Genomic DNA, 56,789 nt, shown 5'->3' with positions numbered 1-56,789 from the left:
CGGCTCGCCGATGATGGCGGTCGATAACAGCGCCACCGCGCAGTTCTTGATGAACTTGGGCAGCTCACTGCCACGCCCCAAAGCGATTGTGGTGTTCTCAGCCCACCTCGACCGCAGCGAACAAGTGGTGATTACCGCCTCGCCGCGCCCTGAGCTTATCTACGATTTCTACGGCTTTCCCGACGCGCTCTATGATATCCGCTACCCCGCACCGGGCGAGCCAGTGTTGGCGCAGCAGGTAAGCGAGCAGCTGCAGCAGGCCGGTTTTATCACCCTGCTCGATCAGCGTTTGGGCTGGGATCACGGCGTGTGGATCCCCTTAAAGCTGATGTATCCACATGCGGATATCCCGATTGTGCAGGTGTCGGTGAACAGCCAGCTCGATGCCGAGCACCACTACCGGTTAGGTCAGGCCTTGGCTGCCTTGCGCGAACAACAGATATTGCTGGTGGGCTCCGGTGGGATCACCCATAACCTACGCGCCTTCTTTAGCCCAGAACCGGCACAAGAGAAGGGCGCAAAGGCCTTAGCCTTCAATGAGTGGGTGTATCAGCAGCTAACTGACAACCAGCGCAGCGCACTGCTCGACTATCGAGAGCAAGCGCCCGAGCTGGCCTATAACCACCCCAGCGAAGAGCACTTTCTGCCGCTGCTAAGCGTGCTTGGTGCCAGCGAGGGAGCGGCTGAGCGCATCCATCATGCGATGGAGGGCGAGGTGCTCTCGCTCGATGCATACTCGTTTGCTGCTTAACAGGAGCTTGAGGACAAGATTCACCATTAATCAACACAGATTCACCTATTGATATTTCGCCGTCACGCTATCGTTAAGGCATCTAGTTGTTTAACCCGTTTCAGCAGAGCTAGGGAGATAGACCATGAAAGTTGCCGTAACCACTGCCAGTGGCCAACTAGGCTCCGCCATCATTAAAGCCACCGCCGAACTCATTTCAGCGGACAACGTGATTGGTTTGGCACGCACCCCTTCGAAGGCCAAGCACCTTGGCGTGGAAGTGCGCCCCGGCGATTACAATAAGCCGGATGAGCTGGAGCAATCGCTGCAGTCGGTGGATGTGCTGCTGATGGTGTCGGGGATGGACGCGCCGGATAAACGTATCGAGCAGCACCGCAACGTGATTAACGCCGCCAAGCGAGCGGGTGTTCGCAAGATTGTTTACACCAGTGTGCAGGGCGCCGAGCACGGTACTGCTTTTTCGCCGGTGATTCAAAGTAACCGCCAAACCGAGCAAGATATCCGCGAAAGTGGTCTGGAGTGGGCGATTGGCCGCAACGGCATCTATATCGAGCCAGATATCGAATACCTCGAAGACTACAAGAAAGAGGGCGGTATTATTAACTGCGCCGGCGATGGCAAGTGTGGTTACACCACCCGCAGCGAGCTGGGCTTTGCCTACGCCAAGATGCTCACCGAAGATACCCGCAACGGTCAAACCTACAACCTACATGGCGAAGCGCTTACTCAGGACCAACTGGCCGAGTATATGAGCCGCGCCTTTGGTGTAGAGCTAAGCTACCAAGCGGTGGACTTTGACACCTTCCGCGAAAACTGCACCAGCCGCCTGGGCGAGTTTATCGGCACCGTGATTGCCGGCATTTACCAAGGCATTCGCGATGGCAAATCGAACAACCCAAGCCACTACCAGCAGGCCGCGGGTCGCGCCCATCAGAGCTGGGATGATTATTTCTCTCGCCTTTCGGCTTAAAAACTAAACGCCGCAAGGGCGGCGTTTAGAGGGCTGAATATCCACTGAGCGTGACAGCTAAAACTTACCGCCATTGGTCCACTCATCCTTAGGCGGGATCGGCTCTTGGTTGGCCCACAACTCAACGATTTTACCCTCGCTTAAGCGGAAGATATCGAAGCGCGCTAAGGGCTGGCCTTGGTAAGTAAGCTGGCTATAGGCCACTACCATATTGCCCTGGCCGATAAGCTTAAACACCATGTCGTAGCTGCCAATGTAGTGCTCGAAGCCGTCTACATCGGCGGCTTTGTGTTCGATTAAGTTAGCACCGTCGACATACTGCAGATACTGCTCGCCATCGCCCAGCACCATCACATCGCACATAAAAGTGCGTACGGTCTCCTTGTTGTCTTCGGTGGCGGCGAGGTCGTCGGCCTCGATGGGGCCGCTTATCTGGTTCGGCTCGCTTTGTTCACTCCCATCAAAGGCGGCAATCACATCCCAGTGTTCGATAATCTTGTCGTCGCTGTCGGTATCAAATAGGTCGGTGGTGACCCATTTGGCCTCGCCATTGTTGATATCCTGAAAGGCCTGCACAAACACATATTGTTGGTCGACAAAGCCGCGCACAATGCGAATATCGCGCACCGGGCAGCGCTCTAAAAACGGGCCGAAGAACTCAACAAAGCCCTCAATGCCATTGCGCACCCCGGTGCTGTGCTGGGTGTAGCGGCGGCCGGTGTACTTGGTGACCGCCTCACGGGCATGGCCGTCGCGGATCCCTTCCATATATAGCGCGGTAGCATTTTCCAGTTTCTTGCTCATGCAGTGCTCCTGTTGATTCAGGTGAACGATGGAAAGTGCTTTTAATCATAGATGAGCTAGCGAATTCCGAACTTCAGCCTGCTCCAGCAAAAAGTCGATCAGCACCCGCACCCGCTTGGCCTTTTGGGTGTTCTTGTGGAAGTAGACATACAGCCCCGCATAAGGATACCAGTAGTCTTGGAGTACCGGCAGCAGCTTTCCACTGGCCAACTGTGAGCTCACCATCGGCTCAACCATGCGGCCAATCCCCAGCCCTTTCTCGGCGGCGTCGACCATCAAGGTGGTGTCGTTCACCACTAAGGCATGGGGCATGTTTACCGTTAAGGTCTCACCTTGATTATCCAGCAGTAGCGGCGCCAGTTGATTGGATGAGATAAAGCGGTATTGGATCAGCTTGTGTTGCTGCAAGTCCTCGGGGCTTTGCGGTGTACCGAAGGCCTCGATATAGGCGGGGGAGGCGAAAAAGGCCTCCTTCATCGCCGGGGTAAGCTGGCGTGCCACCATCCCTTCTTCGATGCGATCGCCAAAGCGGATCCCTAAATCAAAGCCCTCGTTCAAGATATCGATGGCCGCATCCGAGACCGATATCTCCAGCTCCACCTCCGGGTAGCGCTGGCAGAACTCGGCGTAGCAGGGCGCTAGCAGGTATTGATACACAAAGCGCGGCGCAGTTAACCGTACCTTGCCTGAGGGCTCTCTGCTTAAATCGCTCACGCTCTCAAAGGCTGAACCTAGCTCCAGTAATGAGCTGGCAGTACGTTGGTGCAGCAGTCGCCCCGCTTCGGTCAGCTCAATGCGCCGGGTGGTGCGGGTAAATAGCGGAAGCCCGAGCTGGGCCTCCAGCGCCTTGAGCGCGTTGCTTACCGAGGGCGAGGCTATCTCCAGCTTCTGCGCCGCCTTGGTAATGCTGCCCTCGCGCACAATGCTGTGAAAGATACTCAGTTGGTTAAAGGTGCTGCCATTCATGGCGCTGGTTCGCTTATCTGAAGTTATATTGTTAGCTAAATCTTAATAATTATTTAGAGAAATGCCATCTAATCAATAGTAATAACCTCGCATACACTTCTCTTCGTCAGCCAGGCATTGGCACTAACGTGAGGAGTCGTCATTTTGAAAACGGTCAACAAAGTCATTGGGCTAAGCGCCACGCTTGCAATTGCGCTTGCCGTGCCCCTCAGCGCAGAGGTGTTAAGGCCTGAGCTGGCAACCTCGAAAACCACGAACCACAGCCATGAGGAGGCGCAGATGTCGCACAACCAGCAACTTGCATCGGCGATCAGCGATGCCCACGCGATTAATCAAGCAGAGAATTGGCCAAAGCCGGTCAACCCGGTTGCCCCCGGCTCCGACGAGAGCCCCGCGCTCAAGGTGGTTCAAGGTTTCTTCGCCGCTTATGGGGCGGGGGACATGGAGGCCATCAAACAATATGTGGCCGAAGATGTTGAGTGGCACATTCCCGGTCGGCATCGTTTGGCTGGTACCAAACGCGGTATCACCGAGTTTACCGAGTTCTTCGCCAAGCTAGGTGAAGCGGGCTTCAAAGCCGAGGTGATGATGCTGGCCGCCAATGAGCACTATGTGATTGACGCCCACCGCGGCTACAGCACCGCGGGCGACAGCGCCCAGCAGAACATCGACCTGAACTGGATCCTGCTCTACCAAATCGAAGACGGCAAGATAAAGCGGGTGCAGAACTTCTCCGGCAACCAATACGCCTCAGATGCGTTCTTCGACAGCTTTTTCGCACAACCCTGAGCGCCGGGCCACGCCGGGCGCACAACGAACACAGTCAGTAACCAAGATTTAGACACGAGAGAATTATGAGCCAAGTATTAGTGATTTCCGGACACCCCGATCTGGATGGGTCTTACACCAACAGCGTCATCATCGACGAGCTAGCCCAGCGCATTAGCAATATTGAAGTGCGCCGCCTTGATCGCCTCTACCCCGACTACCAAATCGATGTAGCCGCCGAGCAGCAAGCGATGCTAGACGCCGACGTTATCGTGCTGCAATTCCCGTTCTACTGGTACTCGGTACCGGCGCTAATGAAGAAGTGGGTCGACGACGTATTCAGCTTTAACTTCGCCTACGGCCCCGAGGGCGACAAGCTGAAAGGTAAAGACTTTATCCTGTCGTTCACCGTGGGCGGCCCGGCCGAGTCTTACCAGCCACTGGGCTACAACCACTTCACCATCGAACAGATGCTGCGCCCGCTGGAGCAAACCGCCTACTTGGCGGGCATGAACTACCGCAGTCCGGTCTACACCCACCGCATGGTGTACATCCCGAACGTGTACAACGAGCTGGACGAAGTACAGGGCCGGGCCAAGGACCATGCCGCGCGTCTAAGCGCCCAAATCGAGCAATACCTGACAGCGCCCGAAAGCCGCATTCAACGCTTTGTGAGTCAGTGGTTCGCCCGCTTCGACATACTGCCAGAAGACAGCAGCGCCTTTACCGAGCGCTTGGCTAGCGACTCTGTGATGAGTATGCCTGAAGGCGAATTTGTCGGCCTTGAGGGCTTCCGTGACTGGTACACCCAAGCCCGCGCCACCTTCAAGCCAGACTGCCAACACATTATCGAGCAGGTCGAAGTGAAGCCCGAGGGCGACAAGTTCAAGGTAGAGCTACGCATCCGCCTAATCGCCGACACCTACAGCGACTCAGCACTAAAAGGCGAAAGCCTAAACCTGCTGGTTAACGAAGAGTGGCAGTTAAGTCTTGATGAGCAAGGCGAAGTGACGATTCACACTTACAAGGTGGATCCCGTGGTGAGCTAGTGCGCCGCGCTTGATTTGAGAGTTCTTTGTGTGCCTTTGTTGCCCCGGCTTTGCTGGGGCTTTTTTGTAGTAGATAGCTTGCTGTTATTTGGGGATGTAATCGATGGCATCATTGTACAAATGCTTCATCCAGTTGTTTGTACAAATCCAATGATTTATCTGATTCTGTCTTGATGTTCTCGTAGAGGCTACTTGCTATAACTCGAATGGCATGCTGCTCATTTATATTGAGCTCTGGATATTTGTGTTTTCTAAAGTTACCCAGAATCTTTTGCCTTCTAACCTCAAACATGTCCAGCTCGCCAAGACTTTCACAAACTTTTGCTAAGTGCTGCTCCCAGCTGCAGTAGGACTTATCTTCTAAACGCTCACGTTTATTACACTCTTTGCAACATGGAACAATATTTCCTGGGTGATGCAGCCCAAACTCGGTTCTATTGAACATTAAAACGTGTTCAATTTGCAGTTTTGCACTTTTCTTTCCGCAATACGCGCAGCAGCCTTCAAAGTCATTGTCTCTAATGGACAACCAAAGAGCCTTGCCTTTGCCACTTCCAGTATTAAAGGAATGCCCAAGGTAGTACTCACCTACTTTCGTAAGAAAAGCTCTTACAGCAGTGTTGGCAGAATCTGACGCGGTATTGTAAACAGCCATGTTTCGTCGTGCCTTGTAACATCTTGTTCAATAGAGTTATCCCTGACCTAAGCATGGGAAGCTCTACAAAATCCCTAATGACACTAAAGTTAACACTATGGTTTTATTCTATCAATCAGATGGTTAGCTAGCTCTGCCAATTCGATACCGCGTACTACGCCCGCCAGCCACTGCTTTCTGTAGTGTCGAGAGTAGAGCAGTGAAAATGAGTGTTAGCTCTATTGTTGCTAGGCTTGCTACCCTAGGCATTTTTAATTCGACTTTTCACTCTTACATGCAACGAAATCTCCAAATCGAGACTACTGCTGGCAAAATGGCTTGTTATCAGCGTGAGCTGGAGCTGGTTAGTGAGTTATGTTCGACCGGCGCATTGACAGGCTTAGAGTATCGCGCCGCAGAAAGGCTCTTAATGCTAGCAACTGGTACCTGTATTAACGTCGCCAAACATTGGGCAAAGTCCCTAGCAGGGCATAGCCCACAAGATGCCTATCAAGCATTTGAGATGTTGGCCCAGCAGCAAAAGCTATCGCTCGACTCACTGGTAGGCTGGCGTAAGATCATTGGTCTGCGCAATGCCTTGGTGCATGATTATCTCAATATTGACCCGCAAATTATTCGCTCAGTGATCGAACAAGGCCACACTCAACAACTGTTCGAATTTGTGGAGCTTGGCCTGCTAGCGCTGTCTGAGCAGTCAGACTGAGGCAACTAGCCTGCTTAATTGCCTCATTGCATGAGGCGATTAGCGAGCCTATTCGCCTCATCACCGATCTTTCCCACCATTACTGCACTAACATTCCCATCAACGAGCCCGCTGAGATCCGGTACACTTAGCCCATCAGTCACTCAACCACGAGCTACCACCTTGACGCCAAACCCTCTCGATCTGCTTAAATCCGTCTTCGGTTACGATAATTTTCGCCATCAACAACAGGCGATTATCGACACCTTAGTAGCGGGGCAGGATGTGCTTACCTTGATGCCTACCGGTGGGGGCAAGTCGCTGTGTTATCAGATCCCGGCGATGGTGCGCCCGGGCGTGGGGATTGTGGTGTCGCCGCTGATTGCTTTGATGAAGGATCAGGTAGATGCATTGCATCAGGTTGGGGTATCGGCGGCCTATTTAAACTCCACGCTAAGCAGCATGGAGCAGCGCGAGGTGGAAGATTGGCTGCTGCAAGGCCAGTTGCAGTTGCTGTATGTCGCCCCCGAGCGGCTAATGATGGAGTCGACCCTGCAGCTATTGTCGCAATGCCAGATATCGCTGTTTGCCATCGACGAGGCGCACTGTGTTAGCCAGTGGGGGCACGATTTTCGGCCGGAGTATCAGCAGCTGTCGGTGCTGCATCAGCGTTTCCCCAATGTGCCGCGGATTGCCCTTACCGCCACCGCAGACCAGCGCACCAAGCAAGAGATTATTACCCAGCTAGGCCTTGGCGAGGCGCAGGTGTTTGTGCACAGCTTCGATAGGAGCAATATCCGCTATCATGTGAGCGAGCCGTCGAATGCCAAGAACGGGCTGTGGAACTTCCTTAGCGAGCACCACCCTGAAGATGCTGGAGTCATCTACTGCCTGTCGCGTAAAAAGGTGGAAGACACCGCCGAGTGGCTAACTCGCCAAGGTCGGGTGGCGCTGCCTTATCATGCGGGCATGCCCAGCGAGAAGCGCAACGAGCATCAGCAGCGCTTCTTGCGCGAAGAAGGGGTGATCATTGTTGCCACCATCGCCTTCGGTATGGGCATCGATAAGCCCGATGTGCGTTTTGTGGCCCACCTAAGCCTGCCGAAAAGCATCGAGTCTTACTATCAGGAAACCGGCCGTGCCGGGCGTGATGGCGAACCGGCAAACGCGTGGATGGCCTATGGCATGCAGGATATGGTGCTGCAGCAGCAAATGGTGCAAAACTCCGAGGGCAGCGAGGCCTACAAGCAGGTACAGAGTCAGAAACTCAACGCCTTGCTGGGCTATTGTGAGCTGGTTACCTGCCGCCGGCAAACCCTGCTGGCCTACTTTAATGAGACTCTGCCCGAGCCCTGTGGCAACTGCGATAACTGCCTAAACCCGCCGACCACCTGGGATGGCACCGAAGCCGCGCGCAAGGCGCTATCGACCATCTACCGCTGTGACCAGCGCTTTGGCGTGACCTACCTAACTAACGTATTGCTGGGTAAAGCCGATGACCGTATCACCCGCTTCGGCCATGACAAGGTCTCCACCTTTGGCATCGGAACCGAGCTAAACGCTGCGCAGTGGAAGGGGGTATTCCGCCAGCTTATTGCCATGAACTTGGTGGAAGTGGAGGGCGAGTATCACAGCCTGAAGCTCACCCCGCTATGTCGGCCTATTTTGCGTGGCGAGCAAGAGGTGCAGCTACGTGAGCTACGCAAGGCCAAGGGCAAAGCCAAGAAGGCATCCACCTCGAAAGCTGCGGCCGACCTATCGCCCGCCGATCTCACCCAGTTCGAAGCCCTAAAAGTGGTGCGCAGCGCCCTTGCCAAGGAGCAGAACGTACCGGCCTATATGATCTGCCACGATGCCAGCTTGAAGGCGATTGCGCAGATCCGCCCGCAAGACTTAGCAGGCCTAGGCGAGATCTCCGGCTTTGGTGAGTCCAAGGTCGCCAAATATGGCGAGCAACTGCTGGCGGTGGTGGAGCCCAAAGCCAAAGAGCTGCGCACCTTAAGTAACACCGAGCTGACTACTTTAGAACTCTATCAAGCCAGCGGCTCGGTGGCCGATGTTGCCCAGCAACGCGGCCTGAGCGAGACAACCATTACCGCCCACCTAAGCGCTGCCATTGAGAGCGGCGCCTGCACGCTTGAACAGGTGGTATCGCTCAACGAGTATGAGCTGCTGACCATCTCCGATGCAATTAACCGTTTGGGTTTGAGCGGCGACAGCAAGTTAAAACCGCTGTTTGAGGAGCTAAACCAGCAGTTCGACTACGGCGTGCTGCGCTGCGTGTTGGCATCTAAGCTCTTTCACGAAAGCGGCGGGGCCGCAGCGGTGTCTAGTCTCGATAGCTAATTTAAGGAGCGTGCTAGCGGGTGTTTAACACCGTTTAGCACGCTCTCGAAAAGCTATCGCTGCGCAAAATGCTATGACTCGGCAAAATGCTATAGCTCGGCAAGGGGCACTCGATTGCCGAAGACCTGCATTTGGCGGCAAACCACCTCGCTAATCGACAGCTCCATGGCCTCAAAGGACTGGGCCAGCTTGTCGTATTTCAGGGACTCTTGCGACAAGCACGTGCCCAAGGTGGTTAGTGCCGCGTCAGACATACCGGTGAAAAAGTTAATTTTGCGAATGCCAAGGTCGATAGCACGGCGAAAATCGGCATCGCTGATCCCGCTGCCACCGTGCAATACCAAGGGAACCGTCGATGCGGCGTTAATCGCCTTTAATCGTTCAAAATCTAGCTCGGGAGCACCGCGGTATTTTCCGTGTACATTGCCAATGGCCACAGCTAGCGCATCCACTTGAGTCTGCTCAATAAACTGGGCCGCTTGATTAACATCGGTGAGTTTATGTTGGTCGTAGCTACCGTATAGCTCGCCGCCTTCACTGCCTCCTACTGCGCCCAGTTCGGCCTCAACCGATACCCCTGCAGCGTGACAAAGTTTGACGACCTCGCGGGTTTGGCGAATGTTTTCGTCATAGCTAAGGCTAGAGCCATCAAACATGATTGAGGTAAAGCCCGCTCTGATCGCCTTAACGATGGCATCAAAAGAGCTTCCATGGTCGAGGTTCAGAACAACCGCTTGGCTATGTCGAGCGGCGCGAGATTGGATAGCGGCAACAATGCTCTCAAGGTCCAAGTAAGGAAAATGCACCTCCGCAATATTGATAATAAAGGGAGAATGGCACCGGGCAGATGCAGAGAATAGGGCATTAATAAAGTGAGTATCGATAACGTTAAAGGCACCCAATGCTGCGTTGTTATCGCGAGCGATGGCAAGCCCTTGAGCTAGATTGATCAGTGGCATTCGTTCTGTCCTTATTGAACGGTTTAAATCATGGCCATCTCGTTATACTTGGTTACCAAGAGTCTCCCCACTCTCTCAGGTAGCAGCCTGCAAACTCGCAAGAGAGCCATTACCTTTGCCTTTTCAGGCATTCTGCACAGCAGCATTATCTCTTTGGGTCAAAGACTTAGCAATCAATGCGACATTGGATTAGGCACAACGTGAGGGAGTAGTCATGTTGATTGCTCTTCTGTTTGAGTGAGGCTTATGACGTGCTGCACTGCGCGTTGACTCACCAGACAACAACAAGTAAATAGTGCGCTTTTGCGCCAGTGGTAAAGCACAGCGCAGGACTTAGCGCTAGGGCGGGCTGGCGCATTTCCCCGCCCTGACAAACTTGCTACTATGCGGCGCGATACCTTCAATGGATGTTTTGGTCAGCAAAGTAATATGAACAGCACTACCCGCACCGATCTGCCAGCTGATGGCGGCCTGTCTATTAAGCTCCATGAGCTTAGCCTGAGCATTGAAGGCAAGACCATACTCGACAATCTCACCCTCGATGCTCAGGTGAAACGCTTGGGAGTGGTGGGGCGCAATGGCTCCGGCAAATCGAGCCTGTCTCGGGTGCTGTCTGGCTTGGTGGAAGCGAAATCTGGCGAGCTGCTGGTCGATGGCTTCAACCCCTTTAAAGACCGCAAAGCTGCCCTGCGCGGCATTGGCCTGCTGTTCCAAAACCCCGACCATCAGATCATCTTCCCCACCGTGTTGGAAGAGGTGGTATTTGGCCTGCGCCAACTGGGGCAAAGCAAGCAGCTGGCCAAGCAGAACGCCTTGGCCACGCTGGCCGCCTTTGGCAAAGAGCACTGGCAAGATGCCCATGTGGCTAGCCTGTCCGGTGGGCAAAAACACTTGGTGTGTTTGATGGCGGTGATGGCCATGCAGCCGAGCCTGATTATCCTCGATGAGCCTTTTGCGGGGCTGGATATTCCCACCAAAAAGCAGCTCACTCGTTATTTAAGTCAGTTCCCCGGTAGCCTGATCCATATCAGCCACGACCCAGACGACTTAGCCGGTTACGAGCAAATGCTGTGGCTGGAGGGCGGTAAGATCGCCGCTTTTGGCGCAAGCAGTGAGGTGCTGCCAGCTTACTTGGCTCGAATGCACAAGATTGGAGACGGTGATGATATCTCTCAGCTCGCCGGTTGAAACCCGGGCCCATCGCTGGCCGGCGGGCGTAAAGCTGGCGCTGCTTAGTGTTACTACGCTGGGGCTGTTTCTCACCAATAACCCGCTATTTCATGCGGTGATTTTGCTGGCGGTCATCACGCTGTATGCCTTGCCCGGCAAGGTGTTTTTTCTAAGTGGTTGTCGGCACCTGCGGATCCTCGCGCCGTTTATCGTAATCCTGATGCTATGGCATGGCTTAAGTGACGATTTGGCCTACGGCGCCACGATTACCATGCGCTTGGTGTCGGCGGTATCGATGGCCAACCTGTTGACCATGACCACTCGCCTGACCGACATGATGGAAGTGGTGCGCTTTTTAGCGCGGCCACTGCGCCGGCTTGGGCTTAACCCGCGGGTATTGGAGCTGTCGATGGCGTTGGTGATCCGCATGACCCCAACGCTGGTGAGCCGCGGCAAGACTCTCTCTCAGGCCTGGCGCGCGCGCTCTAATCGCCGCTCTGGTTGGCGGATCATTTTACCCTTTACCGTACTCGCGCTAGACGATGCGGACCACGTTGCTCAGGCACTGCGCGCGCGCGGCGGCCTCATTGATATGGAAGATGAATAGATGGAAAAGAATGTTGTATATATCGCCTTGTTTGCTGCCTTGGTGGCTGCGCTAGGCTTAACCCCGCGCATTTACTTGGGCTTTGGCGTGCCGATTACCGTTCAAACCGTGGGCGTGATGCTGTGTGGCTCGATGTTGGGGGCCAAGCGCGGCGCTTTGGCGATGCTGCTGTTCTTGTTGGTGATGTCGGCGGGCTTGCCGGTGGTCGCTGGTGGCTTGGGTGGCCTTGGCATGTTTGTCTCGGTAACCGGTGGCTTCTTGGTGGGCTGGCCGTTTGCAGCCTTTGTGACTGGCCTGATTGTTGAGAAGTGGCGTGGCCCATCGCTGGCGGTGGTCGCAACCATTGCCTCCATGGTGGGCGGCATCTTGGTGATGTATGTCTTCGGTGTGATTGGCATGTCGATTGTGTTGGAAAAAACGCTATTGGAATCGACCCTACTGGTGTTGGCGTTTGTTCCCGGTGATATCGTGAAGGCGGTGGTTGCGGGTACACTGACGGCAGCCATCTACAAGGCGCGTCCAGCCAGCGTATTATCGCGCGCCAACTAAGCCTCGTTTAGCCCGGGAGTAAAACAGCATGAAGATACTGATCTACTCAGACAACGTATCGGCCAACCATGTGCTGTATTACTCGCTGGGCAAGCTGCGCGGCAAGCAGGGCATCTACTTTGTGAATGCCAACGAGATCCTCGCTGGCGCACTCGATGCCGACATCAACCTGTTTGTGATGCCCGGCGGCGCTAGCCGCTATAAAGCCGCCAAGCTCAATGGCGAGGCCAACCGACGTATCAAGGATTACGTTGCCCAAGGGGGGCGCTACCTCGGTATCTGCGCCGGTGCCTATATGGCCTGCGAAACCACCCACTGGGCCAAAGATCAGCCCTATGAGATTGTTACCCAGAACGAACTAAGCTTCTTCCCCGGTTTGGCCAAAGGCCCGGTTGAAGCCTTCGGTCGCGGCGACAGCTACAACGGCACTGCGCCCCGCTTAGTTGAAATAGAGCTGGCAGAATCAGGCTTTGCTAGCCCTAACCCTTTGTGTTTTAAGTCGCTGTATATCGGCGGTTGCGTCTTTGAAAAAAGAGCTGAAACGAGAGCTGAGCCAAGCGCTGAATCAAGCATTGAACCAAACGATGAGACCGGCTTCCAAGTGCTGGCGCGCTTCTCCGAGCTGCCCGATAAACCGGCGGCGATTGTCAGCGGCGAGCATGGCCAAGGCCGCTGGCTGCTGTGCTCACCCCATCCAGAGTATGACCATGAAGCCTTGCAGCTATTGGCATTCGATGTGGTCGGCAACGACTACTCGGGTTTCAATGCGATTGGCGCATCAGCCAAGCTCGATCTAAGCCTGCTCGACTACCTACTCAATACCTTGGAGCGATAAGTATGGAACACGTCTATTTTGCTGGTGGCTGCCTGTGGGGCGTGCAGGAATTTATGCGCCATTTACCGGGTGTGGTAAGCACCGAGGCGGGGCGCGCCAACGGCAGCGCTAACACCACTGCGGGCGAGTACGATGGCTATGCCGAATGCGTGCGCACCGAGTTCGACCCAAGCCTTGTCTCCCTTGAGCGCTTGATGGATTACTTCTTCGAGATTATCGACCCCTACAGCGTGAACAAGCAGGGCGAGGATGTCGGCGAGAAGTACCGTACCGGAGTCTACAGCCAAGACCCACAGCACCTGGCGATAGCCAGCGGCTATATCGCGAAACGCGCCGATGCCGACAAGATTGCCGTGGAAGTACTGCCGCTGACTAACTACGTGAAAAGCGATGCAGAGCACCAAGACCGGCTAACCCTGCGCCCCGGCGATTACTGCCATATCCCGCTGGATTTGCTGCATAAGTACAAGCGCTAGCCCAAGCAGATAGCTCGCGACACGCTCTAACCAATCAAAAAACTACTGGTCGCATCTGATTCTAACTGCGCCTCTTCCTCCAGCCCCACTGAGCGGTCTTTTAGACCGATGCCGGTAAGCTGTAACTTCATCGATTCACTCAGCAGATAGTGCGCTTTGTGGGCCGCTTCCTCATAGGGCAGGCCTTCCGGGCGGATATTGGAGATGCAGTTACGGCTGGAATCTTTGGCGCCGCGCTTAGGCGCCCATGTTAGGTAGATCCCCATGCTATCGGGGGAGGTGAGCCCGGGTCGCTCGCCAATCATGATAAGGGTTATCTTGGCATTGAGGCATTCGCCCACATCATCGCCCACCGCGACCCGGCCTTGGGTGACAATGGTAATCGGTGCCAGTGACCAAGTGTGGGCGTCATCGCCGCTAAGCTTTTCAACCAGCCGTTCAATCACCGGCAATGCATGCTTTTGGATGGCGGTGGAGGAGAGGCCATCGGCCACCACTATCGCCAAATCGTACTCTTGTTGCCCTTGGTGCTGCCCTTTGTGCTGCTCTTGGCGCTGTTCTTGATGATGATATTCGGCGCGCGCATCACACAGTTGCTGCCAGCAAGCCTCGCTGAGCTGTCGGCCGAGATCGGGGCGTTGTAGGTAGACCATGCGGTCGCTGGCCTTGCTTTGCACCAGCAAAGGCGGGGTAGTTATCACGTGGCTAAGTGAGTGAGAGGCTACAAGCTGTTGGTTGAGCGTGGCCACATCCAGCGCACGGTGCACCGCATCGATGGCGCGGGCATGGTCGAGCTGAAAGTCCAGCAACTCGCCGGTGGGAATGCTGGTGCCGGTGCGGCCCAGTGCAATTCGCGCCGAGGTAAACTGCTTGAGGCTCTGCCAGCGGCTTTCGGTGACCACTGACTCATCCTGTGGCTTGCTCACTAACTTGCTCATGCGTCTCCTTTAATTATCTAGTTACCGTTTTAGTTACTTGTCACTGAGCAGGGCGATGGAGGCACCAAAGGGCTTAGCCAGTTGTTGGTTCAGCCTTACCTTGTCGACATCGCTGAAGATCTCCATCTGCGCCAGCCAGCTTTCAAACTCCGGTGCGGGCTTCAGGCCGAGCGCTTTGCGCGCGTACAGCGCATCATGAAACGAGGTGGTTTGGTAGTTGAGCATAATGTCGTCGGAGCCGGGGATGCCCATGATAAAGGTGCAACCGGCTACCCCGAGCAGGGTGAGCAGGTTGTCCATATCGTTCTGATCGGCATAGGCGTGGTTGGTGTAGCAGATATCGCAGCCCATCGGCAGGCCGAGTAGCTTGCCGCAGAAGTGATCTTCCAGCCCGGCGCGGATGATCTGCTTGCCATCGAACAGGTATTCGGGGCCGATAAAACCGACCACGGTGTTGACCAGCAGCGGGTCGAACTGGCGGGCTACCGCATAGGCGCGCGCCTCGCAGGTTTGCTGGTCTACGCCGAAGTAGGCGTCGGCCGACAGCGCGGTACCTTGGCCGGTTTCAAAATACATCACGTTGTTGCCCACCGTACCGCGTTTCAGCGATAGCGCTGCCTCGTGGGCTTCTTTAAGCACCGCCAAGTTCACCCCGAAGGTGTCGTTGGTGCCTTGGGTGCCGCCAATGGACTGAAACACCAAATCCACTGCCGCGCCTTGCTCAATCGCCTCGATGGTATTGGTGACATGGGTTAGCACGCAGGACTGGGTGGGGATCTGGTAGTGCTGGATTACCTCTTCGAGCATGGCCAGCAGCTTGATGGTTTGCGGCACGTTATCGGTGGCCGGGTTAATGCCAATCACTGCATCGCCATTGCCATACATCAGCCCATCGAAGATGGTGGCGGCGATACCGTCGAGCGAGTCGGTGGGGTGATTGGGCTGCAGGCGAGTTGAGAGCCGCCCGGGCAGGCCAATGGTGTTGCGAAAGGCGCTGACGACATGGCATTTCTTGGCGACCAGGATCAGGTCCTGATTGCGCATAATCTTACTGACCGCGGCGACCATCTCTGGGGTAAGGCCATCGCGTAGCGCTGATAGTGCTTGGCTATCGGCCGCGTCGCTAAGCAGCCAGTTACGAAAATCACCCACAGTCATATGTGAGATGGGGGCGAAGGCTGCGAGCTGGTGGCTGTCGATAATCAGCCGGGTGATCTCGTCACTTTCGTAGGGGATGACCGCTTCGGTTAAGAAGGTTTTTAGCGGTACATCGGCCAGGGCCATCTGGGCGATCACCCGCTGTTCGGCGCTTTCGGCAATAACGCCTGCCAGCGCATCACCGGAGCGTTCCGGCGTTGCCTTGGCCATTAGCTCGGCCAGTGAGCCGAAGTGGTAGACCTTGTCTCCTTGCTGCCAGCGGTAGCTTGCGGTCATTTACATCTCTCTAGGGTTTCGAATGGGAGTCAACAAGCAGCGGCTTAACGCTTGCTTCTCGCTTAAGCCGCTGTTGTTTTAAGGCTAGCTGTAACGGTAAGGACGGCCAGCTTTTTCCATATCGGCGTTGTATTTCTTGAAGATTTCCACCACTTTCGCCTTAACCGGCGACTCTTTGGCGATCTCATCCCAGAATTTATGCGCATCGGCCTCAACGGTGGCCCATTCGGCATCGGGGATTGAGGTTAGCTTCATATCGGCGCCTTCCACCCGCAGCTTGGCTTCGCCGCCCCAGTACCACCACTGGCGGTAATAGTGCGAGCTGTCCATCACCAAAGTAAGCAGCTCTTTGAGGTGGTCGGGCAGGGCGTTGTAGCGGTCCATATTGGCGTAGAACGAGCCGATCCATGCACCGGAGATGTTGTTGGTGAGGAAGTAGTCGGTCACCTTCGACCAGCCCACAGTGTAATCCTCGGTAATGCCCGACCAGGCGATACCGTCTAGCTCACCGGTTTGCAGGGCAACTTCGACGTCTTCCCATGGCAGCGATACCGGCACCACACCGTATTTCGCCATAAAGCGGCCCGCGGTGGGGAAGGTGAAGATGCGCAGGCCTTTTAGATCGGCCAGGCTGTTAACTGGTTTCTTGGTGGCGAAGTGACAAGGGTCCCATGCGCCGGCGGAGATGTGTTTCACCCCAACCTTGGCGTATTCCTCTTCCCAGATCTCTTTCAGGCCGTACTGGTTAAACAGCACCGGTACATCTAGCGAGTAGCGGCTGCCGAAGGGGAAGTAGCCGCCAAAGGTGGTCACTTCGGTGGGCGAGGCCATCGAGTCATCGTCGGATTGCACCGCATCGATAATGCCTTTTTGCATGGCGCGGAACAGCTCGTCGGTGGGGACTAGCTGGTCGGCAAAGTACAGCTCGATCTGCATCTCTTCACCGGCGATGCGGTTAAAGGTTTCGATGGCCGGCTTAATCACATGCTCGGCCAGCGCTGGGCCGGCGTAGGTTTGCATGCGCCATTTGATCTTGGGGCTAGCGGCAAAGGTTTTGGCCGGAGCAAGCACCGCCCCTGCGGTTAGCGCGGCGGCACTGGTTAAAAATTTACGTCTTGAGTTCATTGTATCCCTCCAATGGCTCTTGCGAGCTCAATAATGTTGTTGGTGGACTCCGGCCCACCTTGAGTTGCGAGTTTTCAGTTACTTTCCGTACACCGTTTCCGGCAGCCACAGCGCAAGACTTGGAAATATCATGAGCAAAATCAGTGAGAACACCATGATGGCGACGAAGGGGCCAATCGAGCCGTAGATGTCACGCAGGGTGATCTCTGGCGGCGCCATGGCCCGCATCAAAAACAGGTTGTAGCCGAACGGCGGCGTCATGTAGGCAATCTGCGAGGTCACGGTGTAGAGCACGCCGTACCAGATCAAATCGAAGCCCAGCGCATTCACCAGCGGCACATACAGTGGCGCGACAATCACCAGCATGGCGGTGTCGTCCAAAAAGGTGCCCATAATCAGAAACGACAGCTGCATTAGAATCAGAATCGTCCATGGGCTTAGGCCCCACTGCTCGGTAAACAGATCTGCAATCGCATGCACCGCGCCAAGGCCGTCGAATACCGCGCCAAAGCCCAATGCGGCGAGGATGATCCACATAAACATGCAGGAGATGGCCAAGGTGTTGCGCACCGAGTTTTCGAACACCGTACGGGTCATTCGGCGCTTGAGGATGGCCGCCAGCAGCGCGGCCATCGCACCAATCGCCGAGCTTTCTACCAGGCTGGTCCAGCCGTTCACAAAGGGCACCATCATTGCCGCAAAAATGCCGATAGGCAGCGCGCCGGCACCCAACAGGCGCAGCTTCTCGGCGCGCGGTACGTTGCGTTCTTCCTCGCTCAGGGTTGGCCCCAAGCTGGGGTTTAAGCGGCAGCGAATCGCGATATACAAGATAAACAGCACCGCCATCACCAGCCCCGGCACAATCCCGGCCAGCCATAGCTGCCCCACCGGTTGGCGGGCGATCATTGCGTACAGCACCAGCACCACCGAGGGTGGCACCAAGATCCCCAGCGACGAGCCAGCTTGAATAACCCCGGTGACCATCTTCTTGTCGTAGCGCCGCTTGAGTAGCTCCGGCAGCGCAATGGTGGCACCAATCGCCATCCCGGCCACCGACAGCCCGTTCATTGCCGATACCAACACCATCAGGCCGATGGTACCGATGGCCAGCCCACCGGGCATCGGGCCCATCCAGACATGGAACATCTTGTAGAGGTCGTCGGCAATCTTCGATTCAGACAGTACATAGCCCATAAAGATGAACATCGGCAGGGTGAGCATCGGGTACCAGTTCATCAGCTTCATGGCGGCGGTGAAGGGGATCTCCACCCCGCCGGTTCCCCACAGCAAGATGGCGGCGACGGCGGCCACCGCGCCAATGGCGGCAAACACCCGCTGACCGGTTGCCATAAGCAGCATCATCAACGAGAACATGGTGGTTGCGATTAGGCCGTAACTCATTTGATCTCTACTCCTCGGATAGTCGCGATGTCCTTAATCAGCTGCGAGATAGACTGCAGAATCATCAGCACAAAGCCGGTGCACATCACCGCCTTAATCGGCCATATCAGTGGACGCCATGCGGTGCGGCTACGCTGGCCATATTCGAGCGAGTAGAGCATGCTCTCCCACCCGCCATAGAGCAGCACGCCCAAGTAGAAAATCAGGAAGAACACGGTGAAGGCGTCCATCCAGGCTTTGCGCTTGGTCGACCATTCGCCGTAGAACAGGTCCATGCGCACATTGGCGTTGAGCTGGATGGCATAGGCGCCACCGAGGATGTAATAGGACACCATCAGAAACTGGGCCGATTCGAGCGTCCACAGCGATGGCATAAAGAAGGTTTTGGAGATCGACGACCACATAAGCACGCCAATCATCAGGAAGATGCCATACATCATCAAGCGACCGACCCGCCGGTTAAAGCGGTCGACATGCTTGACGTAGGCAAGCAGAAAACCCGGCATTGCCCGCTCTTTGGGCAAGGTGCTTGGCTGTACAGCGCAAGTGACTTGGTTCATTTTTTGCTCAACTTGTTTATCTAGGGCGATAAAACTGAGCCTGCGAGTTTTGTACCGAAGGCTTATCGAAAAACGGCAATGCTAAAAATTAATAAATAACAATGACTTAAGGTTGGCTTGCCCCAAACTGGCCCAAGGGCCATGCAAGTGAAGTGATATATGGAAATACCAGCGCTTATCGATGACGCATCATCGCTGTGCACAATTCACTCAGATGATGCAAACCACCAAGCTGACAACCTGATCAACTGGCAACAGGAATACGACCAACTCAGCCCCGGGCGTTTTTTTGGGGTGATCAACGAGATTAACTTCCCCCATATCCACCTGTTTCGCGAAGACAGCAACCGCGAGCTGCACCAACACTGTCGGGTAGAAGAGGGCGGCCTGTGGCTCGGCTTTAGCGCCGACAATAAAAGCTGCCGCATCAACAACCAGCAAACCCGCAGCGACCAGTTCCTATGTCGCCCCGGTAGCCGCGATTTCGAACTGCTTACTCCTGACGACTTCTCTATCTTCGGCTTAGTGCTACATAAAAGCTTTTTTACCCAACTCGAGGCGCTGGGTGAAGAACCACCGATTTACCCGGCCACCGATGGCCTGTGGCTCGAGAACATCCCCCCGGGCAAACTGCACAGCTTTCGGCAATACCTAACGCTGCTGCTACAACCCGAAGGCCACCGCTGGAGCGCTGCCACCCAAGCGCTGATCTTGCACGACGCAGTGGTAGACCTGCTCAGCCAAGCCCACTACACAACCGCCACGCAAGTGTGCTCGCAGCAGCGCCAACGCATTATGCAGCGCGTGAACGACTACCTGACCCACACAAGGCTAAAGTCCCCCATCACCATCACCGAACTCTGCCGCGCGGTAAACGTAAGCCGCCGCACTCTGCAATACACCTTCGCCCAATGCTGCGGCATGTCGCCCAAGCGCTATATCCAAATCTCACGGCTAAACCAAGTACGCCGCGCACTACTATCGGCCGACAGCAGCCTAACCATTGGTGAAGTAGCTCTTGAATACGGCTTCTTCCATATGGGGCAGTTTGGCCATGACTACAAGAGCTTGTTTGCGGAGACGCCGCAGGAGACGCGGTTGCGCGGAAGCGTGCGGTAGCTTTTGCTGCACCTGTTGTTTGCATTCAGGTTGGCGTTGGATAAATAGCTCACTTGGCTAAGTGTGATGGCAGTTACCCAGCGACCTTATTTATCATTCCCGAAATCGGTAACTAATTATGGAAGACAAATCCCATACTACGGGATTCGAATTTGTGACGAGGTTTTATCGGTTTAAATCACATTAACGCGCGCCAAAGCCCTTTACTTTATAGCCTGCAGCATGGATGGCTATTGCGAGGGATAAGCAAGTTAATGAGTATTGCTAGTATAAAAATTAGAACAAGGATTTTGATTCTAACCTTTCTTCCTACCTTCTTGGTGTTTGCTTTTATCGCGGTGAGTTGCATATCGTTGATGGAGAAACAACAGCAAACCAGAAACCTGCATTCCGTAATGGAACTCGCTCAAAAAACCGGCGACTTACTTAAGCTACTGCAAGATGAGCGCGACTATACCATCGCCTTTATCGCTTACGCCGACCAAAAGCTTGAGGATGGCTCCTCCTATCAACAGCGGCTGCACCGGCTTAGAGCCGATGTTGATAGCGCAGTGGTTGAATTCAATACCTATTTAGCCAACCAAGAGAGCCAGTCAGACGCGTTGCAAGGGTATTATGTTGATGCGGGGCGCTTTTCATCGGCACTCTCTTTCTTGAAGGCATCGCGCAAGCTTATTGACGAGGGCAAGCTAAAAGATGAAAACGGCAACTGGATTGCCAATAACTACGCCGACGCAAGTCTGCTAGCCATCGAAGCGATTAATAGCTTGGTGAAGGCTTCATCATTTAGCCCTGAGCTGTCTATGTTGGCAACTAGCTATGCCACGCTGATGCAGATTGATAATGTTTACTCGTTCGAGCGTTCGATGAAGCTGCGAATGCTGCGCTTTGGCAAAGTCGACTATACCTCCCACGGCAACAACAAGGCTGATTGGCGCGCACTGCAAGACTTGTTACTGCGTTTTAACACCCATGCTCCGAGTGATGTGGTGCAGTATTTTGAGCAGCAGCATCTGAACAGCGAGTTAAATCAATCGATTCACAATTTGCGCTTTAAGTTATTGAATATGGGCGGAGAGAGCATCGATATGTCGCCCCATACTTGGTTTTCAGAGGCAAGCAGTAACATTGAAAGCTTGCGGGCCGTCTCCAGCTTTGTATCGCAGCGGCTAATCGACCTATCTGAACAAGAGAAACAGCGAGCCAATCAGGCGCTGTTTGCCAGCGTTACTCTCGGTGCGGCGGTACTGTTTTTAGTGATAGCTGTTTCACTGTTAATTACTCGTTCAATCACCAAGCAGCTGTCCTACATTATTGGCGAGTTCTCCGATGTGGCGACAAACAAGCGGGTAGATAAAGAGATTTCCATCAAAGGGCCACAAGAGCTGATGGAAGTGACCTCTGCCTTCAATAAGATTCAATGCAGTTTCAACGACACCCTCGTCAGTTTTGATGGGGCGATACAGTCCAGCAGTCAATGGATAGACTCCGTTGCGGAATCCATGAAGGCAAACCTAGACAGCGTAAATAGACAACATTCATCAACCAACTACCTAACAACCTCCATCGATGAGATGGCGAGTGTTAGCACCGAAGTGGCCTCTATTACCAATGAAGCCGCCAACTCGATTCAACTCGTTTACGGCAAGTCTCTCGACAGCGAGCAAGCTATGGCATCGAGCCGCGATATGATGAATCAGCTGGTTGAAACCATAGGCAAAACCGAGCTACAAGTCGGCCAGCTCGACAACGATACCGAGCAAATCGCCGACATTCTCAAGGTAATCAGTGGCATTGCCGAGCAAACCAATTTGCTAGCACTCAACGCGGCTATTGAATCCGCCCGAGCCGGAGTTCATGGCCGCAGCTTCTCCGTGGTTGCCGATGAAGTCCGTAACTTGGCAGGCTTGACCCGCGATGCCACTGAACAGATAGAACAACAGATCTCCAGCCTACAAACGACCGCCAAGAACGCCGTTAAACACCTCTCCGATTTGCAGCAGCACGGCGCAAGCGTTGCCGACGTGATGATGGGCAGCGTCGAAACCTTCGCGTTTTTCAGAGCCGAGATGGACAGCGTAGCGGTTATGTCACAGCAAATCGCTGCCGCGGTAGAAGAGCAATCAAACACCACCATCGAGATTAGAAAGCAAGTACACCGCATCAAAGACGAAGCCGAGCAAATGAGCGAAACAACGCAAAACACAGTACTCGCCAGCCAAAGCTTGAAGGCGTCGAGCGAACGACTAAATGGGTTTATTGGGGAGTTTAAATTGGCTGATCGAAGGGTTGGGTAAGGTGTGTGAGTTGAGGGTTTCAATAACCCATATTAGCAATATCGTTTGGCAGAGCCTGTTAGTGGAAACCGTGCGAAGTACGTTGTGAATGGAATAAAAAAGGCGATAACTCATAGAGTTATCGCCTTTCCAAACGTTTGGTGGAGCTGGCGGGAGTTGAACCCGCGTCCAAAACCAGTCTAACCAATGGCGCTACATGCTTAGTCAGTCTTTACGTTCGCCGTTAAGCTGCGGACAGACACGCTACTTAAAAACTAGCTTGAATTATATTTAACGTTTCAGCTCTCAAGCGGGAGCATCCGCGCGATCCTGTTTGGGTTTGATCCCCCGTTGGTCCCCGTCTTACAGGCGGAAGCTAGGGCGGGAGAGCCCTTAGCAGGTTATTAAGCTGCTAGTGCGTAGTTTTCGTCGTTTGCGACTATTTTTTTGCGGCTTTTTTACGAGGCCAACCGCACCTCGGCATGCTCCACAAGCCTTCGTGATCCTGTCGAATCCTAAATCAGCCCCGGAATTGTGCGCAGTTTAGCACAGCAGCTTTGGCTTCACCTAGCCCTGTGTGTTTAACTGCGCTGAAAGTGAGCAATTGTCTAACGCAGGTTAGACTTCATTACCCGATCTTTCGAGCGTTGCCACTCTCTGTCTTTGATATCGGCGCGCTTGTCGTGGTCTTTCTTACCTTTGGCAAGGCCGACTTCGATCTTGGCCCAGCTGCGCTTCCAATAAAGCGACAGGGCGACCAAGGTCATACCTTGGCGCTCGGTGGCACCAATCAGTTTGTCGAGCTCACGGCGATTCAGCAGTAGCTTGCGTACCCGGGTTGGGTCGGCCACCACGTGGGTTGAGGCGGCTTGCAGAGGCAGCACGCTCATTCCCGAGATGAAGGCTTCGCCGTTGCGGACGAACACGTAGCTCTCGCTGATATTGGCCTTACCGGCGCGTAATGATTTTACTTCCCAGCCTTGTAACTCCAGGCCTGCTTCGAATTTGTCGCTGATGCTGTATTCGTGGCGGGCGCGCTTATTTTGCGCAATGGTACCCGGGCTGGGCTTTTTAGATTTCTTACTCATAGGGCGCTTATTATACTCATGCGCGGCCACTTGAAAACTGCTATTGCACCGCCTTGGGCGGCTAATGCTAAAATGATGCGGATTTTTGTTAAGAGGGCTGACATGCCGCAAGTCAATCGCAGTGCGCTGGTGATGTACAGCGCCGAGCAAATGTATAAGTTGGTCAACGACGTTGCTGCCTATCCTGAGTTTCTGCCCGGTTGTGTGGGCGCGACCATCAAGCAGCAAACTGGCGACCAGATGGTGGCCGAAGTGGCGGTTGCCAAGGCCGGGATCCGCAATAGCTTTACCACCGAGAATACCCTTGAAGATGGCCGTTCCATTTCGATGACTTTGGTCGATGGGCCGTTTAAAGCGTTGTCCGGGATTTGGCGTTTTACCGCCCTTGATGAGCAGGCTTGTAAGGTGGAGTTGGACCTGCAGTTTGAGTTCAGCAGCAGCTTGATTGCCGCGGCCTTTGGCCGGGTGTTTAATGAACTGGCCGGAAACATGGTGAACGCCTTTGTTGAGCGCGCCAAGCAGGTGTATTAGTGATGAGTAAACAGATTTCTATTGAAGTGGTGTATGCCTTGCCCCATGAGCAACAACTGCTGGCAGTGAGCGTGGATGAAGGCACCACCATTGAGCAGGCCATTGTGCAATCGGGGATTTGCGAGTACTTTCCTGAGATTGACCCAGCAAACGCCAGCGTAGGCATCTTTAGTCGCGCGGCGAAGCTGAATCAGCAGCTAAAAGACGGGGACCGCATCGAGATCTATCGCCCCTTGATTGCCGACCCGAAAGAGTTGCGTAAGCTGCGTGCGGAGCGAGCCAAAGAGGAAGGTCGCGCCAGTAAGGTGACTGGCGGCAGGCCCAAGAAAGGCAGCCAGAAGGTTTAACTGCAAGCGCTAGACGCTGTAGAAATGAAAAAGCCGGGTTAGCCCCGGCTTTTTAGTGGCTTGTTGGCTTAGCTTGGGCAATCTTCAAGGTTTTAACATTGCCGACAAAGCCATTTTGGCCCCTGAGATCGACGACTACACCGCCGCCTTGCTCCAAGAACGCTCTGGTATAGCTTTGGCTGCATACGTAATCCATAACCTCGGAGGTAACGCTTGCTCCTGCTTCTGGGAACCATTCCCAGCGGCGGTTTTTTAAGGTGTGGGTAACGACAAACAGGCTACCGACCACCTCACATTTGAAGTTGGTGTCGGCGCTGTAGGTTCCGTAGCGTCTTTCCGTGCACTCCTCCGCGATGTTGCGGGAGAAGCTTGCCAGGTAGTTGGCATCGAGTTGATTGGGATAGGCATCGACCGCTTCAGCGAGCTTGCTGTCGTTGGTGGTGGCGCATCCGGTAAGGCCTAGAGCGGTGGCTAATAGAGCGATTTTTACGAGATTCATTGCTACTACATCTTCCTTGATAAGGTAACTAATAAATCAAAACAGTGTCAGCTTATCAATTGTCGCGAAAAGAAAAAAGCTTGGATTAACCAAGCTTTTTTCATATTTAGCAATGTCTTAGGCGAAGGGGCTGACTAGCTATCCAGCGGAGTCATAAAGTCGGGGCTCAGTTCGTAGTCGCCTTCCACCAGTGCAAGATGGTTGCCGACAAACTGTACCATCAGGTCGCGGCGCTCGTATTTGCCGTTGCCTTCTTGATAGCTGTAGATGTAGTACCAACGCTCTTTGTCGAAGGTGTCGACCAGCATTGGGGTACCCAGTACGAAGCGCACTTGCTCTTTGGTCATGTTGATACGCAGTTGTTCAACTTTGGCGTTGTCGATGTAGTTGCCTTGGGGGATGTCGATTTTGTACACCATCCAGTCGAACGCTGAACAGCCAGCCAGGCCGCCTAGGCCTAACACGAGAATACAAAGTTTAGCGAAATTGCGCATAACGGTGAGTTGCTCCTTTACTTAGGTGGGCAATCATAACCAAGCGCGCCTAGAAAAAGAAGCCGGATCTTTGAGAACCCGGCTCCGATTCGCATTGTTGCAGGTAGAAATGCTTGCTTGGGTGAAAAGACTTAGTCCTGAACCAGCAGCTCGCGGGCATTTGCCAAGGCCGAATCGGTAATGGCGTCGCCGGCTAACAGGCGGGCCAGCTCGGTGATGCGTTGGTCCGGGTTGAGCGCCACCATACTGGTTTCGGTGTTGTTTCGGCCCTGTTGTTTTTGCACCAACATCTGTTGGTGGCCATGGCCGGCGACCTGCGGCAGGTGGGTTACACAGAGGATCTGGCTTTGTTGGCCGAGCTGGCGAAGCATACTGCCAACCACGGCGGCAGTTGGCCCGCTAATACCCACATCCACCTCATCGAAGATAAGGGTGGGGCTGAGCATCGACGACGAACAAATAACCTGAATCGCCAAGCCGATACGCGATAGCTCACCGCCTGAGGCGACCTTATCCATAGCCTGCAGTGGTTGGCCGGGGTTGGTGCTTACTTGCAGCTCAAGCTTGTCGATACCGTTGCTGTTTGCCTGCGTCTCATCGCTGACCACTGCAAACTGGCATTGGGCCTTGGGCATGCTGAGCTTGCGGATTTCCTGGCAGATGCGGTTGGCCAGCTCTTTGGCATTGCGTTGACGGCTTTTGGAGAGCTTTTGTGCCAGTTTGAGGTAGTGCTGCCAGGCCTGCTCGATCTCTTGGTCTAAGCCTTCGAGGCGCTCGCCTTGTTGGTTAAGCTGGGTGAGCTTGTCGGCTAGCTGGGCGTGGTGTTCGGGTAGCTGTTCGGGGCGAACCTGATGTTTGCGGGCGAGATCGAGCGCTTGAGACAGGCGCGCTTCAAGCTCGTTAAACGCTTCCGGGTCGTAGTCAAGATTTTCGCTGTAGTGGCTGAGCTGATGGCTGGCGTCGTCGAGCTGCAGTTGGGCTTCGTGCAATAGGTTGCTTAGCTCTTCCAGTTTTGGGTCGAGCTCGCAGAGCTGACTGATGCTGCGACAGGCCTGATTGAGCATGTCGTTCACGTTTAGCTGTTCGTCTTGGGCCAGCAGCTGCAACAGTTGTTGGCTCTGTTGCTGCAGCTCGGTGGTGTTAGACAGACGCTGGTGATCTTGCTCGATTTGCTGGTACTCGCCTTCGCCCAAAGCGAACTCGTCCAGTTCCTGTACTTGGTATTCCAACAGTTGGCGCTGGGCTTCCAGCTCTTGTTGCTGCTGTTTGGCTTGGGCCTGTTCGTTACGTAGCTGCTTCCAGTGTTGATAGCGCTGTTTTACCTGTTCTAACAGGCTTTGATGGCTGGCGTATTGGTCAACGATATGCAGCTGCTGCGCCGGTTTAAGTAGCTGATGATGGGCGTGTTGGCCGTGGATGCTGATAAGGTATTGGCCGAGGTTCTTTAGCTGGGCCAGCGGTACCGCGGTGCCGTTAACATAGGCTTTGGAGCGGCCTTCTTTAGTGACTACACGGCGTAGTATGCACTCACTGTCACTATCCAGTTCATTCTGTTGAAGCCACAGCTGGGCCTGTGGGTTTTGCTCGATATCGAACTGTACGCTGATCTCGGCTTTATCGGCACCCGGGCGAACCATGGCGGCCTCGGCGCGGCTGCCCAGGCACAAGCCGAGGGCGTCGATAGCGATGGATTTACCGGCGCCGGTTTCGCCGGTAATGGTGGTCATCCCACGGTGAAAATCGAGTTCAAGAAAACGTACGATGGCAAAATTTTGGACCGTCAGCTGCGTTAACATAACCATACCTGTGTAAAAATACAGTAGCTGTATAACCATACAGGTTGGTTGGAAACTGTGCAAGGTTAAATCAGCCGGGTTCGGGTATATCCGAGTTGGATAATCACTATTTAGCGGTGTTTCGCGCAAGCCATGCGAGCGCACACCGGAGTATGCTATAACACGCGCATTAAATTTAAAGGATCCTGTTGTGCCTAACCGAAGCTCCCCTCCTATCTCTTTGGTGGTCTTGATGGCCATGATGATGTCGATGGCTGCGCTGGCTATCGATATGATGCTGCCCGCGCTGCTAGATATTGCCGCTGAATATCAGCTGGAAAACAAAAACCAGTCCCAGTGGGTGGTCACGGCGGTGTTTATTGGCATGGCGGTGGGGCAGCTGTTCTATGGGCCAGTGTCAGACCGCTTTGGTCGTAAAGGGCCGATTGCGCTGGGCTATTTGCTGTTTTGTAGCGGGGCACTGCTGTGTTTTCTGGCGCCGAGCTTTGAGCTACTGATTGCCGGGCGACTGATCCAAGGCATGGGGGCGGCGGCGCCAAGGGTGCTCACGGTGGCGATTGTGCGCGATAAGCTGCAGGGCGAGGCGATGGCTAAGGTGATGTCGGTGATCTTCTCGGTGTTTATCTTGATTCCGATCTTCGCGCCTAGTTTGGGGCAGGTGGTGATGCATCTGGCGGGCTGGCGCTGGATCTTCGGTGTGCTGTTCTGTGCCGGGGCGATTGTGGCGCTGTGGTTTAGCTTTGGCCTTGAAGAGACACTGGACAAGGCGAAGCGCCGACCACTGTCGCTTGCCAGTATCGGCGAGGGCTTTCGCTTTTTCTTCACCCAGCCGCAGGCGGTCAGTTACACCGTGCTGTCGGGGCTGATCTTCGGTGTGTTTATGGCCTACCTCAACTCGGCATCGATCATCTATATCAAGCTCTACGATATGGGCGCGATGTTCGGTGTGCTGTTTGCGGTAGCGGCCTGCTCGGTGGGGGCTGCTTCGCTGGTCAATGGCCAGCTGGTGACCAAGCTGGGGATGCGGCCGTTGGTGCGCGGGGCGCTGATCGCGGTGATTGGTTTGAGTGCTCTGTTCCTGATTGTACTGTTGCTGCTGGCCGAACTGCCGCCGCTGTGGCTGCTGATGGGCTATATGGTGCTGGTGTTCTTCTCGGTGGGGATCTTGTTCGGCAACCTCAACTCACTGGCTATGGAGCCCTTGGGCGCGCTAGCGGGCTTGGGGTCGGCGATTGTTGCCAGCCTGTCGACCTTGATTGCGATCCCCATTGGCGCGCTGATTGGCGCCAATATCACCACTAACGTGACACCGCTGGTACTGGGCTTTTTGCTGTGTGGCTCGGCGGGCTTACTCGCCCAATTGTGGGGGCAGCGGGCGGTGCAGGCCTTGGCCTGTCATGATGGCTAAGGCTTAGGCGCCTTGGCCGCCTGCTTAAGGATGGTTTTAATCATCCCGTGAAACAGGATCAGGTGGGCGGGTTTGAACAAGATCCAATACAGTCGACCCCATAGCCCTTTGGGATGCCAGTAGGCGGTAATCGACAGGCGGCTATGGCCGTCTGGTTCCGGGTCGATGCTGAACTCCAAGCAGCCAGCGCCCGGTGAGCGCATCAAAAACTGCATAAACAGCCGCTTTTCGCGGCGCGCCTCTTTGATTAACCAGTTATCCAACACCTCGCCGCTAAATAGCTCGATGGGATTCTCCCGATAGCGGCGTAGGCCCTCACCGCCAAATAAGCGGTCGATCCAGCCGCGCATTTGCCAGAACAGATCAAGATAGTAGTAGCCGTGGTGGCCGCCAAGTTTGCGCAGTACCTGCCAGATCTGCGCGGGTGTTGCCTTGGCGCTGTGACAGACGTGGATCGCCTCGCCATAGTAGGCGTTTCGATTGTTGTGCAGTCGGTAGATCATATTGCCATGGTACCAGCTTAGGCTGTCTTGTTGCTGGGCTTCGTAGTTATCGGTTTGCTCGAAGGCTTGCTCCAACGACAACAGCTGTTGCGGGTAGAGCTTTTGTGCCAGCGAGGGCTCCGATTGAATGTCGTGATACAGGCCACCGAGCAGCGCGCGGATGATCCCTGGCGGCGCGCTGGTCAGCAGCGGCACAAACAGGCGCATCAACTGGATTGGAATATTGGGCAACACAATGCTGCGAAACGGCTTGTTCAGGTGGTCGGCGTAGGCCTGCATCAGCTCCACATAGCTGAGCTTCTGCGGCCCGGCGATATCCAAGGTTAGGCCCTGCATTGCCGGGGTATCGAGGGTGGCACTCATATAAGCCAGCAAGTTCTCCAGCGCAATCGGTGACGAACTAGAGTGCATCTGCTTGGGCAGGATGCCGAAGGGCAGGTGATTGACCACATCGCGGATCACCTCAAAGGGCGCAGAGCCGGGGCCGATAATGATCGGTGCGCGGATCTCGGTTACTTTGATGCCGGTGCTGTGCAGCGCCTCGCCGGTTTGCTCGCGCGAGCGCAGGTGGGTGGAGCGGGTAGCATCGGCGGTGAGTGAGCCCAAGTAGACGATATGTTCCACTCCGGCTTGGTGCGCCGCCAAGGCCAGGTTGCGCGCAGCTACCCGGTCACGCTCGGCATAGCCTTTGCCATCGCTCATGCTGTGGATCAGGTAGATCACCTGCTTCACCCCTTGCAGCGCGTTGCTCAGGCTTTGCGGGTCGAGGGCATTGCAGTGACAGCGCTCCAACGCGTGATGATCGGCCAGCGGCAGGTTCTCTGGGTGGCGACAGGCCGCTCGCAACTGATAGTTTTGTGCCAGCAAATAGGGCAGTAGGTGGCTGCCAATATAGCCACTGGCCCCTAAAACCAGAATTTTTCCCTGTAGGTAGTGCTCGCGCGCTTTGCTGGTTGGCATCGGCTATCTCTTCCAAAATCAATACCTTACTCATGCAAGGTTAGTTGAGTGTGGGATGAGCTCAAGCCTTAAAGCGTGAGATTGTCTTCAGCTTGGAGTTATCTGTGGCTAGGTAGTGAGTGAGTAGTGATAACTGTCGCGATGACAGCTAAATATGCTGTTATTTTTCCTCATGAAAACAAGCTGTTGCAAAGCTCTTAGTGAGAGTCGGAAAAGTCTGGCTGGCTAATTGTTACAATTTGGATGAACGGGCTGCAGATTAATATCTGCTCGGCGTAAAGTTCCAAATTGATTGGTTTATGCCACGTTTTGTGCGGTGGTGCGGTCAAACAATAGTATCGATTACTAATCTGAGGCTGAATGCCTTAGTAGGAGTGACCCTATGATTACTCATGCCAATAGCCTGTTACAGCTCAATCACTTAAGCGATAACGCCGTGGTTGAGCTGATCCCTTCGTTCTTTCATCTGCCCCATACCGACCATGCCGATGGCGCTTATCGGCTGCGCCGTTACTCAATGGTGCAACTGTGCGGCGAGCGCTTGCTGGCCTTGCCCGAGAGCGACTTTGTACAAAGCACCGATGTGAACCATTTCCAAGGTGATGTGGTGCGCCACTTCGAGCCACTCGAGCCAGAGACGGTGGCCAGTGATGGCCTAAAAGAGATGTGTGAGCTGTTTTTGGAGGCCCATGAGCTGGCCCGCGATCATGTGATTGAGGTGCACCAGATCCGCATTGTGGCGATCAATGAGCATACGCCGGTGGCGCCCGAGGGAGTGCACCAAGATGGCTTTGACCATATCGCGGTGATCGGCATCCATCGACACAACATCGAGGGTGGTGATTTTATGGTGTTTCGTGAGCGCAACGCCCAGCCGATTATGGCGCTGACCCTGCAAGATGGCGATGTGGCGATCCTCGATGATCATCAGCTGTGGCACTACGCCACGCCGATAACAGCCTGTGATGAGCGCGAACCGGCCTACATGGACGTATTCGTACTGACTGCAAAAGACTAAAGCGAGGACGGTACATGCCCTATAGTGCAGAAGCCTGCTGGCAACAGCTTGCTGTGGTGCAGGCGCACCGCGATAGAGGCGAGCTTTGCCCCTACTTCTTCGATGGCCCCGGGGGGGCGCAGATGCCGCAGTCGGTGCTGGCGGCCATGAGCGAGTACTGGCAGGGCGGCAATGCCAATTTAGGTGCCCCCTATGCCAGCAGCGAGCGGGTGGGGCAGATTGTCGAGCAGGGCCGAGTTAGTGCTGCGGCGCTGCTGAATGCGCCCCCGGCGCAGATTATCTTCGATCAGAATATGAGCTCGCTGGCGTTTAAGCTCAGCCGTGCGATCAGCCAGCGCTGGCGGCGTGGCGATCAGATCATCGTCACCCAGCTCGATCACTTCGCTAATGTCAGCTCCTGGCAGCGCGCCGCTCAGGACCGGGGCGTGGATGTAATAACCGTGGGGCTGGACAAACAGGGCTGGCAGCTCGACTACGCCAAGCTCGAAGCGTTGCTCAGCCCCAAGGTGAAACTGCTGGCGGTGAGCGGCGCATCCAATGTGTGTGGCTCTATTGTGAATCTGGCGCGGGTCGCCGAGATGGCCAACGCGGCAGGGGCGATGCTGGCCATCGATGCGGTTCACCTACTGCCCCACCAACTGATGGATGTACAAGCGCTGGACTGCGCCGTGGTGTTTGGATCGGCCTATAAGTTCTGCGGGCCGCATCTGGGCTTTGCCTACTTGGCCGAGCCTTGGCTCAGCGAGTTGGAGGCGTATCGGGTGAGTGCCGCTACTAATCTAGGCCCGGGGCGTTTTGAAACCGGCACCCAGAGCTTTGCAGCGATCGCGGGGATGAGCGCCGCGATTGACTATTTAGCACAGTGGGGAGAGCGCGATGCAGGACTGCGTGCCCGCTTAGTGGATAGCTATGCCCAGTTTAGTGCCCACGAACAGGGCTTAAGCGAGCGCTTTATCCGCTGGTTACAAGCGCGCCCACAGTGGCAGCTTTATGGCTTGCCGCTGGCCGATAGCGCCTTGCGCACTCCCACCTTTGCACTTAGCCACCCACAGTATTCCCCCTATCAGTTGGCCAAACAGTTGGGCGAGCAAGGTGTGTACTGCGGCGCCGGGCATTTCTATGCGCCGGCTCTGTTGGAGCAGTGGGGCCTTGCGCCGCAGCCAGGCGTGCTAAGGTTGGGCTTTATGCACTATACCTTGGCGCAGCAGGTTGATGAGCTGTGCCGCTTATTGGACGGCTGTATCGCTTAGTTCAACGTGGGGTGAGCCCTGCAAAGGAACTGTTTCCCCCTCTGCTAGTTTGCACCCGAGGAAGGTCAGGCCATGGCCGTCTATGGTTTGATTGATCACGCTGCAGACAAAGCTCTTTTCAGGCTTGTCGCTATCACCGGCTTGCTGGTTATCGAAGCTCACGATCAGTGAGTGATCTTTGAGGTTGCCAATCTCTTCGCTAGCGCCTTCCAGCTTGATGCGGCAGCCTTTCTCAGAGTAGTCGGTCAGTAAGCCTTGCAGCGTGGCTGGCGCGCGCTCACTCGACTTCTCATCGGCAAGGGTAGTGAGGGTACACGGTGCTTCGGTGATAAAACGCTGCTGATGACGGAGATCGATGATCTGTAGCTGCTTGGGATAGCTAATAAACAGGATCAGCGTGGGTTTGTAGATAAGATGAAGTACTACTGAGCGAAACGCCAGGCACTGGCCTGCGGTGCTCTCGGCAATGGTTCGTGCCACCATGCCAGTCCCTTCCACAAACAGGTCTTTAAAGCGTACCTTGGCCTGCTGCGGAACTTGTAGGATTACCATTTGGTTCACCCCATAGCCCAGCAACTTGCATCTGAGGCGGGATTTACTGGCGTTGGTAAACTGAAGATCAACCTGGGTATTTTGCGGAACTTTGCTGAATAAGCTGGCTATTTTTCCTGTTTCGGCAAGGGTAGTTGGTGCTCTCGTCATAGCTAAGCCTCCGTGCTCTTATTCGAAGAGTCAATAAGGCAAACTTAGCTTTAGCTGTTTTCTTAGTCAATAAACTTGGCGCGACTTAAAACAGCTTGCTACCCCAACCCAGTTTGCTACGCAGCACCTTAAAGTAGTCGTAATCTTTGGGGTGAACCAGGCGCAGGGCGTGGGTCTGCTTGCGGATCACCACCTCGTCGCCGGGGCGTACCGGTAGCGCCACGTGGCTGTCGCAGCTGACCTGAATAAAATCGGCATTTTCGCGCGAGATACGCAGGCGGATCTCACTGTGGCTGTCGATCACGATCGGCCGTGAAGTCAGGGTATGGGGGAACATCGGTACCAACGTCAGGGCGTCCAGCCTTGGGCTGATAATCGGGCCGCCTGCCGAGAGTGAGTAGGCGGTAGAGCCGGTGGGGGTTGAGATAATCAGGCCATCGGCACGTTGGCTGAGCATAAAGTGGCCATCGATGTAGACCTCGAACTCCAGCAAGCTGGCCACGCGTTCGTGGTGCAGCACCACCTCGTTCATGGCGCTGTTGCTGCTTTTGATCTCATTGTGGCGGATGACCTGGGTTTCCAGCAGATAGCGGTGCTCGGTGACGTATTCGCCCTTTAACACCTCTTCCAGTGGCGGCAGCAGGTTGTCGGGGTCGAGATCGGTCAGAAAACCAAGGTTGCCCCGGTTAACCCCGATTACCGCAATGTCGAAGCGCGACAACACCCGCGCAGCGCCGAGCATCCGACCATCACCGCCAACTACCACTGCGAGATCGGCCTGTTCGCCCAACTCGGTAATACTGGCGATGGCATCGGGGGTAAACGGCAGCTGGCGAGCGCTCTCGGTTTCCACCAGGATCGGGTAGCCCTTCTCTTTGAGAAATGCGTAAAGCGTGCTGAGGGTATCGCAGGTCTCGCGGTGATCCGGTTTGCCAATCAGGCCGATGGTTTTAAATGCGCTGCTCATAAGGTGTTGATTTTACTTCTTGATAACAGGGAGTATAACCCTTGCTGACGGGCCGCAGCCAGATTTATCGCCAGCCTCCCTTGAAAGCCGGAGGTTGATCCCCATAATAAGCACAAGTTCCAAGAAATTAACCAGATTTATTACGGAGATCCTGCATGAGCAGTGAGCAGAACAAGCCACAGGTTGAAGAAGAGCAAGTAGTCGAGCAAGCCACCCCGGACGTAGAGGCTGCCGAGGAACAAGCCCAAGCGGCTGCTGCAGACCTTGACGCTCAAGAGTCAGTTGAAACCGAGCAAACTGAAGAAGCGCAAGAGATCAGCATCGCCGAACTCATTGAGCAACTGGCTGCCGCTCAAGCCAAAGTTGAAGAGCAAAAAGACAGCGTAGTGCGCGCTAAAGCTGAGATGGAAAACGTCCGTCGCCGCGCCGCCCAAGACGTAGAGAAAGCCCATAAGTTCGCGCTGGAGAAGTTCGCCAACGAGCTGCTGCCAGTTATCGACAACATGGAGCTGGCGCTGCAACACGCTGACCACGACAACCAAGACCTTAAGCCGATGATCGAAGGCGTTGAGCTGACCCTGAAAACCCTAATTTCCGCGGTTGAGAAGTTCGGTGTTGAAGTGGTTGACCCGAAAGATGAAACCTTCGACCCTGCCAAGCACCAAGCCATGGGCATGCAAGAAGTTGAAGGTGTAGCTGCCAACACCGTGATTGCGGTTATGCAGAAAGGCTACCAGCTAAATGGCCGTTTGATTCGCCCTGCGATGGTGATGATCTCGAAAGCGCCTTCGGTAGACACCACTGCTTAAGTTCGCTCTCGCGACACGTTTTAAAAAGCCAGCCCTGGGGCTGGCTTTTTGTGTTTTAGGGCATTTACGCGCTGACCAGCAAGGGGTAATCGGCGCGGGGGTGGGGCATCACGGTGATCGGATAGCCATAAACAGCCTCAATACGCCGTTCGCTGAGTACCTCCCAGGGCGAGCCGTCGGCGACCAAGTTGCCTCGTTCTAACAGCAGAATACGGTCGGCATATTGGGCGGCCAGGTTCAGGTCATGGATCACCGCCACCACACAAGCGCCTTGCTCGGCTTGCAGTTTTGCCAGCTTGAGGGTGTTGTGCTGGTGGGCTAAGTCGAGCGCTGAGGTGGGCTCATCGAGTAGCAAGATGGCCTGCTCACCGGCTTGGGCTAGCTGGGTAAGCACCCGGGCAAAGTGAACCCGCTGCTTTTCGCCGCCGGAGAGCATTGGATAAGGGCGGAGTTGCAGGTGACTGACATCGGTCAGTGCTAAGTTTTTGTCTACTATGTCATCGAGCTGTAGCTTGCTGACACTCAGTGGTAGTGCGCCTAGCTCCACCACTTCGCGCACACTAAACGGGAAGGTCAGCTCACTGCTTTGCGGCAGCACCGCTAGGTGGCGCGCAAGCCTCTCGCTGCGCCAGCTCTTCTGGGTTTGGCCAAATACTTCCACCTTACCGCTGGCGCGCAGCTCTCCAATCATCGCTTTTAGCAAGGTACTTTTCCCCGCGCCATTGGGGCCAAGTAGCACCGTTAGCTGACCGGATTGCAGGGCCACCGAGGTGGGCTTAAGCAACTGCTTGCTGCCAATACTTACGCTGAGTTGGTGGGTTTGAATGGCGATACTCATGAGATCCTGCCCCGTTGTTTAATCAGCAGCACGATAAAGAAGGGGGCCCCGAGGATGGCGGTGACAATACCCACTGGCATATCCAATGGGGCAATAAGGGTGCGTGCGCCCATATCGGCTAACAGCAGTAACAGCGCACCCAACAGTGCCGCCAGAGGCAGTAAGCGCTGGTGGTTGGGGCCACAGAGCATTCGCCCAAGGTGGGGAACGATTAGGCCAACAAAGCCAATCATGCCGGAGAGGGCGACACAGATCCCCACGCCAGCGGCGGTCAGTAGGATGCAAAAGCGTTTTAGACTCTGCACATTAACGCCCAAGTGACGGGCTTCAGCCTCTCCCAATAGCAGGGCATTGAGCGATTTCGCATGGCGGTAGAACAGTACTCCGAGAACCAGCAAGGAGGCGTAAGCCAGCGCCAAGCCCGGCCAGCTGGCTCCCGCCAATGAGCCCATGGTCCATAGCGATAGGTCGCGCAGTGCTTGGTCGTCGGCATAGTAGTTGAGCAGGCCCAATCCGGCTCCGGCAAGCGCACTTAGCGCCACCCCCGCCAATAGCATCATGGTGACCGAGGTGCCGTTGGGGCCACTGCCCAAGCGGTACACCAGTACCGTGGTAAGGGCGCCCCCGATAAAGGCGCACACCGGCACGGTGGCAAATAACAGCACCTCGGGATAGTGCTGCGCCAACGAGCCAAACAGCACGATGGACAAGGCGGCTCCTAGCGAGGCACCGGCCGACACGCCGATGATGCCGGGATCGGCCAAGGGGTTGCGAAACAGACTCTGCATCACCGTGCCACACAAGGCCAGAATCGCGCCTATGGCAATGGCCAGCAGGGTGCGCGGCAGGCGCACTTGGCGGATGATTACCTCGATATGCGGCGCCAGCTCGCTGGGCAAAAAGGACTGCTTGGGCAGCAGGGCACGCATGCTGTCGCTAAAGCTGATATCCATCGGCCCCAGACTTATCGAGGCAACCAGCGCGAGATATAAACCCAAGGCACACATCAGCAATAGGCTGCCGAGGCCGCGCGGCGAGTGAGCTTGCAGTAGCATCTTAGTAGGCGTCCTTGTGGAAGCGCTGGCTGAGCGTGCTGGCTAGCGCAAGACTGGCGGGCCCTACATCGCCGATCAGCGCGTGGCTTGGCACCGAGATAATCTGACCGCGTGCGCCGGCTGGGGTCGCCGCCAGCAGTGGGTGTTTGGCAAGGATCTGTTCGACTCCGCCGTAGCTATTGACGGTGCGCTCGGCGACCAGCAGATACTGTGGCTGCTGCTCAACAATGGCTTCGATTGACAGGGCTTTGTAAGAGCTAAAGTGTTGGCGTGCCGGGTTGTGGCCTCCGGCCAGCGCAATAATGGTATCCACCGGGGTGTTGCTGCCCGCAACGTTGGGGCTGCGCCCTTCACTTAGCATTAGGAATAGCACGGCGGGTTGGCTGTGCAGGCTGTCGCGTTGCTGCGCCAGTTCAGTGATCTGCCGCGCTAGCTGCTGTTTAAGCTGCTCTGCTTGTGGCTGCCGCTGAGTGAGTGTGGCGAGCTGGTCGATGCGGGCAAACAGCTGCGCCTGCTTATCGCCCTTGACCAGCTGTACCACCTCAACGCCACTGGCTTTAAGCTGACGTAGGGTAGTATCGGGCCCCATTTCGTCGCTGCCAATAAGGTGGCTGGGGGCGAGTGCGAGCAGGCCTTCGCTGGAGAGTTGGCGGTGGTAGCCGACTTGAGGAACACTGCCCTGAGGATCGTAGTGGCGACTGGTGCTGTCGATGGCCACCACACTCTCGTCTGCCTGTAAGGCGAACAGTAGCTCTGTCACATTGGCGCCCACGCTAATTAGCCGCAGTGGCTCAGCGTTTATGCTGGTGAGCTCAGTGTTGTCGGCGCTGGCTAAAGCGGGAAGGGTCAGGCTGGCCAGCAGCGCCAGCGCGGAAAAGGTTCGCTTGGTCATGGGTGTTGTTCCATTACTATCTGAGTGGCACTGACTTGCTGGGTTTGCAGCAGTGCCAGCAGTTGCATCATTTGTTCGACTTGGGTGCGTTTATCGGCGGCGATGACCACCGGTAGGCTGCTATCGACTTGGAGTTGCGCTAGCAGCGCGTTTTGAAAGCTGTCCCAGCTGGCGTAGCTGTCTGCGTTGATTGCCCAATAGGGCGGCTCGGCGGCCAGGCTTAGGGTTAGCGTCTCGGGCGGTGGGGTGTCCAGTGCTGAGCTGTTGTCGGTACTGGGTACCTCGATCTCAAGGGTTTGCAGGTGCACGCCAACGCTCATCAGCAGGAACACCATCACGATAAAGATGATATCGAGCAGAGGGGTGAGGTCGGGCTGCATGCTCGGAGCCACCGCATTGCTGGCGCGGATCATGCGGTTTCCTCGCTGAGTGGGTTATGAGCGGTTCCCGACGTGTGCTTCTCTGCGCTGTCGCTACAGCAGCTCTGCTGCTGGGGGCACTCCTGTTCACAAGACAGGCGATTAAGATCGATGCCTTCCAGATAGAGGTTAGCGTGGTTAAGCGCGTGCTCTAGCTTGGCGCTGCAGCTCTCTGCCCACAGGTTGCAAGCTTGAGCACCAACAATTGCTGGCAGGGCGATCATCAAACCGGCGGCGGTGGTGCCCATCGCCAGACCCAGGCCGTCGGCCAAGCTGGCTGCGTCGACGTTGCCGCCTTGCTCCGCCAAGCCATTAAACATGGCAATCAAGCCAAGTACTGTACCGAGTAGGCCAATCAACGGGCTGATCACGCCAATAATCCCCAGCACCCGCACCCCGGCACCGAGCTGTCGGCGCTTCTCGGCCAGCCAAATCTGCGCGGTTTCTTCGCGCAGACTTTTACAAAGGTAGCGATGGTTTAGCAGCATGCCCAAGGCTTGCTTGAGCATATTGCGCTGCTGATACCACTGCTCGGCCAGTTGGCTGAGATCGTGTTGGCGAGAAGGAGCCAGCTGGTAGAGCTGACGAATCGTGCTGGCGCAGCGCAGCCGACTATTGAGCAGGATATATAGACTTCGCTCCAGCAATAGCATCACGGTGAGTAGTGACAGCAGGCTAAGTGGCCAGGTCATCAGACCGAGTTGGCTATGCAGGGTTTCGAGGCTTGGCATGGTGTTAATCCAAATTAAAACGAACGGGGATACGAACGCGGTGAGCCCAGGGCTGACCGTCGATCTGATGTTGGGCAAAACGCCACTTGGCGATGGCCTTTAGCGCGGCCTGATCCAAGATGTCGTGGCCAGAGGATTGCAGCAGCTCGCGCTTAAGTTGTTTGCCATGCTTGTCGAGCCAAACCTCTACCAACACTTCGCCCTGCAGGGCCTGACGGCGGGCTAAGCGTGGATAAGCGATAGGGCTGGGTTTAACCCGAAACTGGGGCTGGGCGACCAAGGCTGGTAGCTGTTGGGCACTATCACTGGCTTGTTTGGGCGCAGGCGCGGTTGGCGGCTCTGCAGGTTCAGGCGTCGGCTCTGGCTCAGGTTCCGGCGTTGGCTCAGGCATTGGCATTGGCTCTGGCTCAGGCGTTGGCTCTGGTTCAGGCATTGGCTCAGGTTCAGGCATTGGCTCTGGTTCAGGCATTGGCTCTGGTTCAGGCATTGGCTCTGGTTCAGGCGTCGGCTCTGGCATTGGTGCTGGAGTGGGCGCACTGGCCATCAACTGAACGCTAACGCTTGCTGACTGGCCCTGCTCACCCACTGCCAGCTCGAGGGCTTCGGGGTGTTGTGAGTAGAGCAGGCTGTGCAGGCTTAAAGACAGCAGCCCACAGGCGAAATAACGTCGCGAGTCCAAAAGGTATTCTCAAGCAATCAAAGTAAAACAACTGCTTACATTATTCATGAGAATGGGAATGAGATCAATTATCATTTGCAAATGAGTTTTATTGGTATAGGATCTGTCGCGAGTTTTGAACAAGAGTGATGTTCCACTAGGTTATGGAATTACAGATAGATATCGGTGATGAGGCCCTGGTTGGGCGTAGTACGCCCGATCCCCTGCGCTATGCCTTTAGCAAAAAGAGAGCTGCCCATGCCGGAGGCCGCAGTGCCATGGTTGCTGCGGACAAGGTGCAATCTAGCTTAACAAACGCGCTAAACGGTGCGGCCAGTGGCCGGCCGCGCTGCTTATACGTGCATATCCCGTTTTGCCGGGTGCGCTGCAGCTACTGCAACTTCTTCCAATATGCCTCCAGCAAGGCATTGATGGCGCGCTATTTTGACGCCTTGATGAGCGAGCTACGCTGGAAGGCGGCCATGCCCTGGACTGAGGCGGCCCCGTTTCAGGCGGTCTATATCGGTGGGGGAACGCCTACCGACTTAAGCGCTGAACAACTCACCCAGTTAGGTAAAACTATCCGTGAGCTATTCCCGCTGACGCCGGATTGTGAAATCACCCTTGAAGGCCGGGTTAACCGCTTTGGCGCCGACAAGTTCGAGGCGGCGCTGGAGGGAGGCTTTAACCGCTTCTCCTTTGGGGTACAGAGCTTTAACACCCAAGTGCGGCGCAGTGCCAAGCGCTTGGACGACCGCGAGGTCGTTGTTGAGCGCTTACAGAGCTATCGCGCCTATCAGGCTGCGCCGATTGTGGTGGATTTGCTTTATGGGCTACCTCACCAAGATGAGCAGGTATGGCTGCAGGATCTGCAGGACTACCTTGATGTGGGCGTCGATGGGATGGACCTGTATCAGCTAATAGAGATGCAGGGCCTACCGATGCAAACCTTGGTCGAGCAAGGCAAGCTGCCCGAACCGGCCGACACCGCCACCAAGGCGGGCATGTTCGCCATGGGGGTTGAGTTTATGGCGCGCCATTTCCAGCGCCGTTTGAGCTGCAACCATTGGGCCTCGGGCAATCGCGAGCGCAGTATCTATAACTCGCTGGCGAAGACCAGCGCAGAGATCCTGCCCTTCGGCGCCGGTGGTGGCGGCAACGTGGCGGGTTTGCAGATGATGCAAAGTCGCGATATTGACCGCTATATCGAGGCCGTCGAGCAGCAACAGTTTGCGGTTCCCATGCTAAGCCGCGCATCTCACGATGCAGCGCTATTTGGTGCCATTAAGGCGGGCTTCGATCGGGGCGTACTCAGTCAGCGCGCGCTTGACCAACAGGCCGGCTATCGCTTGTTTGAGCAGCTCTCGCCGCTATTTAGCGCCTGGCAAGCCAATGGCTTGGTCAGCCTTAGCGAGGGCTATTTGTCACTGACCACGGCCGGTCAGTTCTGGAATGTAACGTTAAGTCAGAATCTTATTGGCCTGCTGTAAGCGCAGCCCGCGGCAACCTTGCAGCAAGCCGGATAACAGGAGTAACGATGTACCAACAACACAGTATTGAACAGACCCGAGTAAGGGTTGCCGAGCGACTGGCCAGTGAGCCGTTTAGCGCCTTAAGTAGCTTGTGCGAGCAGCTCGAGCAAAGCGAAGCCGAGGTCACGTTAGCGCTGCCCAGTGAGATGGTCACCGAGGTGGCGGGCGAGCACGCTGAGGCCATTTTGCAGCGGCTACCTAGCTGGGGAAAGGTCACCACCATCGTGCACTCAGGGGCGTCTATCTTTGAATTTAAAGCGCCCTTTCCCAAAGGGAAACTGGCCCGTGGTTACTACAATCTAATGGGCAAGGAAGGCGAGTTACATGGCCACCTGCGCCTGGACTTGGTGACCCATATCGCCTTGGTAAGCAAGCCCTTTATGAAGATGGAAAGCCACTATATGGGCTTTTTTGATAGCAGCGGCCACTGTGTGTTTAAGGTCTATCTGGGGCGTGATAAGCAGCGCAAATTATTCCCGGAACAGATAGCGTTATTCCAACAACTAAAACAGGAACTGAGTTAAATGGACGACAAGCAAGCGCGTTTGCAATCGCGCCTGGGGCCGGAAATTCGCGAGTTTCGCGATGCCCAACAAACCTTGCAGCTAGCCTCGGTGGATAAGCAAGGCAACCCTTGCGTGAGCTACAGCCCCTTTGCTTACTCGGAGCAGGGTTACTTTATCTTGATCAGCGACTTGGCCCAGCATGGCCAGAATCTCAAGGTCGACCCGCGGGTGTCGCTGATGATGATTGAAGATGAGTCGGCTGCCAAGCATATCTTTGCCCGGCGCCGCTTGAGCTTCGAATGCCAAGCCAAAGCGGTGGGTCGCGAGCAGGCCTTGTGGCAAAACGGCGTTGATGCGCTGCGCGCCCGGTTTGGCGAGATGATTGAGCAACTCAGTCAGCTGGGTGATTTCAATCTCTACCACTTGTTACCGCAAAAAGGACGTTACGTGAAAGGCTTTGGCCAAGCCTTCGATGTAAGCGGCCAAGAGATGCTCGATATCGTGCATCTGCGCGAAGGACACGTTAAGCAGCTTAAACAGCAGCTGAGCGAATCGTCCTAACCGCCTAACGCGCCCGGCAGGCCCGGGCAAGCTACTCCATCTCTCCAATTGCGAGCCTCCAATTAGGCATGCAGGGATGCGTTTGTCTTAAAAACAGGAAAATGACCGTGAAACAGAACAACCTAACCCCTTTGAGCTTGGCGATTGCCGCCGTTTTTTGTGCCAGCGCACAGGCAGAGCAAACCGCCGAGACCTTTACCTTCGATGAAGTGGTGGTGTCGGCGACCCGCAGCGAGCAGGCCTTGCGCGATGTTGCCTCGGCGGTAGCCACCATCAACAGCGATGACATCGATAGCAGCCTGTCACAAGACCTACAACAGGCGCTTAAATCTGAGCCCGGTGTGGCCATGGAGGGCCAAGGGCGTTTTGGTCTGAGTGGCTTTAATATTCGCGGACGCGATGAGAACTACGTGAAGGTCATCGTCGATGGGGTGCAGCAATCGGGGATCTACAACCCGGGGGCCGACCAGATGCGCAAGTTCCAAGGCAACATCGAGATCGATACCCTGCAAAGCATTGAGATTAACAAGGGGCCGGTCTCCAGCCTGTACGGCAGCGATGCCTTGGGTGGCGCGGTATTGATGCGCACCAAGAATCCTGCCGATTTACTGGATGAAGGCGACGATACTCACCTCGGGGTGAAGGCCGGTTACGCCAGCGCTGATGATAGCTACAAAACCACGCTGAGTTTTGCCAACCGCTCGGGGGATTGGGAAAGCCTGATGATCTTCACCCACCGTGACGGCAATGAGCAACAAACCCATGGCAGCGGCGCAGATATTAGCGGGCGCGATCGCGGCGCGGCTGACCCGTTTTCGATTCGCTCCAACAACCTGTTAGCCAAGCTGTTCTATCAAGCCTCTGACGCCCACCGCTTTGGTGTGACCGCCGAGTACTTTGAGCGCGACAGTGAAGGGCAGATCCTCAGCAACGATGGCTACGAGATCATGCCGGGCTTTGTTTACACCCGTAATAGCGCCGAAGACCAAGACCGCCGTCAGCGCTATAGCGTTGAGCACCAATGGCAGGCTGACTTGAGCGCCTTTGATAGCATGGATTGGCAGCTGAGCTACCAGCAGAGCCACAGCAAGCACAACAACTTCGACCACACGCCGTTCTATGACTATCGAAACCGCCAGCGTAACGGTGAAGACCAGAGCTGGCAGTTTGAAAGCCAGTTCGACAAGGCCTTTGCGTTGGGCTCCAGCTATCAAGAGCTGGTGTATGGCCTGAGCTACCAGAACAACCGTTTCGAGCTGGACTACAACAATATCTATATCGACCGGGGATATAGCGAAGACGCCACCCCGGAGGTGCCGAATGCTGACTCCGATACGTGGGGCCTGTATGTGCAAAACCAAGGCTTTTATATGGATGAGCGCTTGGTGCTTAGCCTTGGCCTGCGTTACGACAACTTCAGCTCCGACCCGAAAGGGCATAACGATTACCAAAAATCGAGCAATGACAAACTGACCGGCCGCGCCGGGGTGGTGTATCACTGGGACGATGCCATCAGCACCTTTGCTCAGGTGAGTCAGGGCTTTAAGGCGCCGACCCTGTACGACTTGTACTACGCCTACGACATGGGGGCGGTGATTGAGTCTAACCCGGATCTTAAGCCAGAAGAGAGCATTGCCTATGAGGCGGGCCTGCGCTTTAACAACCACTTTAGCCGTCTGGAGCTGGTGGGTTTCTACAACGACTACAAGAACTTTATCGAGCAGCGCTACTTGGGCGAGAGTGAAGATGGCCGCGAGATCTACCGCAACGAGAACGTCGCCAGCGCCGAGATCTATGGTGTCGAGCTGAGCTACGACTTGGCCTGGGACCAGCTATTGGGCGCGCCGCGCGGGCTCTACTCCAGCTTTAACCTGGCCTACGCCAAGGGTGAAGACAAAGAGCAGGGCGATGCCCTCGACAGCGTCGCGCCGCTAAGCGCTTACGCCGCGCTGGGCTATGACGCCTCCGACGAGCGCTACGGCGGTAAACTGGCGGTGACCATGGCCGCCAGCAAAGAGGGCAGCGACTGGAGCGATCCTGACAATATCAAAGCGCCGGGCTATGCCGTGGTCGACCTGACTGCTTACTACCGGGTGCAGCCAGAGCTGGTGGTACGTGCCGGTCTGTTTAATGCCTTCGACAAGAAGTACTGGTTGTACAACAACTTGGAAGGCAAGGCTGCCAATGACCAAGGGTTGGATCGTCGCACTGAGACAGGCCGCAACTGGGGGGTTGAACTCGACTACGTCTTCTAGGCCCTGCAAGTTCTGGGGCTTAAGGGCCCTAGCCCTATAACTAAGCTCTCAGCGTCGCTGAGAGCTTTGCTGTTTATCTTCAGGTTAATTTCGTGACTACCCATACTGCTTCACTTATCTCTCCCCGTTCGCTGTTTCGGCAGGTCTTACAACATCGCAGGCGCTTGGTTCTCGCCAATGTGATTGCACTACTGGCAACGCTTATCAGCGTACCGCTACCGATGCTGATGCCCATGCTGGTGGACGAGGTGCTTTTAGACCAACCCGCTGCCGGGCTGGCGGCATTGCAAGGGCTACTGCCTGCGTCATGGCAGCAACCCACCGGCTACATCGTTAGCGTCTTTGTGATAGTGGTGGTGCTGCGCTGCATCAGTCAGGCGCTCAATATCTGGCAGAGCCGTCAGTTTACCTTGGTGGCAAAAACCTTAACTTGCGACCTACGCAAGCAGCTGTTGGAAAAGCTCACCCGCATTACCATGCAGGACTACCAGCACAGCGGCAGTGGCGGGCTGTCTTCTAAGTTGGTGACAGATGTGGAGACCATCGACCGCTTTATTGGTGATAGCTTGAGCCGTTTGCTGGTGGCCTTGCTGACGGTGGTGGGCACTGCGCTGATCCTGCTGTATATCGATACTTTTCTGGGCATGTTTATCTTGCTGGTCAACCCACTGGTCATCTATGCCTCGCGCAAAGTTGGCAGCCGGGTACAGGGCCTTAAGCAGCGCGAAAACCAAAGCTTTGAGCGTTTTCAGCAGAGCTTGGTGGAGGTGTTAGATGGCCTCTATCAACTGCGTATTGCCAACCGCGAACGGCACTTTCTAAGCCAGCTAAAAGCACATGCAGAGGGGGTCCGACAAGATGCCGATCGTTTTGCGTGGCAGTCTGAAGCAGCCAGCCGCTTATCGTTTTTGGTGTTTTTGCTCGGCTTTGAGCTGTTCCGCATGGTGGCGATGTTGATGGTATTGCTCAGCGACCTGAGTATTGGCGAGATCTTCGCGGTGTTTGGCTACCTGTGGTTTATGTTGACGCCGGTACAGGAGCTGCTGAACATGCAATACGGTTGGTTTGGCGCCAAGGCGGCGATTGCTCGCATCAACCAGCTGCTGCAGATGCCCGAGCTTGAAGAAGATGCAGTGCCAGATTCTGCAGTGGTAGACAACGGCCCAGCTTGCGAGGCCATCGCTATTCGCTGCCGCGACCTGCACTTTGGCTACGATGATGAGCGCGCTATCCTCAATGGTTTAGATATCGATATTCAGGCGGGCAAGCGGATCGCGTTGGTGGGTACTTCTGGCGGCGGCAAGTCCACCCTGCTTCAGGTGTTGCTGGGGCTGTATCGCAAGCAGCGGGGCGAGCTGGCTGTCAATGGCCAGCCCATCGAGCAATATGGTTACCGACGTTTACGCGACCAGGTTGCGGTGGTGCTGCAGCATCCGAGCATCTTCAACACCAGCCTGCGCGAGAACTTGTGCCTAGGTGAGTACTACAGTGACCAACAGCTGTGGGAGGTGCTCAATACCGCCCAGCTGGCGGATGTGGTTGCGCAGTGGGAGCAGGGCCTGGATACCCCACTGGGGCGCTCTGGCCTGCGCTTATCCGGCGGGCAACGCCAGCGCTTGGCGATAGCGCGCATGCTACTGGGCGCCCCCAAGCTGGTGATTATGGACGAAGCCACCTCGGCGCTGGATATGGCCACCGAACAGGCGGTGCATCAAGCGATGCAGCCCTTCTTGGCTGGGCGCACGGTGATCATTGTGGCGCATCGCCAATCGGCCATTCTGCAAGCCGATGAAGTGTATGTGCTGGATGACGGCAAGGTCGCCCAGCGTGGCACTCACAAAGCCCTGCTTGAACAACACGGCCTCTACCAGAGCCTTTACGCCTAAGCGGCTTACAGGCTACAGCTGATGAGCGCGGCTGTAGCTTGCACCTCGGGCTCGTCACCACTATGGTGAAAGCATGGAGCAGCTCGAATTCTTTGCCATTCCCAACCCTTGTCGCGGTATTTGCCAGTCAAATAACCGGGGGCTGTGTTTGGGCTGTTTTCGTACAAGAGATGAGCGATTCCACTGGCAAAACTTGTCTATTGTTCAACAACAAAATATATTGCGTCTCACAAAACAGCGTAAACTGCGATTTATTCGTCAGCAGAGGGCAGCGCTGGCAGCACAACAGAATTCTATAATTGCGGAGCAAGTAGCTCTGCCTTTTGACGCAGAGGAGCTCGATTAGCCCTCTTCGTCGTATCAAAAGGAGACGTATGCCTGAACTTACCCAACTTCTCAAAAATAACCGGCAGTGGGCAGCAAAGATTAAGGAGCAATCCCCCGATTTTTTCCATGAGCTTTCTCAGCAACAGGCCCCTGAATATCTTTGGATTGGCTGCTCCGACAGCCGTGTTCCCGCTAACCAGATCGCGGGCCTTGCCCCGGGCGAAGTCTTCGTACACCGTAACATCGCCAACGTAGTAGTACACAGTGACCTGAACTGCTTGTCAGTGATCCAGTACGCGGTAGAGGTGCTCAAGGTTAAACATATTATGGTAACTGGCCACTACGGTTGTGGCGGTGTGATTGCTGCCCTTGAAGGCGCCGAGTATGGCCTGATTGATAACTGGCTTCGCCACATTAAAGATGTCATCCGGATGAACAAGAATGAGCTGGATGGCATTGAAGACAAGGCCAAGCGCATTGATCGCCTAGTCGAGCTGAATGTGATTGAACAAGTACACAACGTGGCCAATACCACTATCGTGAAAAACGCTTGGAAGGCAGGACAACAGCTTTCGGTACATGGTTTCGTTTACTCGCTGGAAGATGGCATTCTTAACGACTTAGAAGTCAGCATTCGCGGGCTCAAGTAATCCTTCTTCAATAAAAAACGCTGCCAAATGGCAGCGTTTTTTTTACTTACTCCACGCTATCGTTTATCTGGGTTGTGAAAAGACGGTCACGGCAGTGCCTTCAACCTGCACCGAGCCAGACAGACCACCTTGGTTGGTCGCGCCACTGGCATCTACCACCTTGGTCCAGGAGCCTGCTGGCAAGTTAACACTGAAGTTGTTGCTGTTATTAAACACCACAAACAGCTGGTGGCTATCCCGTGGGTCGGTGATATGACCGGTGATGACGTGGCCGTTATTCAACAGCTGCTGGCTTAGGTAGCGTTCGATGTCGCTGTTGCTGGTCATACGCAGTCCGGCATGTTGATTACGCAGCGCAATCAGTGCCTTGGAATAATCCAGCGTGGCCTTGTTGTCGACCTTCCACTGCCAGTTGATGGCGTTAAAGCTATCCGGCGAGTTGTAGGTATTGTGGGTACCGGCATACTGGCCATAGCGCCAAGCACTGGCGTTGCTGATATTGCCGTTCTCGGTCTTGGTGCGCAGGAACTCGTCGCCGGCGTGTAAGAACGGGATACCTTGGCTGGTGAGCACCATACCGGTGGCAAAATCGACGATGCGTTTGGCGTAGCTCAGGTTCGATGGCGGGGTGAAGCCCATTACCTGATGGCTACTCGCCTGACTGACGTTCGACGCTTGGCTGATATAGGCCTTGTCCCAGAGGCCAAAGTTATCGTGGGCCGAGATGTAGTTGATGCTCTGCTCTGGGGCCACGGTGAACAAGCGTCCCCATTCGCCTTCATGTACTCCCGGGGTCTTCGGCGAGCCCTTCATACCATCGAAGATGGCCCAGCCGCCGTCGACCTTCCAGGCGTCCATGTTGTTACACATCCAGCCACAATCGGGCTTGTCGTTTTGGTCCTTCATCGCTTCGCGGTAGGCGCCGTTAAATACACCGACATGGGCATTGGCCAGGTGGTGGGTGGTGCCATAGCGTACCCGCTGGTTGACCTTAGGATCGGTGGCGTAGCCATTCCACGGCTCACCGTAGAGCAGCAGATTGCGATCGGGGAAGCGCTGGTTGAGGTGCTCGCCCCACTTGGCCACTTCGCTGTAGGAGAAGATGCCAATCAGGTCGAAGCGGAAGCCGTCGATACCGTACTCATCTACCCAGTACTCCAGCGAGTCTTGGATCAGTCGACTCACCATCGGTACGTCGGCATCGATGGAGTTGCCGGTGCCACTCAAATCGGTGGGGGTGAAGTAACGGTTAGAGATATTCTCGAACATCTCGTTGTCGTAGGTGTGGTTGTAGACCACATCCATAATCACCCGAATGCCCGCTTTGTGAAACTCGTTGACCATGGTCTTGAACTCGATCACCCGTTGCTCGTAGTCGTACATATCTTGGGCGTAGCGCTCTTCCGGCACGTTGTAGTTGCGCGGATCGTAGCCCCAGTTGTAGCAAGGGTCGCTGTCGGGCAGGCCATCGCAGGTGGCGAAGTCGTACACCGGCAGTAGCTGAACGTGGGTGACACCCAGATCGATGAGGTGGTCGATGCCGGTAGCAACGCCATTGTGACGGGTGCCAGACTCAACCATGCCTAAGTACTTACCACGGTTTTGCGGGCTCACCCCTGAGCTCTGGTGGATGGTGAAGTCGCGAACATGTACCTCGTAGATAATCGCATCGGTGCGGTTGATAAGCGCTGGGCGAGTGGTCCAGCCACCTTCCGGTTGCAGCCGTGACATATCCATCACGATGTTGGTCGCTTCATAGATACCGGTGCCGGGGCGGACCATCTTGCCGTAAGGGTCGCGCACTGGCACGCCGTTAATCTTGAAGGTGTACTCGGCGAGGTGCAGATCGCCAGACACCACGGTTTGATAGACATCGCTGTAGCCGGCGAAGTTGTTAACCTTGGCCATCGAGTAGTCTTGGCCGTCGACGGTGACCGTTACGTTGCTGTGATCCGGCGACCAAATCGAGAAGGTGGTGGCATCTTGGCTGTATACCGCGCCCAGCGTTTCGCTGGTGCCGCCCACCGGTGGAGGCTCGACGGGGTTTTCGCCATCGGTACAGACTTCCTTGGGATGCCAAGCGTTATTGTAGAAACAAGGCTTGGTCGGGTCGAAGCGTAGATCATCGGTCTGGCCTGCGGCTCCGCCAAAGATAACCATCAGGTCGTCTGGGACATGTTGGCCCAAAGCATATTGCTTGTAACCCCCCATGTCTTGCATAACGTCACCTGGCCACGAACCGGTGTAAAGTTCAGTAGGTGGGCCTGGGCTCCAAAGGTATATGGTCGAGAAATCCCCCTTGTAGTAAATGCTGATAGAGGTATCCGGTTTGGCCTTTACGGTAACCGTGACGCACACCTCAGGACTTGCTAGTTGACCGTCGTTGACCACCAGACAAACCTGCTCGGCGCCGACTGTATCGAACGACAGAGTCACTGAGGCGGTGGTGGCGCCATTGCTCCACAGATAGCTGAGGCTGTCGCCGTCTGGGTCATAGGAGCTGCTGCCATCAAAGCTCAGCTGCTCGCCTTGCTCGACCTGTTGCTCGGCCGCTGGGGAGATCTGAGCAACCGGTGCTTGGTTAACCGGCGGCGCGGCAGTGACCTCGATGGCGACAAAGGCCTCGTCGGTGTTGCCTTGGTAGTCTTCAACCTGCAGGCGCAGGCTAAAGCTGCCTTGAGTAGTGAAGCGGTGGGTGACTTGCTGACCGGTGCCGAGCTGCTGGACACCACCATTGGCGGTTAACAGGCTCCAACGGTAGCTGACAATTACGCTAGCATCGCTACTAGAACCTGCTGCGCTAAAGCTAAGCTGGGTTCCTTGGTTTACTTGCTGAGTGCCGTCGGGGCTTATCTTGGCGGTGACTGTGCCGCCCTCGACCGGATTGATGGTGATCAGCACTGAATCTTGGGCACTCTCGCCGGCGCTGTCGGTAATGGTAAGGCTAAGCTCGAACACCCCTTCGCTGATAAAGCTGTGAGCCAGTGTGGCCGATTCGCCCACCAAGGTGGGGCCTACCGGTGGACAGGTATCTTCGAAGCAAGCGGGTAGGGTAAACCACTGGTATTTGACGATATCACCGTTTGGCGAGCTGGAGGCACTGGCGTTGAAACTGAGTGTTTGCCCTGCGAGTGCTTCGCGCACTGGCGCGTCGATAACCGCGGTCGGTGGTAGCGGCTGGTTTTCATCGAGTACTTGGACAACCACTTGGGCACGCCCTTCCAGCCCTTCATTGTCGGTGACGGTGAGCTCAATGGTTTTGCTGCCAGTCGTTGTGAAGCTGAAGCTGGCTTCTACGCCTTGCTTGGAGGCTTGCTCATCGTTGAGTACTTCCCAGCGGTAGCTGGCAATCTCGCCATCGGGGTCAAACGACTGCTCTGCGTTGAGGGTCAGCACTTGATTGACCAAGACGGTGCTTGCACTGGCGGTGATGCTGGCGGTGGGCGGCAGGTTTTGCTGGCTGCCATCAAGCACATGAAAGGTAATCGCGGTGCTGGCCTTCTCGCCGCTGCGATCTTCCACCTGTAGGCTAATGGTATAGCTGCCTGCGGTTGTAAAGGTGTAGTCGAGGGTGGGGGAGCGGAACTGCTTTCCATCGAGGGTCCACAGGTAGCCGACTATGGAGCCGTTTTCCGACGACGAGTTAGCAGCCGAAAAGCTCGCGATCTCACCGACATAGACATAGTTGTTACCGACCACGGTAATGACCGGGGTCGGTTTGACTTGCTCGCGTGGGTCGGTGGTGGAGCTACCGCCACACCCCGCTAAGATGCTAGCGAGCAAGAAGTACAGCGCATAGCAATATAGGTTTTTTAACATGGTGGCCATCCTTGATGTGAACAATTAAACAGCACTATCGTTGTTATTGGTTAAATTAATCGCAGTGGTTGCTGTTTTATCCTGCCACGTAGTCGCTCCTTATAACTCCTATAATATTTCGCTTTGCTTTATTAATGTGATGGCTGATTAACTAATTATCTTGTGTAAATATTGATCGCTGACCCTGTCGTAAATATAATCGAGTGACTATCCTACCTGCTTATTCTATAAGCACTGTTTATCTCTTTTGTAACTTCAATTTACCAAGACTATTTTCCGTTTGTGGCTGTTGCCTTAGTGTGGTTGTGGCTATGGCTGCTAGTGGGCTGCTGGTTGGCTGCGTAGGAGCGTCTAGCTCAAGAGCATGCTGAGAAGAGCGTTGAGGACAGTGGTGAATAAGCGGTGATGATAAAAACCAATCAAATTATGAAATTGATAGGTTGATATATTGTTTGGGGAAATGGTTGGTTTCTTTGTCTTGCTATAAAGTTCGCTGCTACTTTATATAGCTAAGTTAAATGTCGGCTCTTTAATGTGTATGTTTGTTCTTATTAAGAATGACGTATAAAAGAAAAAGCCAGCACCCAAGGTGCTGGCTTTTATATCTCTACAAGCGAGTTAATTAAGCAAGCTGAGAGCCGCCTACACGGGCTTTAGTGCTCTCGCCATGGGGCAGATGAACTTCTTCATCTTTAAGGCCCGCTTCTGGGTCGTTGTAGGTGGCAATGTTCAGGTCGCCCTCTGATTTAGCTACCGCTACTGTCACCATGCTGTCGCCGGTGATGTTTACTGCGGTACGCACCATATCCAGCAGACGGTCTACACCGATAATCAGGGCAATACCTTCAACTGGCAGGCCAACCTGAGTCAGTACCATCGCCAAGGTAATCAGGCCCACACCCGGTACACCTGCAGTGCCCACTGACGCCAGAGTGGCAGTCAGGATAACGGTGAGCAGCTGGCCAGCACTTAGGTCGAAGCCATAAACGGTGGCGATAAAGATGGTTGCCACACCCTGCATAATCGAGGTGCCGTCCATATTAATGGTAGCGCCTAGCGGTACTGTGAACGATGCAGTTGAGTTACGCACACCCAGCTTGTGGGTAGCGGTTTCCAGCGTTACAGGAATGGTGGCGTTAGACGATGCAGTACTGAAGGCAAACACAAAGGCTTCACGCATCTTCTTAACGAAGATAAGCGGGTTTAGGCCAGATAGTAGCTTCAGCAGTACTGGGTACACCACGGCAGCTTGGATAATCAATACCGCCAGGACCACCATAAAGTAGCCGAACAGGCTGTAGATAGCGTCAAAGCCAATCTCGTAGAACAGCTTGCTTAGTAGCGCGAATACACCGTAAGGGGCGATATTCATCAGCAGGGTAACCAGCTTCATGATGACGACGTTGAAGTCTTCAAACATGCTGGCAATGCGTTGGCCCGGCTCGCCGGCAATGGCGATAGACAGACCAAACAGCAGAGCAAATACGATGATCTGCAACATGTTACCGCTTGCCATTGAGGCAATTGGGTTGGTGGGGAACATGTCGATGATCACCTGTGCCAATGAAGGTGCTTCGTTGGCAACGAACTCGGCGTCGCTTACCAGTTCCATACCGGCACCTGGCTTGATCAGCAGGGCAACGGCCATGGCGATGGAGATAGCGATAGCGGTGGTGGCTAAGTATAGCGCTACGGTCTTACCGCCCAGGCGTCCCAAGCGTGCAGTGTCTTGCATAGAGGCAACACCACATACCAAGGAGACAAATACCAATGGCACTACCAGCATGCGTAAGCTGGATACAAACACTGTACCTACAATGTTGAACAGACCATTGATGATGTAGTCTTGGACGAACTGTGAATCTGCCGCAAAGGTTTGTAGTAGTACACCCATTGCGATACCAGCGACCATGCTGATCAGGATTCGATGAGTAAGACTCATTTTGTTAGTAGAATTCATACTTCCCTTCTTCTCTCTTTCTGATTGTTTTTTAGGCGAAAATGCCGCAATCGTTATAAGAAGCGGATTAATATACCGATAGGTAATAATAAATCCAGTCGGAAACACTGATTTATTGATCTAAAGGGGTAATTGTCATCGAACTGTAATCCGCTTGTTGAGCCTTGGTAGCAGGGACGAGCCCAGTGATTTCGGGCTTTCGCGAATTTTTTTTGAATTTTCCCTTGAAAAGCATTTTGCTGGCCCCACTTTAGAATCAACGCAGATTTTTACTAGAACGTAATCGGAGAAATTCCCATGGGTAAGATTATTGGTATCGACCTTGGAACCACTAACTCTTGTGTGGCCATCCTAGACGGCGACACCCCTAAAGTGATTGAAAATGCCGAGGGTGATCGCACCACTCCTTCTATTATTGCTTTCACCGACGACGGCGAAACCTTGGTAGGTCAACCGGCGAAACGTCAGGCTGTTACCAACCCAACTAACACTCTGTTCGCGATTAAGCGTCTGATCGGTCGTCGTTTCACTGACGAAGAAGTTCAGCGTGACATCGAGATCATGCCATTCAACATCGTGAACGCTGACAACGGTGATGCTTGGGTAGAAGCGAAAGGCGAGAAGAAAGCGCCACCGCAAATCTCTGCCGAAGTACTGAAGAAAATGAAGAAAACCGCCGAGGATTACCTAGGCGAAGCAGTGACTGAAGCGGTAATTACCGTTCCTGCTTACTTCAACGACTCTCAGCGTCAAGCGACCAAAGATGCTGGCCGTATCGCCGGCCTAGACGTAAAACGTATCATCAACGAGCCAACTGCTGCGGCATTCGCTTACGGTGTTAACCAGTCTAAAGGCGACAACGTTGTTGCCGTATACGACTTGGGTGGTGGTACCTTCGATATCTCTATCATCGAAATCGATGAAGTAGATGGCGAGAAGACCTTCGAAGTACTGGCAACCAACGGTGACACTCACCTGGGTGGTGAAGACTTCGATAACCGCGTAATCAACTACTTGGTAGAAGAGTTCAAGAAAGAGCAAGGTTTCGACCTTAAGAACGATCCACTGGCCATGCAGCGTCTGAAAGAAGCTGCTGAGAAAGCTAAGATCGAGCTGTCTTCTGCTCAACAGACCGACGTGAACCTGCCGTACATCACTGCAGATGCTACCGGTCCTAAACACCTTAACATCAAGCTGACTCGCGCTAAGCTGGAGTCACTGGTTGAAGATCTGGTTCAGAAGTCGCTAGAGCCAATGCGCATTGCTCTGCAAGACGCTGACCTGTCTGTAAACGACGTAAACGACGTGATTCTGGTGGGCGGTCAAACCCGTATGCCACTGGTTCAGAAGACCGTTGCTGACTTCTTCGGTAAAGAAGCCCGTAAAGACGTAAACCCGGATGAAGCGGTAGCTGTAGGTGCTGCGATTCAAGGTGGCGTACTGTCTGGTGACAAGACCGACGTACTGCTGCTGGACGTAACCCCGCTGTCGCTGGGTATCGAAACCATGGGCGGTGTAATGACTCGCGTTGTTGAGAAGAACACCACTATCCCAACTAAGAGCTCGCAGGTATTCTCGACCGCTGACGACAACCAAAGCGCAGTAACCGTACACGTACTGCAAGGTGAGCGTAAGCGCGCTGGCGATAACAAGTCGCTGGGTCAGTTCAACCTGGAAGGTATTCGTCCTGCGCAACGTGGTGTGCCACAAATCGAAGTAACCTTCGATCTGGACGCCGACGGCATCCTGCACGTGTCTGCGAAAGATAAAGACACTGGCAAAGAGCAGAAGATCACCATTCAAGCTTCTTCAGGTCTGTCTGAGGACGAGATCAACAAGATGGTGAACGAAGCCGAAGCCAACGCTGAAGCCGACAAGCAATTCGAAGAGCTGGCGCAAGCCCGTAACCAAGCAGACGCGCTGGTTCATGGTACTCGCAAGCAAATCGAAGAAGCTGGCGAAGCACTGCCTGCAGAAGACAAAGAGAAGATCGAAGCGGCAGCCAGCGAGCTGGAAGCAGCCTCTAAAGGCGAAGACAAAGCTGAAATCGAAGCCAAGACTCAGGCGCTGATTGAAGCTTCGCAAAAGCTGATGGAAGTAGCCCAGCAGCAAGCGCAAGCAGCACAAGGTGCTGAAGGCGCAGCGCAAGATGCTGGCCAAGCGCAACAAGACGACGTTGTTGACGCTGAGTTCGAAGAAGTTAAAGACGACAAAAAATAAGTCGTAACGCTTCTTAGATGATCTAAAACGGGCGTTGCGCAAGCTGCGCCCGTGTGTCTTTCAATAAACACTTAAAGAATATGTCGAAACGAGATTTTTACGAAGTACTGGGCCTTAGCAAAGGCGCTAGCGAACGCGACATCAAGAAGGCGTACAAACGCTTAGCGATGAAGTATCACCCAGACCGCACCAAGGGTGACAAAACGCTGGAAGAGCGCTTTAAAGAGGTGAAAGAAGCCTACGAAGTGCTAAGCGATCCCCAGAAGAAAGAAGCCTACGACCACTACGGCCATGCCGGCGTAGATCCAAACCGTGGCGGCTTTGGTGGCGGCGGTGCTCAAGACTTTGGCGACATCTTCGGCGATGTATTCGGCGATATCTTCGGTGGTGGCCGCGCCGGTGGCGGCGGTGGTCGTCGTCAGCCGCAACGTGGTAGCGACCTACGCTACAACATGGAGCTGACCCTCGAGCAAGCGGTAAAAGGCGTTAAGCGCGAGATTAAGGTACCGACCTTGGTGCACTGTGAGCAGTGTAACGGTACTGGTGCCAAGAAGGGCTCCAAGCCGAAAACCTGTGGCACCTGTCATGGCCAAGGCCAAGTGCAGATGCGTCAGGGCTTCTTTGCGGTTCAGCAAACCTGTCCAACCTGTAAAGGTCGCGGCACCATTATCAGCGATCCTTGCCACAAGTGTCATGGTGAAGGCCGTTACGAGCGCTCGAAGACCCTGTCTGTCAGCATTCCTGCCGGTGTGGATACCGGTGACCGTATCCGCCTAAGCGGTGAAGGCGAAGCGGGCGAGCACGGTGCGCCAGCGGGCGATCTGTATGTGCAGGTGCACGTCAAAGAGCACCCCATCTTCCAACGCGATGGCAACAACCTTTACTGCGAAGTGCCAATCAGCTTCACTTTAGCAGCGCTAGGTGGCGAGATTGAAGTGCCGACCTTGGATGGCCGCGTCAACCTGAAGGTTCCGACTGAGACCCAAACCGGCCGGATGTTCCGGATGCGCGGTAAAGGCGTGAAATCGGTACGTAGCGGTGCAACCGGCGATCTGATCTGCAAAGTGATTGTGGAAACCCCGGTTAACCTCAACGAAACCCAGAAGCAGTTGCTGCGTGAGTTCGAAGAGAGCTGCGGTGGTAGCGCCAGCAAGAAGCACAAGCCCAAGGCGGAAGGCTTCTTTGACGGTGTGAAGAAGTTCTTCGACGACCTAACCAGCTAAGTGTTTATCGCAAGACATCTGAAGCGGCCTATTGGCCGCTTTTTTTAGGCCTGCGGTTTATCAGACGCACTCCGGTAAGCGTGATTAGCAACCAGCCCCCGAAGGCGCCAGCAGCGCCATCGGGGGGCAAAATATCGCCATTGGTGGTGTCGTAGATAAAGGCCAATGTTAGGTCGGGATTGCGGCTACCGTATTCATAGATACAGCGTCTGAGGTTGCCCGATACCACTGCAGCGGCGTAGCCGCCGGAAGGGGGCTCGGTGCCGGGTACCACCTCAATCCCTTCTTGCATCACCATGTTCCACACATCGCGGCAGCGGCCCGGGGTCATTATCGTATACCCGGGCCAGCCATTATTGTTCAGATTTACCGTGACATTGCCGTTGGTAAAATCCTGGCCGCCGTTAATATGGCCTTTGGTGGCGGCCAATTTTACGCCGTCCGA

General features: G+C 55.0%; 53 protein-coding genes and 1 other RNA gene (2 of these 54 cut by a window edge). 28 read left to right on the top strand and 26 right to left on the bottom strand.

The features are described 5' to 3' along the window. Positions 1–751, top strand: the 3' portion of a protein-coding gene (locus G461_RS0105155) for a DODA-type extradiol aromatic ring-opening family dioxygenase (RefSeq protein WP_026971029.1). It extends 38 nt beyond the left edge of the window; the window shows 751 of its 789 coding nt (coding positions 39–789); its start codon lies off the left edge, out of view; the stop codon is at positions 749–751. A gap of 124 nt (positions 752–875) precedes the next feature. Then, positions 876–1,721 carry an SDR family oxidoreductase gene (locus tag G461_RS0105150; RefSeq protein WP_026971028.1) on the top strand — a complete coding sequence of 282 codons (846 nt, stop codon included), beginning with the start codon at positions 876–878 and terminating at the stop codon, positions 1,719–1,721. A gap of 57 nt (positions 1,722–1,778) precedes the next feature. On the opposite strand, the gene G461_RS0105145 is transcribed toward G461_RS0105150, so the two are convergent. Further along, positions 1,779–2,525, bottom strand: coding sequence for a nuclear transport factor 2 family protein (locus G461_RS0105145; RefSeq protein ID WP_026971027.1), 747 nt, complete (start codon positions 2,523–2,525; stop codon positions 1,779–1,781). 45 nt (positions 2,526–2,570) lie between these two features. Then, on the bottom strand, positions 2,571–3,491 hold the full coding sequence (locus G461_RS0105140) for a LysR family transcriptional regulator (RefSeq protein ID WP_026971026.1): 921 nt from the start codon (positions 3,489–3,491) through the stop codon (positions 2,571–2,573). Positions 3,492–3,635: 144 nt separating this feature from the next. Here G461_RS0105140 and G461_RS23345 point away from each other — a divergent pair, with 144 nt between their 5' ends. After that, entirely contained in the window at positions 3,636–4,280 is a 645-nt protein-coding gene (locus G461_RS23345) for a nuclear transport factor 2 family protein (RefSeq protein WP_211236249.1), read from the top strand. A 65-nt stretch (positions 4,281–4,345) separates the two neighbouring features. Beyond that, positions 4,346–5,308: an NAD(P)H-dependent oxidoreductase gene (locus G461_RS0105130; RefSeq protein WP_026971025.1), complete on the top strand. Its 963-nt coding sequence runs from the start codon at positions 4,346–4,348 to the stop codon at positions 5,306–5,308. Between the two features lie 109 nt (positions 5,309–5,417). On the opposite strand, the gene G461_RS0105125 is transcribed toward G461_RS0105130, so the two are convergent. After that, positions 5,418–5,963 (bottom strand): HNH endonuclease, encoded by a 546-nt coding sequence (locus tag G461_RS0105125; protein ID WP_026971024.1) that lies wholly within the window; start codon positions 5,961–5,963, stop codon positions 5,418–5,420. A 205-nt stretch (positions 5,964–6,168) separates the two neighbouring features. Between G461_RS0105125 and hepT the strand changes: the two genes are divergently transcribed. Both hepT and recQ read left to right on the top strand, forming a co-directional pair. Beyond that, positions 6,169–6,666, top strand: coding sequence for a type VII toxin-antitoxin system HepT family RNase toxin (hepT, locus tag G461_RS23340; RefSeq protein WP_342664360.1), 498 nt, complete (start codon positions 6,169–6,171; stop codon positions 6,664–6,666). A gap of 162 nt (positions 6,667–6,828) precedes the next feature. Then, the gene (gene recQ, locus G461_RS0105115) at positions 6,829–8,991 is read left to right on the top strand and encodes a DNA helicase RecQ (protein WP_026971023.1); all 2,163 of its coding nucleotides are present in this window, start codon (positions 6,829–6,831) and stop codon (positions 8,989–8,991) included. 89 nt (positions 8,992–9,080) lie between these two features. Here the strand turns inward: recQ and G461_RS0105110 are convergent, their stop codons facing one another. Further along, positions 9,081–9,950: a ketose 1,6-bisphosphate aldolase gene (locus tag G461_RS0105110; RefSeq protein WP_026971022.1), complete on the bottom strand. Its 870-nt coding sequence runs from the start codon at positions 9,948–9,950 to the stop codon at positions 9,081–9,083. Between the two features lie 429 nt (positions 9,951–10,379). Here G461_RS0105110 and G461_RS0105100 point away from each other — a divergent pair, with 429 nt between their 5' ends. The 5 genes from G461_RS0105100 to G461_RS0105080 are packed head-to-tail and all read left to right on the top strand — an operon-like array spanning position 10,380 to position 13,587. After that, positions 10,380–11,138 carry an energy-coupling factor ABC transporter ATP-binding protein gene (locus G461_RS0105100; protein ID WP_051326730.1) on the top strand — a complete coding sequence of 253 codons (759 nt, stop codon included), beginning with the start codon at positions 10,380–10,382 and terminating at the stop codon, positions 11,136–11,138. Beyond that, a complete protein-coding gene (locus G461_RS0105095) occupies positions 11,113–11,727 on the top strand; it encodes an energy-coupling factor transporter transmembrane component T family protein (RefSeq protein WP_026959327.1) in 615 nt (204 codons plus the stop codon). Before G461_RS0105100 ends, G461_RS0105095 begins: the two co-directional genes overlap by 26 nt. Further along, complete coding sequence (locus G461_RS0105090) at positions 11,728–12,276, top strand: biotin transporter BioY (RefSeq protein WP_026959326.1); 549 nt, start codon at positions 11,728–11,730, stop codon at positions 12,274–12,276. It abuts the gene before it with no gap. A gap of 28 nt (positions 12,277–12,304) precedes the next feature. Further along, entirely contained in the window at positions 12,305–13,111 is an 807-nt protein-coding gene (locus G461_RS0105085; protein WP_026959325.1) for a BPL-N domain-containing protein, read from the top strand. Between the two features lie 2 nt (positions 13,112–13,113). Further along, a complete protein-coding gene (locus G461_RS0105080; protein WP_026959324.1) occupies positions 13,114–13,587 on the top strand; it encodes a peptide-methionine (S)-S-oxide reductase in 474 nt (157 codons plus the stop codon). 26 nt (positions 13,588–13,613) lie between these two features. Here the strand turns inward: G461_RS0105080 and eutC are convergent, their stop codons facing one another. The 5 genes from eutC to G461_RS0105055 all read right to left on the bottom strand — a co-directional run bounded on the left by eutC (position 13,614) and on the right by G461_RS0105055 (position 19,045). Further along, the gene (gene eutC, locus G461_RS0105075) at positions 13,614–14,525 is read right to left on the bottom strand and encodes an ethanolamine ammonia-lyase subunit EutC (RefSeq protein WP_026959323.1); all 912 of its coding nucleotides are present in this window, start codon (positions 14,523–14,525) and stop codon (positions 13,614–13,616) included. A gap of 33 nt (positions 14,526–14,558) precedes the next feature. Then, positions 14,559–15,959: an ethanolamine ammonia-lyase subunit EutB gene (locus G461_RS0105070; RefSeq protein WP_026959322.1), complete on the bottom strand. Its 1,401-nt coding sequence runs from the start codon at positions 15,957–15,959 to the stop codon at positions 14,559–14,561. Between the two features lie 84 nt (positions 15,960–16,043). Further along, on the bottom strand, positions 16,044–17,084 hold the full coding sequence (locus G461_RS0105065) for a TRAP transporter substrate-binding protein (protein ID WP_026959321.1): 1,041 nt from the start codon (positions 17,082–17,084) through the stop codon (positions 16,044–16,046). 78 nt (positions 17,085–17,162) lie between these two features. Beyond that, positions 17,163–18,485 carry a TRAP transporter large permease gene (locus G461_RS0105060; protein WP_026959320.1) on the bottom strand — a complete coding sequence of 441 codons (1,323 nt, stop codon included), beginning with the start codon at positions 18,483–18,485 and terminating at the stop codon, positions 17,163–17,165. Then, on the bottom strand, positions 18,482–19,045 hold the full coding sequence (locus tag G461_RS0105055) for a TRAP transporter small permease subunit (RefSeq protein WP_245579564.1): 564 nt from the start codon (positions 19,043–19,045) through the stop codon (positions 18,482–18,484). The genes G461_RS0105060 and G461_RS0105055 overlap by 4 nt, the downstream gene beginning before the upstream one ends. A 159-nt stretch (positions 19,046–19,204) precedes the next feature. Here G461_RS0105055 and G461_RS0105050 point away from each other — a divergent pair, with 159 nt between their 5' ends. Then, entirely contained in the window at positions 19,205–20,164 is a 960-nt protein-coding gene (locus tag G461_RS0105050) for a helix-turn-helix domain-containing protein (protein WP_035477654.1), read from the top strand. Positions 20,165–20,559: 395 nt separating this feature from the next. Further along, entirely contained in the window at positions 20,560–22,461 is a 1,902-nt protein-coding gene (locus tag G461_RS0105045) for a methyl-accepting chemotaxis protein (RefSeq protein WP_026959317.1), read from the top strand. A 138-nt stretch (positions 22,462–22,599) separates the two neighbouring features. On the opposite strand, the gene ssrA is transcribed toward G461_RS0105045, so the two are convergent. Together ssrA and smpB are read right to left on the bottom strand one after the other, a co-directional pair. Then, positions 22,600–22,968, bottom strand: a transfer-messenger RNA (tmRNA) gene (gene ssrA / locus G461_RS25805). Positions 22,969–23,048: 80 nt separating this feature from the next. Then, positions 23,049–23,528, bottom strand: a complete 480-nt coding sequence (gene smpB, locus G461_RS0105040; protein WP_026959302.1) for an SsrA-binding protein SmpB — start codon at positions 23,526–23,528, stop codon at positions 23,049–23,051. A gap of 102 nt (positions 23,529–23,630) precedes the next feature. Between smpB and G461_RS0105035 the strand changes: the two genes are divergently transcribed. Together G461_RS0105035 and G461_RS0105030 are read left to right on the top strand one after the other, a co-directional pair. Next, entirely contained in the window at positions 23,631–24,059 is a 429-nt protein-coding gene (locus G461_RS0105035) for a type II toxin-antitoxin system RatA family toxin (protein ID WP_026959301.1), read from the top strand. A gap of 2 nt (positions 24,060–24,061) precedes the next feature. After that, positions 24,062–24,406: an RnfH family protein gene (locus tag G461_RS0105030; RefSeq protein WP_035477651.1), complete on the top strand. Its 345-nt coding sequence runs from the start codon at positions 24,062–24,064 to the stop codon at positions 24,404–24,406. A 52-nt stretch (positions 24,407–24,458) separates the two neighbouring features. Here G461_RS0105030 and G461_RS0105025 read toward each other — a convergent pair whose 3' ends face one another. From G461_RS0105025 to recN, 3 genes are all read right to left on the bottom strand, one after another. Then, the gene (locus G461_RS0105025) at positions 24,459–24,905 is read right to left on the bottom strand and encodes a hypothetical protein (protein ID WP_026959299.1); all 447 of its coding nucleotides are present in this window, start codon (positions 24,903–24,905) and stop codon (positions 24,459–24,461) included. Positions 24,906–25,039: 134 nt separating this feature from the next. After that, entirely contained in the window at positions 25,040–25,399 is a 360-nt protein-coding gene (locus G461_RS0105020) for an outer membrane protein assembly factor BamE (protein ID WP_026959298.1), read from the bottom strand. A gap of 131 nt (positions 25,400–25,530) precedes the next feature. Further along, on the bottom strand, positions 25,531–27,195 hold the full coding sequence (gene recN, locus G461_RS0105015; RefSeq protein ID WP_026959297.1) for a DNA repair protein RecN: 1,665 nt from the start codon (positions 27,193–27,195) through the stop codon (positions 25,531–25,533). Positions 27,196–27,385: 190 nt separating this feature from the next. Between recN and G461_RS0105010 the strand changes: the two genes are divergently transcribed. Further along, a complete protein-coding gene (locus G461_RS0105010) occupies positions 27,386–28,603 on the top strand; it encodes a multidrug effflux MFS transporter (protein ID WP_026959296.1) in 1,218 nt (405 codons plus the stop codon). Here G461_RS0105010 and G461_RS23335 read toward each other — a convergent pair. Beyond that, a complete protein-coding gene (locus G461_RS23335) occupies positions 28,600–30,066 on the bottom strand; it encodes a DUF2867 domain-containing protein (RefSeq protein WP_035477650.1) in 1,467 nt (488 codons plus the stop codon). The genes G461_RS0105010 and G461_RS23335 overlap by 4 nt on opposite strands. Before the next feature lie 382 nt (positions 30,067–30,448). On the opposite strand from G461_RS23335, the gene G461_RS0105000 reads away from it, so the two are divergent. Continuing rightward, on the top strand, positions 30,449–31,084 hold the full coding sequence (locus G461_RS0105000; protein WP_035477649.1) for a 2OG-Fe dioxygenase family protein: 636 nt from the start codon (positions 30,449–30,451) through the stop codon (positions 31,082–31,084). 14 nt (positions 31,085–31,098) lie between these two features. Further along, positions 31,099–32,334 (top strand): cysteine desulfurase-like protein, encoded by a 1,236-nt coding sequence (locus G461_RS0104995; RefSeq protein WP_026959294.1) that lies wholly within the window; start codon positions 31,099–31,101, stop codon positions 32,332–32,334. Here the strand turns inward: G461_RS0104995 and G461_RS0104990 are convergent. Then, on the bottom strand, positions 32,311–33,036 hold the full coding sequence (locus G461_RS0104990; protein WP_026959293.1) for a flagellar brake domain-containing protein: 726 nt from the start codon (positions 33,034–33,036) through the stop codon (positions 32,311–32,313). The genes G461_RS0104995 and G461_RS0104990 overlap by 24 nt on opposite strands. An 85-nt stretch (positions 33,037–33,121) precedes the next feature. After that, positions 33,122–34,003 (bottom strand): NAD(+) kinase, encoded by an 882-nt coding sequence (gene nadK / locus G461_RS0104985; RefSeq protein WP_026959292.1) that lies wholly within the window; start codon positions 34,001–34,003, stop codon positions 33,122–33,124. Positions 34,004–34,158: 155 nt separating this feature from the next. On the opposite strand from nadK, the gene grpE reads away from it, so the two are divergent. After that, the gene (grpE, locus tag G461_RS0104980) at positions 34,159–34,812 is read left to right on the top strand and encodes a nucleotide exchange factor GrpE (RefSeq protein ID WP_026971021.1); all 654 of its coding nucleotides are present in this window, start codon (positions 34,159–34,161) and stop codon (positions 34,810–34,812) included. 64 nt (positions 34,813–34,876) lie between these two features. On the opposite strand, the gene G461_RS0104975 is transcribed toward grpE, so the two are convergent. The 6 genes from G461_RS0104975 to G461_RS26040 are packed head-to-tail and all read right to left on the bottom strand — an operon-like array spanning position 34,877 to position 39,426. Further along, positions 34,877–35,650, bottom strand: a complete 774-nt coding sequence (locus tag G461_RS0104975) for a heme ABC transporter ATP-binding protein (protein WP_026959290.1) — start codon at positions 35,648–35,650, stop codon at positions 34,877–34,879. Beyond that, positions 35,647–36,657, bottom strand: a complete 1,011-nt coding sequence (locus G461_RS0104970) for a FecCD family ABC transporter permease (RefSeq protein WP_425393731.1) — start codon at positions 36,655–36,657, stop codon at positions 35,647–35,649. The genes G461_RS0104975 and G461_RS0104970 overlap by 4 nt, the downstream gene beginning before the upstream one ends. A gap of 49 nt (positions 36,658–36,706) precedes the next feature. After that, the gene (locus tag G461_RS0104965) at positions 36,707–37,597 is read right to left on the bottom strand and encodes a heme/hemin ABC transporter substrate-binding protein (RefSeq protein WP_035477648.1); all 891 of its coding nucleotides are present in this window, start codon (positions 37,595–37,597) and stop codon (positions 36,707–36,709) included. Then, positions 37,594–38,010: an ExbD/TolR family protein gene (locus tag G461_RS0104960; protein WP_026959287.1), complete on the bottom strand. Its 417-nt coding sequence runs from the start codon at positions 38,008–38,010 to the stop codon at positions 37,594–37,596. The genes G461_RS0104965 and G461_RS0104960 overlap by 4 nt, the downstream gene beginning before the upstream one ends. Then, positions 38,007–38,747, bottom strand: coding sequence for a MotA/TolQ/ExbB proton channel family protein (locus tag G461_RS23330; protein WP_084405056.1), 741 nt, complete (start codon positions 38,745–38,747; stop codon positions 38,007–38,009). The genes G461_RS0104960 and G461_RS23330 overlap by 4 nt, the downstream gene beginning before the upstream one ends. 4 nt (positions 38,748–38,751) lie before the next feature. Further along, the gene (locus tag G461_RS26040; protein ID WP_051326723.1) at positions 38,752–39,426 is read right to left on the bottom strand and encodes an energy transducer TonB; all 675 of its coding nucleotides are present in this window, start codon (positions 39,424–39,426) and stop codon (positions 38,752–38,754) included. Between the two features lie 143 nt (positions 39,427–39,569). Here G461_RS26040 and hutW point away from each other — a divergent pair, with 143 nt between their 5' ends. From hutW to can, 7 genes are all read left to right on the top strand, one after another. Next, positions 39,570–40,895 carry a heme anaerobic degradation radical SAM methyltransferase ChuW/HutW gene (hutW, locus tag G461_RS0104945; protein WP_026971020.1) on the top strand — a complete coding sequence of 442 codons (1,326 nt, stop codon included), beginning with the start codon at positions 39,570–39,572 and terminating at the stop codon, positions 40,893–40,895. A 47-nt stretch (positions 40,896–40,942) separates the two neighbouring features. Next, positions 40,943–41,461, top strand: coding sequence for a heme utilization cystosolic carrier protein HutX (gene hutX / locus G461_RS0104940; protein WP_026971019.1), 519 nt, complete (start codon positions 40,943–40,945; stop codon positions 41,459–41,461). Next, positions 41,462–42,004, top strand: a complete 543-nt coding sequence (gene hutZ / locus G461_RS0104935; RefSeq protein WP_026971018.1) for a heme utilization protein HutZ — start codon at positions 41,462–41,464, stop codon at positions 42,002–42,004. It begins immediately after the preceding gene. Between the two features lie 107 nt (positions 42,005–42,111). Beyond that, the gene (locus G461_RS0104930; RefSeq protein ID WP_425393730.1) at positions 42,112–44,259 is read left to right on the top strand and encodes a TonB-dependent hemoglobin/transferrin/lactoferrin family receptor; all 2,148 of its coding nucleotides are present in this window, start codon (positions 42,112–42,114) and stop codon (positions 44,257–44,259) included. Positions 44,260–44,351: 92 nt separating this feature from the next. Further along, on the top strand, positions 44,352–46,145 hold the full coding sequence (locus G461_RS0104925; RefSeq protein ID WP_026959282.1) for an ABC transporter ATP-binding protein: 1,794 nt from the start codon (positions 44,352–44,354) through the stop codon (positions 46,143–46,145). Between the two features lie 73 nt (positions 46,146–46,218). Then, complete coding sequence (locus G461_RS0104920; protein ID WP_026959281.1) at positions 46,219–46,491, top strand: DUF1289 domain-containing protein; 273 nt, start codon at positions 46,219–46,221, stop codon at positions 46,489–46,491. 28 nt (positions 46,492–46,519) lie between these two features. Next, on the top strand, positions 46,520–47,122 hold the full coding sequence (can, locus tag G461_RS0104915; RefSeq protein WP_026971017.1) for a carbonate dehydratase: 603 nt from the start codon (positions 46,520–46,522) through the stop codon (positions 47,120–47,122). Positions 47,123–47,185: 63 nt separating this feature from the next. Here can and G461_RS25390 read toward each other — a convergent pair whose 3' ends face one another. Together G461_RS25390 and G461_RS23315 are read right to left on the bottom strand one after the other, a co-directional pair. Beyond that, a complete protein-coding gene (locus tag G461_RS25390) occupies positions 47,186–50,941 on the bottom strand; it encodes a PKD domain-containing protein (RefSeq protein WP_051333366.1) in 3,756 nt (1,251 codons plus the stop codon). Between the two features lie 622 nt (positions 50,942–51,563). Continuing rightward, entirely contained in the window at positions 51,564–52,901 is a 1,338-nt protein-coding gene (locus G461_RS23315; protein ID WP_035479379.1) for a dicarboxylate/amino acid:cation symporter, read from the bottom strand. Positions 52,902–53,198: 297 nt separating this feature from the next. Here G461_RS23315 and dnaK point away from each other — a divergent pair, with 297 nt between their 5' ends. Both dnaK and dnaJ read left to right on the top strand, forming a co-directional pair. Continuing rightward, positions 53,199–55,121 carry a molecular chaperone DnaK gene (gene dnaK, locus G461_RS0104900; protein ID WP_026971016.1) on the top strand — a complete coding sequence of 641 codons (1,923 nt, stop codon included), beginning with the start codon at positions 53,199–53,201 and terminating at the stop codon, positions 55,119–55,121. Between the two features lie 80 nt (positions 55,122–55,201). Further along, positions 55,202–56,344 carry a molecular chaperone DnaJ gene (dnaJ, locus tag G461_RS0104895; protein ID WP_026959277.1) on the top strand — a complete coding sequence of 381 codons (1,143 nt, stop codon included), beginning with the start codon at positions 55,202–55,204 and terminating at the stop codon, positions 56,342–56,344. Positions 56,345–56,372: 28 nt separating this feature from the next. On the opposite strand, the gene G461_RS25385 is transcribed toward dnaJ, so the two are convergent. Further along, positions 56,373–56,789 carry the 3' portion of a pilus assembly FimT family protein gene (locus G461_RS25385; protein ID WP_051333365.1) on the bottom strand. The gene runs 150 nt beyond the window's last position, so only the last 417 of its 567 coding nucleotides appear in the window; its start codon lies beyond the right edge, outside the window; its stop codon occupies positions 56,373–56,375.

The sequence above is a fragment of the Aliagarivorans marinus DSM 23064 genome (assembly GCF_000429485.1).
Classification (GTDB): Bacteria; Pseudomonadota; Gammaproteobacteria; order Enterobacterales; family Celerinatantimonadaceae; genus Aliagarivorans; species Aliagarivorans marinus.
This window is presented reverse-complemented; position numbering and strand designations above follow the sequence as displayed.

Bases quoted from the DNA above. Each gene is read 5' to 3' on its own strand.
- G461_RS0105150 (WP_026971028.1), top strand. From the start codon at position 876: ATGAAAGTTGCCGTAACCACTGCCAGTGGCCAACTAGGCTCCGCCATC.
- G461_RS0105145 (WP_026971027.1), bottom strand. From the start codon at position 2,525: ATGAGCAAGAAACTGGAAAATGCTACCGCGCTATATATGGAAGGGATC.
- G461_RS0105140 (WP_026971026.1), bottom strand. From the start codon at position 3,491: ATGAATGGCAGCACCTTTAACCAACTGAGTATCTTTCACAGCATTGTG.
- G461_RS0105130 (WP_026971025.1), top strand. From the start codon at position 4,346: ATGAGCCAAGTATTAGTGATTTCCGGACACCCCGATCTGGATGGGTCT.
- G461_RS0105125 (WP_026971024.1), bottom strand. From the start codon at position 5,963: ATGGCTGTTTACAATACCGCGTCAGATTCTGCCAACACTGCTGTAAGA.
- hepT (WP_342664360.1), top strand. From the start codon at position 6,169: ATGAGTGTTAGCTCTATTGTTGCTAGGCTTGCTACCCTAGGCATTTTT.
- G461_RS0105110 (WP_026971022.1), bottom strand. From the start codon at position 9,950: ATGCCACTGATCAATCTAGCTCAAGGGCTTGCCATCGCTCGCGATAAC.
- G461_RS0105100 (WP_051326730.1), top strand. From the start codon at position 10,380: ATGAACAGCACTACCCGCACCGATCTGCCAGCTGATGGCGGCCTGTCT.
- G461_RS0105095 (WP_026959327.1), top strand. From the start codon at position 11,113: ATGATATCTCTCAGCTCGCCGGTTGAAACCCGGGCCCATCGCTGGCCG.
- G461_RS0105090 (WP_026959326.1), top strand. From the start codon at position 11,728: ATGGAAAAGAATGTTGTATATATCGCCTTGTTTGCTGCCTTGGTGGCT.
- G461_RS0105085 (WP_026959325.1), top strand. From the start codon at position 12,305: ATGAAGATACTGATCTACTCAGACAACGTATCGGCCAACCATGTGCTG.
- G461_RS0105080 (WP_026959324.1), top strand. From the start codon at position 13,114: ATGGAACACGTCTATTTTGCTGGTGGCTGCCTGTGGGGCGTGCAGGAA.
- eutC (WP_026959323.1), bottom strand. From the start codon at position 14,525: ATGAGCAAGTTAGTGAGCAAGCCACAGGATGAGTCAGTGGTCACCGAA.
- G461_RS0105070 (WP_026959322.1), bottom strand. From the start codon at position 15,959: ATGACCGCAAGCTACCGCTGGCAGCAAGGAGACAAGGTCTACCACTTC.
- G461_RS0105065 (WP_026959321.1), bottom strand. From the start codon at position 17,084: ATGAACTCAAGACGTAAATTTTTAACCAGTGCCGCCGCGCTAACCGCA.
- G461_RS0105060 (WP_026959320.1), bottom strand. From the start codon at position 18,485: ATGAGTTACGGCCTAATCGCAACCACCATGTTCTCGTTGATGATGCTG.
- G461_RS0105055 (WP_245579564.1), bottom strand. From the start codon at position 19,045: ATGAACCAAGTCACTTGCGCTGTACAGCCAAGCACCTTGCCCAAAGAG.
- G461_RS0105050 (WP_035477654.1), top strand. From the start codon at position 19,205: ATGGAAATACCAGCGCTTATCGATGACGCATCATCGCTGTGCACAATT.
- G461_RS0105045 (WP_026959317.1), top strand. From the start codon at position 20,560: ATGGAACTCGCTCAAAAAACCGGCGACTTACTTAAGCTACTGCAAGAT.
- smpB (WP_026959302.1), bottom strand. From the start codon at position 23,528: ATGAGTAAGAAATCTAAAAAGCCCAGCCCGGGTACCATTGCGCAAAAT.
- G461_RS0105035 (WP_026959301.1), top strand. From the start codon at position 23,631: ATGCCGCAAGTCAATCGCAGTGCGCTGGTGATGTACAGCGCCGAGCAA.
- G461_RS0105030 (WP_035477651.1), top strand. From the start codon at position 24,062: ATGAGTAAACAGATTTCTATTGAAGTGGTGTATGCCTTGCCCCATGAG.
- G461_RS0105025 (WP_026959299.1), bottom strand. From the start codon at position 24,905: ATGAATCTCGTAAAAATCGCTCTATTAGCCACCGCTCTAGGCCTTACC.
- G461_RS0105020 (WP_026959298.1), bottom strand. From the start codon at position 25,399: ATGCGCAATTTCGCTAAACTTTGTATTCTCGTGTTAGGCCTAGGCGGC.
- recN (WP_026959297.1), bottom strand. From the start codon at position 27,195: ATGTTAACGCAGCTGACGGTCCAAAATTTTGCCATCGTACGTTTTCTT.
- G461_RS23335 (WP_035477650.1), bottom strand. From the start codon at position 30,066: ATGCCAACCAGCAAAGCGCGCGAGCACTACCTACAGGGAAAAATTCTG.
- G461_RS0105000 (WP_035477649.1), top strand. From the start codon at position 30,449: ATGATTACTCATGCCAATAGCCTGTTACAGCTCAATCACTTAAGCGAT.
- G461_RS0104995 (WP_026959294.1), top strand. From the start codon at position 31,099: ATGCCCTATAGTGCAGAAGCCTGCTGGCAACAGCTTGCTGTGGTGCAG.
- G461_RS0104990 (WP_026959293.1), bottom strand. From the start codon at position 33,036: ATGACGAGAGCACCAACTACCCTTGCCGAAACAGGAAAAATAGCCAGC.
- nadK (WP_026959292.1), bottom strand. From the start codon at position 34,003: ATGAGCAGCGCATTTAAAACCATCGGCCTGATTGGCAAACCGGATCAC.
- grpE (WP_026971021.1), top strand. From the start codon at position 34,159: ATGAGCAGTGAGCAGAACAAGCCACAGGTTGAAGAAGAGCAAGTAGTC.
- G461_RS0104975 (WP_026959290.1), bottom strand. From the start codon at position 35,650: ATGAGTATCGCCATTCAAACCCACCAACTCAGCGTAAGTATTGGCAGC.
- G461_RS0104970 (WP_425393731.1), bottom strand. From the start codon at position 36,657: ATGTGTGCCTTGGGTTTATATCTCGCGCTGGTTGCCTCGATAAGTCTG.
- G461_RS0104965 (WP_035477648.1), bottom strand. From the start codon at position 37,597: ATGACCAAGCGAACCTTTTCCGCGCTGGCGCTGCTGGCCAGCCTGACC.
- G461_RS0104960 (WP_026959287.1), bottom strand. From the start codon at position 38,010: ATGATCCGCGCCAGCAATGCGGTGGCTCCGAGCATGCAGCCCGACCTC.
- G461_RS23330 (WP_084405056.1), bottom strand. From the start codon at position 38,747: ATGCCAAGCCTCGAAACCCTGCATAGCCAACTCGGTCTGATGACCTGG.
- hutW (WP_026971020.1), top strand. From the start codon at position 39,570: ATGGAATTACAGATAGATATCGGTGATGAGGCCCTGGTTGGGCGTAGT.
- hutX (WP_026971019.1), top strand. From the start codon at position 40,943: ATGTACCAACAACACAGTATTGAACAGACCCGAGTAAGGGTTGCCGAG.
- hutZ (WP_026971018.1), top strand. From the start codon at position 41,462: ATGGACGACAAGCAAGCGCGTTTGCAATCGCGCCTGGGGCCGGAAATT.
- G461_RS0104920 (WP_026959281.1), top strand. From the start codon at position 46,219: ATGGAGCAGCTCGAATTCTTTGCCATTCCCAACCCTTGTCGCGGTATT.
- can (WP_026971017.1), top strand. From the start codon at position 46,520: ATGCCTGAACTTACCCAACTTCTCAAAAATAACCGGCAGTGGGCAGCA.
- G461_RS25390 (WP_051333366.1), bottom strand. From the start codon at position 50,941: ATGTTAAAAAACCTATATTGCTATGCGCTGTACTTCTTGCTCGCTAGC.
- G461_RS23315 (WP_035479379.1), bottom strand. From the start codon at position 52,901: ATGAATTCTACTAACAAAATGAGTCTTACTCATCGAATCCTGATCAGC.
- dnaK (WP_026971016.1), top strand. From the start codon at position 53,199: ATGGGTAAGATTATTGGTATCGACCTTGGAACCACTAACTCTTGTGTG.
- dnaJ (WP_026959277.1), top strand. From the start codon at position 55,202: ATGTCGAAACGAGATTTTTACGAAGTACTGGGCCTTAGCAAAGGCGCT.